The sequence below is a fragment of the Rhodococcus sp. BE178 genome, from assembly GCF_050433545.1.
Classification (GTDB): Bacteria; Actinomycetota; Actinomycetes; order Mycobacteriales; family Mycobacteriaceae; genus Prescottella.
Genome location: NZ_JBNPXA010000020.1, coordinates 1 through 57,671, shown reverse-complemented (window position 1 = coordinate 57,671; position 57,671 = coordinate 1). Strand labels below are relative to the sequence as shown.

At 68.3% G+C, this 57,671-nt stretch carries 52 protein-coding genes and 1 pseudogene (1 of these 53 running past the window's edge); 19 read left to right on the top strand and 34 right to left on the bottom strand.

Annotated features, from left to right (window positions below):
* Both J2X34_RS25825 and J2X34_RS25820 read right to left on the bottom strand, forming a co-directional pair.
* Positions 1 to 660, bottom strand: partial view of a TerD family protein gene (locus tag J2X34_RS25825; protein WP_114724013.1) — the 5' portion only. 558 nt of this gene lie to the left of the window's left edge; 660 of the gene's 1,218 nt are visible here — the first part of the coding sequence; the start codon lies at positions 658 to 660; the stop codon falls past the left edge of the window.
* A gap of 173 nt (positions 661 to 833) precedes the next feature.
* Entirely contained in the window at positions 834 to 4,289 is a 3,456-nt protein-coding gene (locus J2X34_RS25820; RefSeq protein WP_429520117.1) for a DEAD/DEAH box helicase family protein, read from the bottom strand.
* A 366-nt stretch (positions 4,290 to 4,655) separates the two neighbouring features.
* Here J2X34_RS25820 and J2X34_RS25815 point away from each other — a divergent pair, with 366 nt between their 5' ends.
* Positions 4,656 to 5,225 carry a hypothetical protein gene (locus tag J2X34_RS25815; RefSeq protein WP_429520116.1) on the top strand — a complete coding sequence of 190 codons (570 nt, stop codon included), beginning with the start codon at positions 4,656 to 4,658 and terminating at the stop codon, positions 5,223 to 5,225.
* A 72-nt stretch (positions 5,226 to 5,297) separates the two neighbouring features.
* Here J2X34_RS25815 and J2X34_RS25810 read toward each other — a convergent pair whose 3' ends face one another.
* The 7 genes from J2X34_RS25810 to J2X34_RS25780 all read right to left on the bottom strand — a co-directional run bounded on the left by J2X34_RS25810 (position 5,298) and on the right by J2X34_RS25780 (position 14,109).
* Entirely contained in the window at positions 5,298 to 7,076 is a 1,779-nt protein-coding gene (locus J2X34_RS25810; RefSeq protein ID WP_429520115.1) for an ATP-binding protein, read from the bottom strand.
* Positions 7,077 to 7,252: 176 nt separating this feature from the next.
* Positions 7,253 to 7,888: a DUF6308 family protein gene (locus tag J2X34_RS25805; RefSeq protein ID WP_429520114.1), complete on the bottom strand. Its 636-nt coding sequence runs from the start codon at positions 7,886 to 7,888 to the stop codon at positions 7,253 to 7,255.
* 1 nt (position 7,889) lies between these two features.
* Entirely contained in the window at positions 7,890 to 8,474 is a 585-nt protein-coding gene (locus J2X34_RS25800) for a hypothetical protein (protein WP_429520113.1), read from the bottom strand.
* Positions 8,467 to 9,576 (bottom strand): 5-methylcytosine-specific restriction endonuclease system specificity protein McrC, encoded by a 1,110-nt coding sequence (gene mcrC / locus J2X34_RS25795; protein ID WP_429520112.1) that lies wholly within the window; start codon positions 9,574 to 9,576, stop codon positions 8,467 to 8,469. Before mcrC ends, J2X34_RS25800 begins: the two co-directional genes overlap by 8 nt.
* The gene (locus J2X34_RS25790; protein ID WP_429520134.1) at positions 9,573 to 11,354 is read right to left on the bottom strand and encodes an AAA family ATPase; all 1,782 of its coding nucleotides are present in this window, start codon (positions 11,352 to 11,354) and stop codon (positions 9,573 to 9,575) included. Before J2X34_RS25790 ends, mcrC begins: the two co-directional genes overlap by 4 nt.
* Before the next feature lie 38 nt (positions 11,355 to 11,392).
* A complete protein-coding gene (locus J2X34_RS25785; protein WP_429520111.1) occupies positions 11,393 to 12,568 on the bottom strand; it encodes a restriction endonuclease subunit S in 1,176 nt (391 codons plus the stop codon).
* Positions 12,565 to 14,109 carry a type I restriction-modification system subunit M gene (locus J2X34_RS25780; protein ID WP_429520110.1) on the bottom strand — a complete coding sequence of 515 codons (1,545 nt, stop codon included), beginning with the start codon at positions 14,107 to 14,109 and terminating at the stop codon, positions 12,565 to 12,567. The genes J2X34_RS25785 and J2X34_RS25780 overlap by 4 nt, the downstream gene beginning before the upstream one ends.
* Positions 14,110 to 14,311: 202 nt before the next feature.
* Between J2X34_RS25780 and J2X34_RS25775 the strand changes: the two genes are divergently transcribed.
* Positions 14,312 to 15,478 (top strand): hypothetical protein, encoded by a 1,167-nt coding sequence (locus J2X34_RS25775; RefSeq protein WP_429520109.1) that lies wholly within the window; start codon positions 14,312 to 14,314, stop codon positions 15,476 to 15,478.
* 30 nt (positions 15,479 to 15,508) lie between these two features.
* On the opposite strand, the gene J2X34_RS25770 is transcribed toward J2X34_RS25775, so the two are convergent.
* The 6 genes and pseudogenes from J2X34_RS25770 to J2X34_RS25745 form a co-directional block, all read right to left on the bottom strand.
* The gene (locus J2X34_RS25770) at positions 15,509 to 16,954 is read right to left on the bottom strand and encodes a flavin-containing monooxygenase (RefSeq protein WP_429520133.1); all 1,446 of its coding nucleotides are present in this window, start codon (positions 16,952 to 16,954) and stop codon (positions 15,509 to 15,511) included.
* A 170-nt stretch (positions 16,955 to 17,124) separates the two neighbouring features.
* A pseudogene (locus J2X34_RS25765) lies at positions 17,125 to 17,463 on the bottom strand (RidA family protein); the annotation flags it as partial.
* Between the two features lie 66 nt (positions 17,464 to 17,529).
* Complete coding sequence (locus J2X34_RS25760; protein ID WP_429520108.1) at positions 17,530 to 17,934, bottom strand: hypothetical protein; 405 nt, start codon at positions 17,932 to 17,934, stop codon at positions 17,530 to 17,532.
* 224 nt (positions 17,935 to 18,158) lie between these two features.
* Entirely contained in the window at positions 18,159 to 19,280 is a 1,122-nt protein-coding gene (locus J2X34_RS25755) for a putative T7SS-secreted protein (protein ID WP_429520107.1), read from the bottom strand.
* Positions 19,280 to 19,582: a hypothetical protein gene (locus J2X34_RS25750; RefSeq protein WP_174907352.1), complete on the bottom strand. Its 303-nt coding sequence runs from the start codon at positions 19,580 to 19,582 to the stop codon at positions 19,280 to 19,282. The genes J2X34_RS25755 and J2X34_RS25750 overlap by 1 nt, the downstream gene beginning before the upstream one ends.
* 10 nt (positions 19,583 to 19,592) lie before the next feature.
* Complete coding sequence (locus tag J2X34_RS25745) at positions 19,593 to 19,931, bottom strand: SAV_915 family protein (RefSeq protein WP_174907350.1); 339 nt, start codon at positions 19,929 to 19,931, stop codon at positions 19,593 to 19,595.
* 112 nt (positions 19,932 to 20,043) lie between these two features.
* Between J2X34_RS25745 and J2X34_RS25740 the strand changes: the two genes are divergently transcribed.
* The 7 genes from J2X34_RS25740 to thrS all read left to right on the top strand — a co-directional run bounded on the left by J2X34_RS25740 (position 20,044) and on the right by thrS (position 29,527).
* Positions 20,044 to 21,333 (top strand): SWIM zinc finger family protein, encoded by a 1,290-nt coding sequence (locus J2X34_RS25740; protein WP_429520106.1) that lies wholly within the window; start codon positions 20,044 to 20,046, stop codon positions 21,331 to 21,333.
* Positions 21,330 to 22,745 (top strand): DUF5691 domain-containing protein, encoded by a 1,416-nt coding sequence (locus tag J2X34_RS25735; RefSeq protein WP_429520105.1) that lies wholly within the window; start codon positions 21,330 to 21,332, stop codon positions 22,743 to 22,745. The genes J2X34_RS25740 and J2X34_RS25735 overlap by 4 nt, the downstream gene beginning before the upstream one ends.
* Positions 22,742 to 23,845 carry an ATP-binding protein gene (locus tag J2X34_RS25730; RefSeq protein ID WP_429520104.1) on the top strand — a complete coding sequence of 368 codons (1,104 nt, stop codon included), beginning with the start codon at positions 22,742 to 22,744 and terminating at the stop codon, positions 23,843 to 23,845. Before J2X34_RS25735 ends, J2X34_RS25730 begins: the two co-directional genes overlap by 4 nt.
* Positions 23,803 to 26,076: a DUF5682 family protein gene (locus tag J2X34_RS25725; RefSeq protein ID WP_429520103.1), complete on the top strand. Its 2,274-nt coding sequence runs from the start codon at positions 23,803 to 23,805 to the stop codon at positions 26,074 to 26,076. Before J2X34_RS25730 ends, J2X34_RS25725 begins: the two co-directional genes overlap by 43 nt.
* The gene (locus tag J2X34_RS25720) at positions 26,073 to 27,260 is read left to right on the top strand and encodes a VWA domain-containing protein (RefSeq protein ID WP_174907342.1); all 1,188 of its coding nucleotides are present in this window, start codon (positions 26,073 to 26,075) and stop codon (positions 27,258 to 27,260) included. Before J2X34_RS25725 ends, J2X34_RS25720 begins: the two co-directional genes overlap by 4 nt.
* A 92-nt stretch (positions 27,261 to 27,352) precedes the next feature.
* Positions 27,353 to 28,120 (top strand): SDR family NAD(P)-dependent oxidoreductase, encoded by a 768-nt coding sequence (locus J2X34_RS25715; protein WP_114724000.1) that lies wholly within the window; start codon positions 27,353 to 27,355, stop codon positions 28,118 to 28,120.
* A gap of 153 nt (positions 28,121 to 28,273) precedes the next feature.
* On the top strand, positions 28,274 to 29,527 hold the full coding sequence (gene thrS / locus J2X34_RS25710; RefSeq protein WP_429520132.1) for a threonine--tRNA ligase: 1,254 nt from the start codon (positions 28,274 to 28,276) through the stop codon (positions 29,525 to 29,527).
* Positions 29,528 to 29,531: 4 nt separating this feature from the next.
* On the opposite strand, the gene J2X34_RS25705 is transcribed toward thrS, so the two are convergent.
* Positions 29,532 to 30,041 carry a pyridoxamine 5'-phosphate oxidase family protein gene (locus tag J2X34_RS25705; RefSeq protein ID WP_429520102.1) on the bottom strand — a complete coding sequence of 170 codons (510 nt, stop codon included), beginning with the start codon at positions 30,039 to 30,041 and terminating at the stop codon, positions 29,532 to 29,534.
* 158 nt (positions 30,042 to 30,199) lie between these two features.
* A complete protein-coding gene (locus tag J2X34_RS25700; protein WP_429520131.1) occupies positions 30,200 to 31,759 on the bottom strand; it encodes a TM0106 family RecB-like putative nuclease in 1,560 nt (519 codons plus the stop codon).
* 214 nt (positions 31,760 to 31,973) lie between these two features.
* On the opposite strand from J2X34_RS25700, the gene J2X34_RS25695 reads away from it, so the two are divergent.
* Genes J2X34_RS25695 through J2X34_RS25675 form a run of 5 tightly spaced genes read left to right on the top strand, consistent with a single transcriptional unit; the run spans position 31,974 to position 35,361 of the window.
* Complete coding sequence (locus J2X34_RS25695) at positions 31,974 to 32,603, top strand: DUF6474 family protein (protein WP_114723997.1); 630 nt, start codon at positions 31,974 to 31,976, stop codon at positions 32,601 to 32,603.
* 19 nt (positions 32,604 to 32,622) lie between these two features.
* On the top strand, positions 32,623 to 33,150 hold the full coding sequence (locus J2X34_RS25690) for a hypothetical protein (RefSeq protein ID WP_429520101.1): 528 nt from the start codon (positions 32,623 to 32,625) through the stop codon (positions 33,148 to 33,150).
* A gap of 43 nt (positions 33,151 to 33,193) precedes the next feature.
* The gene (locus J2X34_RS25685) at positions 33,194 to 33,856 is read left to right on the top strand and encodes a YcnI family protein (RefSeq protein ID WP_114723995.1); all 663 of its coding nucleotides are present in this window, start codon (positions 33,194 to 33,196) and stop codon (positions 33,854 to 33,856) included.
* Positions 33,853 to 34,398: a copper resistance CopC family protein gene (locus J2X34_RS25680; protein WP_114723994.1), complete on the top strand. Its 546-nt coding sequence runs from the start codon at positions 33,853 to 33,855 to the stop codon at positions 34,396 to 34,398. The genes J2X34_RS25685 and J2X34_RS25680 overlap by 4 nt, the downstream gene beginning before the upstream one ends.
* Before the next feature lie 18 nt (positions 34,399 to 34,416).
* Positions 34,417 to 35,361 (top strand): CopD family protein, encoded by a 945-nt coding sequence (locus tag J2X34_RS25675; protein WP_429520100.1) that lies wholly within the window; start codon positions 34,417 to 34,419, stop codon positions 35,359 to 35,361.
* A gap of 10 nt (positions 35,362 to 35,371) precedes the next feature.
* Here J2X34_RS25675 and J2X34_RS25670 read toward each other — a convergent pair whose 3' ends face one another.
* The 3 genes from J2X34_RS25670 to J2X34_RS25660 form a co-directional block, all read right to left on the bottom strand.
* Positions 35,372 to 36,118: a hypothetical protein gene (locus tag J2X34_RS25670; protein WP_429520099.1), complete on the bottom strand. Its 747-nt coding sequence runs from the start codon at positions 36,116 to 36,118 to the stop codon at positions 35,372 to 35,374.
* 2 nt (positions 36,119 to 36,120) lie between these two features.
* Positions 36,121 to 37,143, bottom strand: coding sequence for a DUF916 domain-containing protein (locus J2X34_RS25665; RefSeq protein ID WP_254622713.1), 1,023 nt, complete (start codon positions 37,141 to 37,143; stop codon positions 36,121 to 36,123).
* Between the two features lie 66 nt (positions 37,144 to 37,209).
* Positions 37,210 to 37,725 (bottom strand): hypothetical protein, encoded by a 516-nt coding sequence (locus J2X34_RS25660; protein WP_114723991.1) that lies wholly within the window; start codon positions 37,723 to 37,725, stop codon positions 37,210 to 37,212.
* 263 nt (positions 37,726 to 37,988) lie between these two features.
* Between J2X34_RS25660 and J2X34_RS25655 the strand changes: the two genes are divergently transcribed.
* Entirely contained in the window at positions 37,989 to 38,852 is an 864-nt protein-coding gene (locus J2X34_RS25655) for an SDR family NAD(P)-dependent oxidoreductase (protein ID WP_429520098.1), read from the top strand.
* Between the two features lie 112 nt (positions 38,853 to 38,964).
* Positions 38,965 to 39,378: an SPW repeat protein gene (locus J2X34_RS25650; protein ID WP_397484754.1), complete on the top strand. Its 414-nt coding sequence runs from the start codon at positions 38,965 to 38,967 to the stop codon at positions 39,376 to 39,378.
* A gap of 20 nt (positions 39,379 to 39,398) precedes the next feature.
* Here the strand turns inward: J2X34_RS25650 and J2X34_RS25645 are convergent, their stop codons facing one another.
* The 8 genes from J2X34_RS25645 to J2X34_RS25610 form a co-directional block, all read right to left on the bottom strand.
* A complete protein-coding gene (locus tag J2X34_RS25645) occupies positions 39,399 to 41,036 on the bottom strand; it encodes a DHA2 family efflux MFS transporter permease subunit (protein WP_114723988.1) in 1,638 nt (545 codons plus the stop codon).
* Between the two features lie 137 nt (positions 41,037 to 41,173).
* Positions 41,174 to 42,736 (bottom strand): carboxylesterase/lipase family protein, encoded by a 1,563-nt coding sequence (locus J2X34_RS25640; protein WP_429520097.1) that lies wholly within the window; start codon positions 42,734 to 42,736, stop codon positions 41,174 to 41,176.
* A 29-nt stretch (positions 42,737 to 42,765) separates the two neighbouring features.
* Complete coding sequence (locus J2X34_RS25635) at positions 42,766 to 43,443, bottom strand: GAP family protein (protein WP_429520096.1); 678 nt, start codon at positions 43,441 to 43,443, stop codon at positions 42,766 to 42,768.
* A gap of 171 nt (positions 43,444 to 43,614) precedes the next feature.
* Positions 43,615 to 45,354 carry a hypothetical protein gene (locus tag J2X34_RS25630; RefSeq protein ID WP_429520095.1) on the bottom strand — a complete coding sequence of 580 codons (1,740 nt, stop codon included), beginning with the start codon at positions 45,352 to 45,354 and terminating at the stop codon, positions 43,615 to 43,617.
* Positions 45,351 to 46,010 carry a response regulator gene (locus J2X34_RS25625; RefSeq protein WP_258558137.1) on the bottom strand — a complete coding sequence of 220 codons (660 nt, stop codon included), beginning with the start codon at positions 46,008 to 46,010 and terminating at the stop codon, positions 45,351 to 45,353. Before J2X34_RS25625 ends, J2X34_RS25630 begins: the two co-directional genes overlap by 4 nt.
* A gap of 152 nt (positions 46,011 to 46,162) precedes the next feature.
* A complete protein-coding gene (locus J2X34_RS25620) occupies positions 46,163 to 47,716 on the bottom strand; it encodes a succinic semialdehyde dehydrogenase (RefSeq protein ID WP_429520094.1) in 1,554 nt (517 codons plus the stop codon).
* Positions 47,717 to 47,859: 143 nt separating this feature from the next.
* Positions 47,860 to 48,870, bottom strand: coding sequence for a hypothetical protein (locus J2X34_RS25615; protein WP_429520093.1), 1,011 nt, complete (start codon positions 48,868 to 48,870; stop codon positions 47,860 to 47,862).
* A 41-nt stretch (positions 48,871 to 48,911) separates the two neighbouring features.
* Positions 48,912 to 49,439 (bottom strand): hypothetical protein, encoded by a 528-nt coding sequence (locus J2X34_RS25610; protein ID WP_114723981.1) that lies wholly within the window; start codon positions 49,437 to 49,439, stop codon positions 48,912 to 48,914.
* A 301-nt stretch (positions 49,440 to 49,740) separates the two neighbouring features.
* Here J2X34_RS25610 and J2X34_RS25605 point away from each other — a divergent pair, with 301 nt between their 5' ends.
* Positions 49,741 to 50,502, top strand: a complete 762-nt coding sequence (locus J2X34_RS25605) for an SDR family NAD(P)-dependent oxidoreductase (protein ID WP_114723980.1) — start codon at positions 49,741 to 49,743, stop codon at positions 50,500 to 50,502.
* A gap of 47 nt (positions 50,503 to 50,549) precedes the next feature.
* Here the strand turns inward: J2X34_RS25605 and J2X34_RS25600 are convergent, their stop codons facing one another.
* The gene (locus tag J2X34_RS25600; RefSeq protein ID WP_114724048.1) at positions 50,550 to 51,764 is read right to left on the bottom strand and encodes a CaiB/BaiF CoA transferase family protein; all 1,215 of its coding nucleotides are present in this window, start codon (positions 51,762 to 51,764) and stop codon (positions 50,550 to 50,552) included.
* A 145-nt stretch (positions 51,765 to 51,909) separates the two neighbouring features.
* Here J2X34_RS25600 and J2X34_RS25595 point away from each other — a divergent pair, with 145 nt between their 5' ends.
* The gene (locus J2X34_RS25595) at positions 51,910 to 52,641 is read left to right on the top strand and encodes a GntR family transcriptional regulator (RefSeq protein ID WP_174907312.1); all 732 of its coding nucleotides are present in this window, start codon (positions 51,910 to 51,912) and stop codon (positions 52,639 to 52,641) included.
* Here the strand turns inward: J2X34_RS25595 and J2X34_RS25590 are convergent.
* Positions 52,609 to 53,544: a hydroxymethylglutaryl-CoA lyase gene (locus J2X34_RS25590; RefSeq protein WP_429520092.1), complete on the bottom strand. Its 936-nt coding sequence runs from the start codon at positions 53,542 to 53,544 to the stop codon at positions 52,609 to 52,611. The genes J2X34_RS25595 and J2X34_RS25590 overlap by 33 nt on opposite strands.
* Before the next feature lie 59 nt (positions 53,545 to 53,603).
* Here J2X34_RS25590 and J2X34_RS25585 point away from each other — a divergent pair, with 59 nt between their 5' ends.
* The gene (locus J2X34_RS25585) at positions 53,604 to 54,605 is read left to right on the top strand and encodes a phosphotransferase family protein (RefSeq protein WP_429520091.1); all 1,002 of its coding nucleotides are present in this window, start codon (positions 53,604 to 53,606) and stop codon (positions 54,603 to 54,605) included.
* 140 nt (positions 54,606 to 54,745) lie between these two features.
* Here J2X34_RS25585 and J2X34_RS25580 read toward each other — a convergent pair whose 3' ends face one another.
* From J2X34_RS25580 to J2X34_RS25565, 4 genes are read right to left on the bottom strand one after another with little or no spacing between them, the layout of a single operon-like run.
* Positions 54,746 to 55,936 carry an acyl-CoA dehydrogenase family protein gene (locus J2X34_RS25580; RefSeq protein WP_114723977.1) on the bottom strand — a complete coding sequence of 397 codons (1,191 nt, stop codon included), beginning with the start codon at positions 55,934 to 55,936 and terminating at the stop codon, positions 54,746 to 54,748.
* On the bottom strand, positions 55,933 to 56,292 hold the full coding sequence (locus J2X34_RS25575; protein WP_114723976.1) for a DUF6285 domain-containing protein: 360 nt from the start codon (positions 56,290 to 56,292) through the stop codon (positions 55,933 to 55,935). The genes J2X34_RS25580 and J2X34_RS25575 overlap by 4 nt, the downstream gene beginning before the upstream one ends.
* Complete coding sequence (locus tag J2X34_RS25570; protein ID WP_114723975.1) at positions 56,289 to 56,945, bottom strand: carboxymuconolactone decarboxylase family protein; 657 nt, start codon at positions 56,943 to 56,945, stop codon at positions 56,289 to 56,291. Before J2X34_RS25570 ends, J2X34_RS25575 begins: the two co-directional genes overlap by 4 nt.
* A gap of 33 nt (positions 56,946 to 56,978) precedes the next feature.
* Positions 56,979 to 57,374 (bottom strand): VOC family protein, encoded by a 396-nt coding sequence (locus J2X34_RS25565; protein ID WP_397484753.1) that lies wholly within the window; start codon positions 57,372 to 57,374, stop codon positions 56,979 to 56,981.
* Positions 57,375 to 57,671: the final 297 nt, after the last annotated feature.

The window sequence follows — 57,671 nt, the reverse complement described above, 5'->3', positions numbered from 1 at the left end:
CTTGGTCAGGCTGACCGGGCGGCCCTTCACGAGGCTGACTTCGGCACCCGCGGCCGGGGGCGCAGGGTGAACCGGCGGCGCGGCAGGGGCCGGCGCAGCCGCAGGCGGCGCGGGGGGCGCCGGCGGCGCGACAGGAGCCGCAGGAGCGGCCGGTTCGTCGTCCACCGAGACGCCGTGGTCGGTGACCAGCGCGGCGAAACCGCCCGCGTATCCCTGCCCGACGGCGCGTACCTTCCACCCGCCCTGTCGCCGGTACAGCTCGAGTGCGATCACGATCGACTCGGTATCGAGGCCGTCGATCCGATACTCGTACAGTGTGTTTCCGTTGGCATCGGCCAGACGCGCGGTCGGAGCGCCATAGCGACCGAACGTCGACGTGGCGTCCTCGAGGGTGATGACGGTACGAATCTGGTCGATGTCGGCGGGCACCGACGCGAGTGAAACGCGCAGCGTTGCAGCCTGACCGGGCGGGCCCGGCTGCAGCTGCACGCCAGGACCGCTCGGCTGGTTGAAGAAGACGAAGTCGGCGTCGGAGCGAACCTTCCCGTTCGCGGTGACCAGAAGAGCCGACAAATCAGCGGCCGCGGTCAGATCGAGCAGGACGACGACGTCGCCGGCAGTGATCGGGGCGTTCTGCCCCTTGGTCAGCGGTGCGGTCACGGCGTTACGGCTCCTTCGATGTGAAAGTGGTCGATGCGGACATATCGGGTCAAAGATCGGGTATACACGAAGGTCGAGTCCGCCGGGTGAACCACCCGCGAACCACGCCACAGTCTCCCGCCGGCGGCGATCCTGGGTGCCACCGTGACTGCTGGGGACAGCCGCGGGTCGGATCAGGCGCTGGCGGCGTCGGTGGTGTCGACGGACTCGTTGATCGACCGGATCACCTGGACCAGGCGCATCACCTGGTCGTCGCCGAATACCTGCCCGGGTCCGTGCGGCGCCTTGTCGGTGAACGGCGACTCGAACAGCAGCGACGGATCCATCTCGCCGTGCCGTGTCAGGTGGGAGATGATCAGATTCACGAAATCGATCTGGTCCGCCGTCGCGGTCTTGCCGTGCAGGAACTCCGCGAACGCCTCGGCGGCGGACTGCTGATCAAGGCCCACGAGTGAGCGGATGAATCGGGCCAGTCCCTTGGCATTCTCGACCGCGCGTTCCAGATCCTCCGGCTCACCGGCACCACTGCGGGCGAGCATCTCCTCGAGCGAGGCGAGGTCCGCGGTCGTGAGCGGTTTGCCGTGGCGGACCTTCGACAGCGCCAGGTTGTCGGGCTGCCGCCGCAGGTAGTCGCGCACCTTCGCGGTGAACCGCTCCACATCGGTGCCCGACCGAAGCACAGGCATATCGACCTCGACGACATCACCGAGGGTGTCCTTGAAGTCGGTGTAGACGATCGTCCGCTTCTTCTTCTCGAGCAGTCCGACGATGGAGCGCAGTTCGCGGCGCGCGTGTTCGAGCATCGGCAGCGTGACGTCCTGCCACCACTCGTCACCCGCCACCTCACGCAGCAGCGCCTCCTTCGCCTTGACCTTCGGGATGTTCAGCCCCTCGTCGAGCAGGCCGTCGGCGATCTGCCGGATCGGCGCCTCGAACTTGGGCAGGGTGCCGTCGGCGTACACGACCGCCAACTGGCCGTGCAGGACGATCAGGTCGAACCTCTTGGCCAGCTCGTCGGTATCGCGCACCGTGGTCGGCAGCGGTGCGAGGTTCTCGATGATCTCGGCGACCCTCTGCTCGGAGAGCGAGTCCCACTCCGCCCGGTCGGCGTACTTCTCCACCTGACGTCGTTTCGCGCGGACGATGAAGTTGTCCAACCGCATACCCTGCACCTGCCGGTGCAGCATGTCGGCGGTGTCCGAACGCAGATCGACGTCCGCACCGCTCTTGCCCAGTGCCGCAATCAGTTCGGTCCGGGTGGCGAACAGGCGGTGCGACAGCGACGCCGCCGGCGTGCCCTCCGCGGCATCCGGGTGGGCGCTGAAGAACTCGAAGTTCCCGCACACGTCGAAGATGAAGAAGTCGGTCTTGTCCCGACCCGGCCCGTACAGGTCCTCGCAGAGCCGGGTACCGCGGCCCACCATCTGCCAGAACTTCGACCGGGCGCGGACGGGCTTGAAGAAGACGAGGTTCACCACCTCGGGGACGTCGATGCCGGTGTCGAGCATGTCGACGGAGATCGCGATCTGCGGTTCCTTGTCGCGCTGCGAGAACTGGTCGATCAGGTCCTGGTTCTGGACCACCGAATGGGTGATCACCTGCGCGAACGCACCCTTGAACTCCGGATAGTTCGCGTCGAAGCGCTCGGCGATGAAGTCGGCGTGCCGCTGATTCTTCGCGAAGACGATCGTCTTGCCGAGCCGGTCACCGCCTTCGACCTTGTGCCCCTGCGTCATCAGGATCTCGAGCACCTTGTCGACGGTGTCGGTGTTGAACAGCCACTTGTTGACGACCTCGGCGTCCACGCCGTCGGGAATCGCGGCCTCGACGACGTCGTCACCCCAGTCGAGATCCTCCCACCGCTGTTTCTCCTCGTCGCTGAGGTTCTCGTACTTGATGCCCTGCTGCGGGAAGGCCAGCGGCACCGTCACCGCACGCGGGGGCACCAGGAACTTGTCGGCGATGGCCTGTTCCAGACTGTAATCGTCTGTGGGGACACCTGTTTCAAGATTGAACAACGAGTAGGTGTTGTAGTCGACCTGATCCTTCGGGGTCGCCGTGAGCCCCAGCAGCAGCGAGTCGAAATACGAGAAGATGTGGCGGTACTTCTGGTACACCGAACGGTGCGCCTCGTCGATCACCACGAGGTCGAAGTGGCCGGGACCGAACCGCCGCTCTCCTCCGTCGACCTCGTTGATCAGGCCCATCATCGTCGGGTAGGTCGAGACATAGACGCGGCCCTCGGTGTTCTTGTCGGTCAACAGGTTCACCGGCGCCGAGTCCGGCAGGTGCGTTTTGAAGGCGTTGACCGCCTGCTTCACGAGCGCCTTGCGGTCGGCGAGGAAGAGCACCCGCTTGGCCCAGTTGGCCCGCATCAGCATGTCGGTGAGCGCGACGACGGTACGGGTCTTGCCGGACCCAGTGGCCATCACCAGCAGGGCCGCACGCTGGTTGTCGCTCTCGAAATGCTCAGCGACGCGGCGGATGGCGCGCTCCTGATAGGGCCGTCCCGCGATGTGCTTGGGCACCTCGATCGTGGCCAACTGCTTACGGGACGTTCGACGCTGGACCATCAGCGCCAGTTCGTCGCGGGTCTGGAACCCTTCGATCGGCCGCGGTGGGTACCGGGTGTCGTCCCAGATGTGGTGATCGAATCCATTGGTGTAGTAGATGATCGGGCGTCGCCCCGTCTGCAGTTCGAGGCAGTCGGCGTACAGCTTGGCCTGGTGCTGCCCCACCCGCGGATCCTTGGAGGTGCGCTTGGCCTCGACCACCGCGAGCGGCAGACCGTCGTCGCCCCACAGCACGTAGTCGACGAAGCCGTTCTTGCCGTCGGGCATGCCCTGGACGGGAAACTCGCGATCGCGCGCCCGGTCGAGCGGCCACCCCGATTCATGGAGCAACAGGTCGATGAGGTCTCGCCGGGTCTGCGCCTCGTCGTAGTCGTGGGTGTCCAGCACGGCCGCGCTGGCCGCCTGCGCCTCGGCGACCTGCGCCTTGAGTTCGGCGACGAGCTGTTCGAGCGTCGCCTTCTCCAGATCGGAGGCCTGCTTCTCGGCGTCACGGGCCGCCAACTGCGCTGCCAGATCGAGCTTCTCGGCCTCGGATTTCTCGAGCAGGGCATCCTTGGCGGCCATGTCGCCTTCGAGCTTCTTCAGCTGCGCGACGGTCTTCGCGACGACGGCCCCGCCGCCCGGCTTCGGGAGCAGGCCGGGATCGAACTGCTGCTGCGGCGACGGCTTGCTGGCCGGCTGCGTCGCATACCTGCGGGCCAGCCACGACAGCACGTGGAACAGTTCGACCAGCGCCTTGCGTCCGGCATCCGGCGGCACCGGGCGGGCCTCGTGCACCGCGGCATTGCCCAGCTTGCGGATGAGGTTCATCTTCGTCTGGAGGGCGTAACCGATGACCGCGACGAAGGCCGGGTCGTGGAGCTTCGCCGACAGATCGCTCTTGTACGGCTCCTGCAGCGACTCCACCTGGTACAGCCACTTGACCGTCAGCTCGACGGTACGGCGGGCGTAGAAACACGTGGTGCGGGCGTCGAACAGCGCGTCCCGCTCGGCCTTACGCGCCTCCGCGTGCAGTGTCGGCCACTCTGCCTGCAGAAAGTCGAAATTCCCCGCCATCGACACTCGTCCTCCCCATGTAACACCTGTCCGGTGATCTTGACACAGGGCTCCGACCGAACCGGACACGGCCGAGAAACCTCTCATCAATGCCCATTGATCAAGGTTTGAGACACCAAACTTTGATCGACTGGTTCCTGATCCAAGGATGATCACTGCAGAGATTGCGGGAGGAACCCCGCGCCGGTCCAGCAACGACCCCGCCCGCCATACCGGAGCAGCACCGTTGACGATGCGGCGCCTGCACGACGCCGATCCTGTCGGTGGTGTCTGTCAGTCTGTCCGGCTCTCGGGAACGTCGAGGGCGCGCCGCGGTACATCGGACCTCCGAACCCGCGGTGCCACTTCCCGTTACAGGAGCTCGACATGACCGGTCACACCTTCACACCCGATCTCACCGTCCCGAACGCTGCACCCTCGAAGCCCGCCAAACGCCGCCGCTGGCCGTGGATCGTCGCGCTGATCGCGGCGCTGCTCGCCGGCGTGGGTATCGGTGCCGCCGGGGCATCCGACCCGACCGGTGAGCGAACGAAAGCCGTCGAGGCCCGCGAGCAGACCGTCGCGAAGCAGGAGCAGGATCTGCAGGCGCGCAAGGACTCCGAGACCACCGCACTCGACTCCCGCAAGTCGCAACTCGACAAGCAGAGCGCCGACATCGCTCGCCGCGAGCGGGAACTGCTGCCGAAGGAACAGGCTGCCGCGAAGAACACGATCAAGGGCGACGGCATCTTCCTCGTCGGCAAGGACATCAACCCCGGCACGTACCGCAACAGCGGGACGTCCAGCTGCTACTGGCAGCGGTCCAGCGGCACGAGCGGCGACTTCGACGAGATCCTCGCCAACGGTAACGAGAACGGTCCGGCCGTCGTCACCATCCAGCCGGGCGACATCGCGTTCACCAGCAAGCGTTGTGGCACTTGGACGTTGGTGAGCTGACCCCAGCCCAGAACCGGCCCCGCTGCCATGCGTGGCGGGGTCGGGCGAGCCAGGTTTGTACGTTCCGAGTTGTCAAGAGCTACGGCGATATCGGGTACCTCGGCGCCCCGGGCCGCCGTCGACGTGAACGATTCCATTGTCGACCATCTTGGCAAGCGCATACCTGACCTGATGCGCCCCGAGTCCTGTCACCTCTGTCAACTCTCGGACGGACCTGGGCTGATCGAGCGCGTCCCAGATGGTGGACGCATTGGACGAGATCGCAATCAAGTTGGCCGGCGCCCCTGGCGCAGACACCTCGGACGCGGCAACCGGGTTGTCGAGGATCTCGACAGTGGGCACGGTCCGCTCGTTTCCTTCGACAAGGTTCGGCGCAAGATGATAAGTGGTGCCGCCCCGATCTCCGCTCGCCGCAGCGAATCCCGCGGCGACCAGGCCCTGCAACACTGCGCGGGCGGCAACCGAGTAGATCGGTGCGAACTCCTCTCGCACAAACGAATTCGTCCACTCCTGCCCATGCCGCATGGATGCGAGGATCTGCCGCTGCACGTCCGACAGCGGCGCATCCTTGACAACGGCCGCCAACCAGGACAGGTCATCGGGTGACAGCAGGGCATGGCGCGGCACGATGGCGGTGAACCTGACGCCGGTGTCATGGAACTCCGGAGGACGCATCCCTGCCTGGCGCAGTGCGGATCGCACTTCTCGAATCCCACCCCCTTCGCCCTCGACAACACGGTTCCCCATCGTCGTTCTCGTCAGTTTGCAGATCTCGTATAGGAACTCGTTGACCGCCGACTTACCTGTCGGCATTCCGAGTTGGTCTCGGCTGATCCCCCAGAGGCCACCCGGGTTCGCGATGATCAGCTTGTCGTCCCGCAAACGGATCTCCACCCGCTTGCTCTGCGTGTGTGGACCGAGATCACGGTGTACGAGCGCGTTTGCGATCAGCTCACGGACGGCGATCATCGGAATCTCACTCTGGTTGACCCCGTGACCGTCGGCGCCGTATCGAATGACGCTGCGAGTGTTACGACGCACCCACTCCATCGCATGATCGAGCATTTCGGGAATCGGCCCGTCCAGATGGACGAGATCACGTGTGCGGCCTTCCGTGCGATCAGGTAGTTCGACCGCGGCGGTGATGGCCAGCGACGGGGCGAACTGCTGAGGAAACTGCCCCAGTGCGTACAGCCCAGCAATCGTCAGAGTCGTGCCGTCCGATGCAGTCACGCCTTTCCATCGGAGGATCTGGCCGTCCGTGGCGTCCGCAAGCCGTCGTGACGACGATCTCGCTTCCGACAGAAACAACGTCACCAACCGCTTGTCGAGATCCGTCGTCGACGATCCCTGCACCGCATCCGCGTCGTATCGTGGCCGGTTTCGGAGCGCAATCAGTTGCGCTACTTCCTGATCCGACATCCGATAGTCCCCGTCGCCCTGCCGTAGGTAAGCAGCACCGCCTCTGACGAGTCGACACGGCCGGTCGGAGTCGGGAAGCCCGGCCACACCGGCAATCACAACATCGCGGCCGTCGACGATCGCATGCTCGAACGTGACGTTGACGGGTGGCGCGACGGCGTTTCTCGCTTGTGACGCAACCCCCTTCTCGATGTCAGCCACGGACGTCACACCGACGACCTCGAAGTCCCGTGCCTCGTCGATTCCGAGCAGGATGGTGCCGCCTTCGGGCATGTTGCCGAAGGCGCAGAGAGTCTCGGCCAAACCGGGACACCCACCAGAGGCGCGCTTCACTTCGATCTCCGTACGATCACCGCCGCGCGTCCGCAGATCCGCCAGGACGTCCTGTAGCCGCTCCGCTGTCCACGACATGTCCACAGGATAGTCCACCTACACACTCCATTCTATATTTGTGACTATTTGTGTATATTTCCTGTTCAAGACGTACTTTTCGCCTGAAATTCGTCGCCGATTCAGGCTCGTCTCGCTCATGAGGAGGTCAGCTGTGCATTCAAATAGGCACTCCTGTGCACAGCGGTGCGCAGAGCTGCGATCGAGTCGAGCGCTCAGCCCGGCGCCTTCAGTTGCATCCACGCAAGCACGTCGAGAATCCGGATGGCCGGGACCGCGGCCGGCAACTCCGCCCGTTCCCGCAACGCGACGAGCCGGTTGTGCAGTTCGCGGTCGTTGTCCCGCAGGGCCTGCCGGACAGGGTTGAGGTGCGCCTTCTTGGTGTCGAGAACCTCGCCGACGACGCGGTCGTAGATGGGGTACAGCCGCGGCCGCTTGCGCGCGATCAGCTTCGACGCCACGGTCCGCCCGACGCTGGGGACCGTCCACAGCGCCGTCTCCAGCCGCCACGCCGGCGACTCTGGGGTCATCTCGTCGGCCTCGTCGACGAGGTCGCGGTCGGGGCCGACCTCCCGCAGCAGCTCGGCGAACTCGTCGCGGCGCTCGCGCAGGATGATGTCGGCGCCGTCCGGGGATACCGCAACCGAGAGCAGGGTGACGGCGACCAGGTCGTCGGCGGTGAAGACGTCGACGTCGCGCTCGCGGGTTCCGCTGGAATCCCATTCGTCCCACAGCGCGCCGCTGCGCAGCCGGCCGGTCTTCACCCACGGCGCGCGGAAGTACTGCTGCAACACCTCGACTGCGGCGCCGTCGTCACCGGACGCGAGGACCTTCGGAAGACGAATCGTCATGTCAGGCCTCTTCTGTCATCACGTCGAGCACATGCTGCGCGAACCGTCGATTGTGATATTGCGCGTACGGGCCTCGACCCTTGCCGACAAGTCGCTCGGCGAGCGGGCGGATGGTCGTCTCGTCGAGGGGAAGCTCGAAGAACTGGTCGTCCGCGCCCTCGTCGGAGAGGAACCAGTCGATCACCACACCGTCGCCGTCCGCGGAGGCCAAGTCAGTCTTCCGGAAGCGCAGCAACGGGTTTGCCATCGTGAGGCCGTCGAGGCTGTACCCGGTGCCGCGCATCAGCTCGGACAACGACGTGTACAGCACGGTGCGGTAGTCGACGGTCTCGCCGTTCTCCGTGTACCGCTCCACGTAGAGCACCTCCATCGGTCCGATGTTGAGGGTGAAGAGACGTTCGCTCTCGCCGGTCTTGTTCGTCGTCGGAAGGCACGTCAGCGTCCATTTGTCCACCTCGCCCGACGCCGCGTCGTCGAATGCGGACGAAAGATAACCGGCGATCAGGTCGACCACCACCTCGAAGAACGGTTCCTGGCGCAGCCGTTCGAAGTTCTCGTCGCTTGCCGCCGGATGGATTTCACTCATGACTGTCCTCGAGTTCGATGGTGGGTTCGTCCGTGACCGCGGCAAGTGCGGCACGGATGTCGACGGCGCTGCCGGCGAGGTCGACGGTGAGGAAACGGTAGCGGTGGCCCTGAATGCGGACCGACTCGTCGAGGTGCTCCCCCACCGTCGTATACAGCAGCACCCCCTCAGCGGTGGCGGCGAGCGCGTCCTGCTCGTGCTGCGACTGGATGTAGGCGTACAGCTGAAAGACGTGTCCACGAGCGAGTTTGAGGGCGCCGTACCGGTTGGACTTGAGCGCGTCGGTGAACTTGGTCTCGACGACGATCCGCCGGTCGACGGTCTCGAGGATGGTGTCGGCCCGCATCACCGGCAGGATCTGACGCACCCGGCTCGTCGCCTCCTCGGTAGGCCAGCGGAGCGTCTTCTCGCCCGCATGCACCTGCCACGGCGCGGTGAGGGTGGCGCGATAGAACCCGCGCACCGCGGCCTCATAGAGGCGACGCATCTCGGCGACGTCCCGCGATGCCGCCCAGCGGTGACCGGATCCGTCCTCCTCGGTCGGAATATCCATCGCCAGAATCAGTTTCGCGGCGTCGACGGCAGACACGTCGGTCGCCTCGTTGCGGCCGAGGACGACGCCGACGACATCGCCCCGTCTGATGGGCCGGGGCGAGACGCCGGCCTGGACGAGGGTGGCGGCGAGCCGGCGGCACCGCGCCGAGAGTCGTTCGCTGCGCACCCGTCCCGCAGCGACGGCGAGGGCGGTGCGCATCAGCCGGTTCCGCGGATTGTCCACGGACAGTTCGGTGAACCGGCACGCGACGCGACCGCGGGAGAGGAGTTGTCGGGTCGTCGTCTCGAGCACGTCGATCTGGCCCCGCACCCGGGTGAGCGCGGCGCGGCGCGGCCTGTAGGCCTGGCCGAGGGTGCGCTGCAGCCGGGTCTCGACGGCGTCGGCGAGGATCTCGGCGACCACGTCGCACAGGTCTTCCGGATTCTCTTCGACGCCGCCGCGGCGCAGCGACTCGTCGGCCCGGTACAGGCTCGACGCGTACAGCATCAGCAGCCACAGGTTCCGGACCGGGATCCGGGTGCGGCCGCTGACGATCACGCCGGTCACAGCGGATACCCGAGCAGTGCCTCCGCTTCCTTCCGCACGCGCTCCGGGTCGTCGAACCAGTACTCGTCGAGCAGCGGACGGATCTCGGAGTCCACCACCTGCCGCAGCCAGCTGTCCGGGTCGCCGATGCGGGTCTTGCCGGACGGCGTGAAGAAGCTGTGCCCGATCCGGTACTGGTCGCCGAGCGAGCGGTCCGCCGCGATGCTGTCGTTGAGCGCGTCGATGCGGTGCGCCAGCGCGGCGAGGAAGGCGTCGGGGATGCCGTTGTGCTCGGACACCCAGCGGCGCCACGCCTCATTGAGGTTGGGTTCGAGGTTGCGGAAGGCGAAGCGGCGGCGGAGCGCGAAGTCGACGATCGCGAGGGAGCGGTCGGCGAGGTTCATGGTGCCAATGATGTAGAGGTTCTCGGGCAGGTACGTGGGCGGTTCGCCGGGGCGGCGGTAGGACAGTTCGAGGGCCTCGTCGGGTGTCCGTTTGCTGTTCTCGAGGAGCGTGAGCAGTTCACCGAAGATCTGGGCGAGGTTGCCGCGGTTGATCTCCTCGATGACGACGACGTGATTGTGCCCGGGGTCGGCCTGGGCGGCATTGACGATGTCGAGGAAGATGCCGTCCTCGAGCTGCAGCTTGCCGTCGCCGCTGGGCCGCCATCCTCGGATGAAGTCCTCGTACGCCAGGGTGGGATGGAACTGGATGGCGCGCAGCAGGTTCCGATCCTTGCCACCGATGAGGGCGTAGCCGAGGCGCTTGGCGAGCCAGGTCTTGCCGGTGCCGGGCGGGCCCTGCAGGATGAGGTTCTTCTTGATACGCAGGGCATCCAGGTAGTCGCCGAGCACCGGGGCGGGGACGAAGCAGCCGTCGGCGACGATGTCGGCGAGCGTGTAGCCCTGCTGGGCGCCCTGCAGTTCCTCGTCGTCCGCACCGATCTCGTCGTCCACGTCGGGCGCCTCGGCGAGGCCGGCGTCGTCGCCGAAGCGATCGACCCAGTACGGAGCGTTGCGGAAACGATCGATGTCCTGTTCGATGCCCTCGAATGCGAAGTCGATGAGCGCATCCGTCCGCCAGTCGCCCGGCTGGATCTTCCACACCGTCCGCTGGTTCGTGTAGAAGTACCACTCCCGAATCGGCTCTCGCGAATCCCATTCCACGTCGAGGGTGCGACCGTCGCCGTGGTTCCGGGTGACCGTTCCAGTCGCTTTGACTGCCATCACCGAGACCTTGTTTCCATTGGCCTCGAATGGCAGGTCGTAGAGGCGGGTATAGGCGGCCTTGATGGCGATGCGTTCGCCAACTTCGATCGACTGGACCTCGTCGAGATACTTGTCCTCGTAGCCGTTGCGCCAGATACCCTCCTCCACGAAGGTATCGGTCAGGTCCTCGACCGCCTCCCCGTAGTAGTACGCACCGACGAACCAGTACGACGGCCCGTCCTCGATTGCGTCCTTCGGAGAAGCCTTGCGCGGCTTGGGAACGTATTCCTGAAAGGCCGGGACGGCGACGAGATCCGCCTCGGTGATCATCTCCGGATGCTCGGCGAGAAGTTGATGCCCGAAGTCGGTGATCTCGGAGTAGCCGTTGCGAACCTGGGTAACCGCACCCGCGCGTTTCAGCATCGACAGCGCCCACCCGACACGGTTCTCGGCGCGACTCTGGCCGGAGTTCAGACGCTCCTCACGCTGACCGTCGGTCAGCTGCATCGCATCGGCGACGGCCTCGCGTAGGTCGGCGGTTCGCCATGTCTGGCCGTCCGATAGCACCACAAGCGTTGGACGGACGAACACCGGCCAGGCGGGGAGAATCGCACTCTCGTAGCCAGGGATCACAATTCACCTCGGAACGCTCGGGACTGAAGAGAGGCGAAGAGGGCGTCGAGTTCGGCGAGCGCAGCGCGGTGAGCACTCTGCACCATTTCGATTTGTCCGACGCGCTCCACAAAGGCCCGCTGTGTCGCGATGGGCGGCACAAGCATTGGAAGTTCGCGAATCGGGCCTTGGAAGAGATTCGCCTGACTTGACGCGTTCGCGCGCTGCTGCATCATCGCCTGCATTCGCGGGGTTCGCAGATAGTGCATCGCGAACTCTGGCAGCACCCACTCACTCGAGAAACGAACAAGTGCAACGCTGCGCACCAATGAGAAAGGCGCCATATCAGGAACGACTGCTACTCGACCAATCGAGCCAGAGCACGAAATAAGGATGTCCCCCGCCGTCGGATTGCAGCGTCGACTTATTCTCTCGTACTCAGCTTCTCCAACGTAGTCAACATCTGTGAGATCAAGTGTCCCGTGCTGAACATTCCGGGCAGATAGGAGGAGGATGCCCGCTGATGCCCGCTTCGGCGTCTGGTGTTCTCCATCAGTAACTTGCAGAGCAACGTCACCGAGTTTGCGGACTGGCGACCCGTCGTCCCCGCGGCCATCGTCGAACATGTCGGTGAAAATCGACTGGGTCAACTCGTCGAAGCGAGTGAGGGCATCGCGGCGCTTGGCGCGGAGGGCGTCGGCGTGGTCGAGGATCGCGGCGATTCGGCGCTGCTCTGCAATCGACGGCATCGGAATCGCCAGCGACTTGAGGAAGTCGGCCGGAACGCGACGCTGGCCGCCGCTACCGGTCATCCTGCGTTCCCCATCGATGCGAATCCACTCCTGCCGAAGGAAATGCAGGCCGTATCGGTGGTCGAGCTGATCGTTCTTTGACCGCAAGACATGGAACTCCGTCGACCCGAAACCGTATGGCCGGGCCGTTGAGGCCTGGACGATCTTGCCGTTCTGGAAACACGGCGTGATCTTCGCAACGAGGATGTCGCCCGATTCAAAAGGAGTGAATCCCCGTCGCACATCATCGAACGGACGCTCCACACCCTCGGTGGTTGTCCCATCCTCCGAAGCGTCAGCCATGCCGAGGAATGAGACGGGTTGATCCGGCGCAAGCGATTCGCGAAGTCGTGGATTCATATCGGCGATATCTCCCAGCATCACCGTTGGCCATTTCGTCACTGGGCGCCCCCCGCCAGCATCTCCCGTAGCTGCGCCATGCCGTCACCGATCTCCTTCTCGATCCGCTCCAGTTCGTCGAGAATCACCTCCGGCGCCCGGTGCTCGATCTCCTCGTGGACGATCTCCTTGTACCGATTCAGCGACAGGTCGTACCCCTGCGCCGCGATGTCGTCCTTCGGCACGCAGAAGCTCTGCTCCGTCCGCGCGCGATCGATCTCGGAACCTTCGCGATCGGCCCAGCGCCGCAACACATCCGGCAGATTGTTCTTCTCGTGCTCCGACTCGTCGAGCACCGCCGACACCCCGAGCTTGTCCTCGTCGAGCAGAGCGTTTCGTCGATCGTCCAGCGAGTACCCATCGGCCTGGACGTCGTAGAACCAGACGTTGTCGGTGCCGCCCGACTCGGTCTTGGTGAAGAACAGGATCGCCGTCGACACACCCGCATACGGCTTGAACACGCCCGACGGCAGCTTCACCACCGCATCGAGCTTCTGGTCCTCGACCAGGATCCGACGAAGTTCCTTGTGCGCCTTCGACGAACCGAACAAGACGCCGTCCGGCACGATCACCGCAGCACGACCGCCCGGCTTGAGCAGCCGCAGGAACAGCGCCAGGAACAGCAGCTCGGTCTTCTTCGTCTTGACGATCTGCTGCAGATCCTTCGCGGTGTTCTCGTAGTCCAGCGAACCCGCGAACGGAGGATTGGCCAGGATCAGCGAGTACGCGCCCGCATCACCGGTGTTGGCCTCCGCCAACGAGTCCCGATACCGGACGTCGGGCTGCTCCACCCCGTGTAGCAGCATGTTCATCGAGCCGATTCGCAGCATCGTGTTGTCGAAGTCGAAGCCGTGGAACATGTCGTGGTGATACTGCTCCCGGCCCGCGCCCGACGCGATCGCGTCGGCGTGATTGGCGCGCATGTACTCGCTCGCCACCACGAGGAAGCCGCAGGTACCGGATGCCGGGTCCACGATCCGGTCGCCGGGCTTGGGCGCCATCATCTCGACCATCAGCTGGATGATGTGCCTCGGCGTGCGGAACTGCCCGTTCTGGCCGGCGCTGGCGATCTTCGCGAGCAGATACTCGTAGATGTCACCCTTAGTATCCAGATCGCCCATTGGCACCTGGTCGAGGCGGTCGATCACCCGCTGCAACATGCCCGCGTTGGGGATCGTCAGCCGCGCGTCCTTCATGAAGTGCGCATAGGTGGAGTCGTCGCCGCGCATGGTCTTGATGAAGGGGAACACCCGCTGATCGACGACGGCGAACGCCTCGTCGGCGGACATGTTCTTCATCCGCGACCAGCGCAGCTCGTCGTAGTCGCGGCCCTGCTCGTCGGTGCCGACCGGGAAGGGATTGCCGGTGACCGGTGTGCCGAGCATGTTGGCGCGGCTGAGCGCGAGGGTCTGCTCATCGTCGAGCCGCCGAATGAACAGCAGATACGTGATCTGCTCCATCACCTCGAGCGGGTTGGAGATGCCGCCGGTCCAGAACGCGTCCCAGACGGCGTCGACTTTACTTTTGATCTCACCAGTGATCACGGGTACCGCTACCTGCCTGTTCTGCTCGACGACGACCAACAGAACTGTATAGACCCAGCCACCGACAGCCCTCGTGGATGCCTATCCGCTCGTCCGGCCGACCAAACATGTCAGTGATCCGTGCCATTCTGTTCGGCTTCTCACCGGAGGGGCATCCGCTGCCGGAAATCACGGCGCGCGATCCACCGTGTTCAGGAGAACGATGAACGACAACACCGACGACGAACTCGCAATCGCCCACGCGGTGACACGAGAACACCGCCAATTCTGGTATCGCATTGCCAGACAGATCACGATCTCGCTGACCATCTACGCACTTTTCGCCGCCGTGATGTGGGTGAGCCGCTGGCTCTCGACCACGGGCGCGGACGCCTCACCTGAGCCGCAGCTGGAGCTCACTCTCGCCCCTGAGTCCGGTGCGGCGGTCATGGCCGTCCTCGCCACGATCGTCATCGCACTCAACGTGGCCGTCTGGGCAGGACGCTCCACGGAGATAAGCGATGTCGTCGCGCACACACGCCGGCGCTACCTCTCGATCTGCGGCATGGCCACCGGAAATATCGCCGTACTTGTGGGCCTCGCTGTTCTGTTCCACGACGCACCCAGCAAAGTAACCCTCTTCTCTCCGGTGTTGCTCGCAGGCGCATTCATACTGTCAGTGGTGAGCAGCGACGTCGCTCCCCTGATCGGTAAGGACATCCCGGTCCAGCGACGCATTCCGGAAGCAGAAGAGCGAGTCAAGATTCGGGCACTGACCGCAGTGGCCGACCGGTGGTCCGAGCCGAATCGCACGGTCCGAACGCGCCTGGCTCTGTGGACGGCGCTGGACATCGCTTCGATCGTCCTCGCCGCCGCACTTCCACTCATCGCGCTCTGGTCGTTCCGAGCAGTTGCAGACGATCACCCGGTCCACTGGTGGCGCGCTCTGGCAGTGACGGCGGGTACGGCTCTGTTCACGACCCTCCTTGCGATCTACACGATCTACGGAACCGTGCGGCACTTCGTCACTCGCCGCTTCACGAATGCTCTGATGACCTCGCTGATCGGGAGTCTCACCTATGTACTCCTCGCACTAAGCCTCGCACTCGCAGACACCACATCGCTCGCCGGCGGGATAGCCCTGACCCTGATCGTCCCGCCAATCCTGATCGGCTTCGCGCTGGCCAAGGGAGTGCGGTGCGGCTTTCCCGGCTGGACCGCGAAGCCGAACGTATACCGCAGCATCGTTCGCGACCTCGCAAACCAACAGGCCCGACGAACGAACCCTCAGGACCATAATCGCTGGACGCAGCGGACCAATCGGATCCGCGACTGGTTCGACACGGTCACCGGTATGAGCGGTCTACGTGCCCCCGCGGGTCAGGATTGACACAGCCGCACCGACTCGACGGCCCTTCCGTCAGGCGCTCGGCGACCCCATCCGATAGTCGTCGAGCGGGAAGCTCCGCGCCTCCGTGAACGCGTTGGCCGTCGACGTCGGACGCAGCAGGGCGGCCTCACCGTGTTGGTTGAAGTAGTACGACCGCGCCGAGCCGCATCTGCCACCGTAGAAGACGGAGTCGTCGAGGTTCGCCGTCATCCGGTCGAGGAACCGGGCGTTGGCGTCCTCGGTCACCTCGAAGACGTCGGTGCTCCGGCGGCGCATCTCGGTCAGGAGTCGCGTCATGTGCGCCATCTGCGACTCGATCGTGGTGAAGTACGACAGGCCGCTGTACGAGTACGGGCTCGCGAGGGTGAGGAAGTTCGGGAACTTCGGCACCGCGACGCCCTCGTACGCCTGGAAGCGGTTGTCGCGCCACCATTTCCCGAGGTTGAGGCCGTCGCGTCCGATGACCTCGATGGCAGGGAAGTTCACGTCCCACAGGTTGAACCCGGTTGCCAGGATCAGGGTGTCGATCTCGGTGCGACGGCCATCGGTGGTGACGATCGCGTCGGGTTCGATCCGTGCGATCGACGTCGTCTCGAGGTTCACGTTCTTCTTCGTGAAGGTCCGGTAGTAGCTGTTGGAGAACGTGGGTCGCTTGCACCCGAAGTCGTAGTCGGGGGTCAGTTTGCGGCGCAGATCGGCGTCGGGCACCTGTGCGCGCAGGAACAGCCGTGACGCCGCCGCGGCCCCCTTGTTGAGGATCTTCGCCTGCCGGTAGTGCAGCACCGCGCTGACCATGATGCCCTCGAGGATCGTGTCGCTGACGAAGCGGGCCACACGTTGCGTCGCCGGAACACGCGAGAAGAGTCGTTGCACGACACCGGGAATCGGAACGTCGGCCTTCGGCACCACCCAGATCGGGGTGCGCTGGTAGACGGTGAGTTCGCTCGCCTTCCGGGCGACCTCGGGGATCAACTGGACGGCGGTCGCACCGGTACCGATGATCGCGGCCCGCGACCCGGCCAGGTCGATACCGTCCTCCCACGCGGTGGTGTGCAGGACGCGACCGGAGAACGTGTCGATTCCGTCGATGTCCGGCAGCTGCGGCTGCGACAGGAATCCGGTCGCGGTGAGCAGGTAGCGCCCGGTCACCTGTTCGCCGCTCTCGAGAGACACCTCCCAGTGCCGGGCGGTCTCGTCCCAGCAGGTGCCGGTGACGACCGTCCGGAACCGCATGTACCGGCGCAGGTCGTACTTGTCGGCGACGTGCTCGGCGTACCGCTTGAGTTCGGCGCCCGGCGCGAACAGCCGTGACCAGTACGGATTCGGCTCGAAGGAGTACGAGTAGGTGACCGAGGCGATGTCCACGGCCAGGCCCGGGTAGCGGTTGACGTGCCACGTGCCGCCGAGGTCGTCCTCGCGTTCGAGGATCGCCAGGTTCGTCAGGCCGAGCCGATTGAGCGCGATCGCCGCACCCATCCCGCCGAAGCCGGCACCGACGATCACGGCGTCGTACTGCGTGTTCCGCTCCACAGCTTCACCCTCCCCAGATATGTGTCACTTTCAGTGTCACTCATCTGTCCGGGTGTGGCCAGGGTTTCGGCTCGATCGGTCGCCGACGCCGCGTCGCCCGCGCCGGCCGTCCGGTCTCAGGCGCGCGCGTCGACCGCCGCGACGGCGTCGATCTCGACCGTCGCGCCGTATGGAAGCCCGCTCACCTCGACGAAGGTGCGGGCAGGACGCGGAGCGTCGAAGAGACGCTCGAACTATCGGTTCGTCTCCTCGCGCAACGACAGGTCGGTCACGAAGTAGGTGAGCTTCACGACGTCCTTCAGTTCGCCGCCGACCGTCGCCAGTCGCTCGACCATCCGGTCGACCGCAGCGTCGAGCGCTGCCATGCGGCCGGGCACCGGAACCCCCGTCGCATCGACGGACAGTGCGCCGGAGACGAATACGAGCCCCGCGGCCACGAACGCCGGGCTGTACGGCGCGGCTCCCCGGTCTCCCGATCCGGTACCGGCGGCAGCAACGTCCGACTCACGTCCCCGACGTAGTCACTGACCGAGACCCGCGGGCAGCATCAACGCCTTCCGCGCCTTCGGAGTGATCTCGCAATTACCCGACGCAAGCGAGTGCAGGATCCCGTTGTACACCAGATCCCACATCCGCGAATTCGCCTGGAAATCACGCAGACGAAATGAGTAGATCTGTTGTCCAGATGAATCCTTCAACCGCAGAACACGATTCAGGCCATCAACCGAGAACTTGACCTCCACCAACTCGTACGTATTCACCCACGACTTGCCAGCCTGTGCCCACACCGCTCCGGCCGCGAACCATTCGCCACCAATGCGCCAATACATGAAGAGCCCAGACGCAACGACGAACGCCCATGGCAGCCACAAGCCCATCCACTGAAATCCGTTCACGACGGTAGCAAAGACGATCTCAATAGCCATGAGCGCAAGGCTGGCTTGGATACGCGGTTTGCGCTTGGGGAGGGACCACTCCAGGACCGGACCGAGGTGCTTGGGGCTTGGGGGATGCGAACCCGGAACTCGCCCTATCGGCGTCACTTCGGTCGCGCGCGACTCACCCCGTGGTGCCGCAGGTGGCCGCGGTTCTCCCGTTACACGGTCGGGCATCAGTGGCACAGACCAACTCTCGTTTGGACTCGACACCGTCAGTCCCCCCAGATCTTCCCAATTGCGTACCCTGTTCCCCACGTCACGAGAGCGCCAACACCTACGGCAGCAATCGTCGCGGGACCTCCAGCAACACTCGCGAGAATCAATGCTGTAGCACCGGTTCCTGCTAGAAAGCCACTCGTGTTCTTAACGACCACAAGCGCCGCATCTCCATTGTCCTCGGCGTTCATTACGTCGACCGTCGTTTGAACACCCGTTAGTCCCACACCCACGATCGGAATCTTCGACCCCACCTTCGAGATCGCGGATGTTCCCTCGTTCATGATCGATGCCGACAGGGCTCTCACGACAACGTTATCCGTCGCCCCTGCCACCAGCCTGCTGTTCTGAGTAATCACCTTCGCCGCGTCGTCGGAGGCAGATTCGAATGTGGCGACAGCGTTGGCGGCTCTGGTTTCCCAGTACGGATCGCCGCTGCGGACAGCGTCGGCTGCGATGGACCGAAACTTGTCGAGTTGTCCCCTATGTATGTCGGCGAGCTCCGCCCATTTCCCCACCTCAGCGGCGGCGGTTCCGATGTACCCGGTGACGGCCGCGGTGGCCATCCAGTACCACTGACCGCGCATGTCCTGCACCGCCGCACTCAGTTGCTCGACAACACCTTGAAGTACGGCGTGGGCGTTGGATTCGGCAGCCCGACTGCTTCGCGCCATCTCCGCGGCTTCGTCGAACGCCGCGCACTGCTGTGCGTATCGAACCTCGGCGTCGATGTTCCCGGCACCGACGGCAATCGGGTCCGGATCCTCGATAACGCCGGGCGCACCGGGACCCGGCTGCACACGCAGGCCGGAGGCAGCGGCGATCTCGGCGGCCTGCCGCATCCTGTTCGCCGCGGTTTCGAGATCGTCGGCGAACGCCCGGATTGCCGCCGCGGCGGCCTCCGCCGATTCGGCCACCTGATTCGTTCCGCGGTTCATCTCGGCGACACGGTCGCGGAATTCGTCACCAGCCGTGCCGACCCACTCGGACTCGGACTTCCCCCGCGCGTCATCGAAGGCGCCGGCGTGCTCGGTGACACCGTTCGCGAGAGCCTGTAGACGATCAGCGCACTCGCGGCAGGCCGCCGGATCACCGGGAACGAATAGTGGGATCGGCATCAGGGCTCCCCACGCTGGACCGGGAACAGACCCGACACGTCGAGGAACCGATCACCGGTGCCCAGATCAGCGTCCCGGAAGGCGGTGCGGTTCGCCTCGACGGTGTCCGCAGCGACCGCGGCCGATGTGGCCACAGTCGACATCATCTCCGCCACCGCGGTCAACAGATCCGCGACAACTCCGGTCGACGCGCCGGCATCCGGCATGTTCGGGGCATCGGCGCTCATCGCCTCGAAGCCCTCCGCCCCGGAAACCAGGATCCGGGCAACCGCTCCGAGGTCGCCGACCTCGACTCCACTCATGCTCTTCCCCCTACGCCCGGCTCAGCCACGACGGCGGCAAGTGGTCCCCCGGCTCGTCGTCGACGTCAACCGAGGCGTCCTTCTTCCAGTGTTCGGGTGGCAGTTTCGCGTCGAGCAGGACGACGTCGTATCCCGTTGCGCGCCCGACCTCCCGCAGACCGTCGTTGTCGACCGCTCCCCACGGTTGGTGTGGTCCGCAGCAGCTCACCAACTGTTCCAGCGACGTGTAGGCCGGCAGTGCGAGGCGACCGTCGGGCAGACGGCGCAACTCCAGGTGCGCCGCGGCGCCCGGCCGACCCGCGACAGGCACGTACAGGACGTCGCGCCGCTGATTTTCCCCCGACTGCATATGTCTCCTCCCCAGGACACTCGCCGACCACGGTAACGCCCTCCGTGACGAAGCCCACGGACGGCCTGCGCGCTTGGCAATATGTCGGGGACCTGCCGTACGTTTTGCTGACGTGACAGAACCCTGGTCTTCCGCGCAGGTCGCGGCCGCCGCACCCGATGCGGCGTCACTGTCGGCTGCCCGCGGGCTGGCGACGAAATGGGCCGACACCGGCCGCACCGACACCGCTCTGTGGGGGTCGTGCGGCGGCAGCGGCAAGAATCCGTACCTCGCGGCGGTCGACCTCACCGGCCCCGCGTACCGCTGCTCGTGCCCCAGCCGCAAGTTCCCGTGCAAGCACGCCGTGAGCCTGCTGCTGCGCTGGTCAGACGGTGCCGTGCCGACCGCCGACGCCCCCGAGTTCGTCACCGACTGGCTCGCGACCCGGGCCGCCCGCGCGGCGGCCACCCCCGAGGCATCCCCAAAGGCGGCACCCGATCCGGCCACCACCGAGCGCCGCACCGAGCGGATCGCCGCCGGTCTCGACGAGCTGGACCGGTGGCTGACCGATCGGATCGTCGCCGGCCTGGGCTCCGTCGCCCACGACGCCGCCGCCTACGACGCGATCGCCGCCCGCATGGTCGACGCGCAGGTCCCCGGCGCCGCCGCCACCCTGCGCGCGCTGCCGACGCTCGTCGCCACCGACCCGGACTGGCCGGCGCCGCTGCTGACCGAGTACGCGCGCCTGCACCTGCTGATCCGCGCGTTTCGGGACCGCGGCCGGCTGCCGGAACCGCTGAATCGCTCGGTGCAGACACACCTCGGGGTGCCCGTGCGCGCCGACGAGGTGCGCGCCGAGCCCGCCGTCCGCGACCGCTGGCAGGTGCTGGCGGTCCGCACCGCCGAGGAGGGGCGTCTGGTTACCCGCCGGGCGTGGCTGCGCGGACGCGACTCCGGCCGCTGGGCACTGCTCCTCGACTTCGCCCACGGCAGCGCCCAATTCACTACGGCTGCAACGATTCCGGGAACTCTCATCGACGCCGACCTGCATTACTACCCCGGCGCCGCACCGCTACGTGCGCAACTGGGCACCCAGCACGCCGCCCCGGAACCGTTCACGACCCTGCCCGGCGCCACCGACCCGGTCACCGCCCTCGACGGCTACACCACCGCACTCGCCGCCGACCCGTGGATCCGCGCGTGGCCGATGCTCCTCGCCGACGTCACCCCCACCGTCACCGCAGGAACCTGGCACGTCGTCGACCGTACCGGGCGGGCCCTCCCGGTCGGCGGCGACGACACGGGACGATGGCAGCTGCTCGCCGTCTCCGGCGGCCACCCGGTCACCGTGTGCGGCGACTGGGACGGCACCGCACTGCTGCCCGCATCCGTGTTCGACGCCGGCACGGTGATCGCCGCATGATCCGTCCCTATCCGGAGTCCCTCACGGCGACAGCACTTCTCGGGACCGCGAGATCGACGACGCCGCTGTCCGGCCTGCACACCGCAACCGCGGCGACGGCCCTCGACGGCGAGCCTGCTCCGACGCTTCTCGCGGCGGCGGCGCTGGAGTCGGTGTTCCTCGCCGGGGCAAGCGCACCGACGACAGTAGCGATACCGGCACCCGCCCCCGACGATCCGCGTCCGCTGCTGCCGGCGGCGGCCGCGGCGCGACTGCGTTCCCTGCTCGTCGTCGACTCCCCGCTGCTGCCCGAATGGTTCGATGCCGCTGCAGGTTTCCGATCCCCGCCGGAGATGCTCGTCGAGGTGCTCGGCGCCGCGGTCCGCCCCACCCCGCACCGGGAGCGACTGGTCGCGCTCGCGGGACCGCGCGGACAATGGCTCGCCGCCCGCAACCCCGACTGGGCAGCGCTACGTGACCCGGACCCGTCCGACGACGAGGACTGGCGGCACGGCACCCCCGCCGTGCGGCGGCGATGGTTCGCGGCCCTGCGCCGCAGCGACCCGGCCGCGGCGACCTCGCGACTGTCGGCGGCGTGGCGGTCCGAGAACGCCGACTCACGCGCCGCCCTGGTCTCCGAACTCGCCGTCGACATCGGCCCTGACGACGAACCCCTGCTCGAGCAGGCCCTCGACGACCGCAGCCGACGCGTGCGGCAGGCCGCGGCGGGGCTGCTGCGTCAGCTGCCGCACTCCGCGTACGGACAGCGGATGGCGCGGCGCCTGCGGGAGTGGATCGAGGTCGCCGACGGGGTGGTCACCGTGGCCCTGCCCGACCGCCTCGACGACGCCGCAGGGCGGGACGGCCTCGACGACCGCACCGCGCGGCGCCCGGACGTCGTGCTGACCCTGGCCGTACAGGCCGCACCGCTGTCGGTGTGGCCCGAGATCGGTTTCACCCCAGAGGATCTGCCGCATCTGACGGTGGCCGAACTGTTCAGGTCGGAGCTCGAGCACGCGTGGTCGGCTGCCGTCGCCGCGCAGCGCGACCCTGCCTGGGCGGTGGCGTTGCTGCGCCGCGAGGGCACCGTCGCCGCGCCGGTGGCCGCGCACCTGCCGCGCGATGTCGTCGTCGCGCACCTGCTCGCCACCCCCGACGGGGTGCTGCCGGACGCGAGCCTGCTCGAGGCGCTGCCTGCCCCGTGGCCGCACGACGTGACCGCCGCGGTGCTCCGGGCGGTGTACGCGTCCCGGGACCAGACGGCCCGGGTGCGGCACCCGGTGGACCTGCTCGGGCACCGCGCGCCGTTCGAGTTCGAGTCGGTGCTGTCCGACGCCGCGACCCGCACCGGGGACCTCGATCGACTGGCCCTGTTCGCGGCCGCGGCCGACATCCTCACCCACCGCCGACACCTTCACGAGGAGCTGACGTGACCGACACCCTGACCACCGAGCCCGCACTGCTGCGCCCCCACGCCGAGCAGCAGTACGCACACGAACTCGCGGCGCTCGCCGCGGCCGACGACCGCCCCCGGCCGCCGTCGTGGCGCCTGTCGCCGCACGCCGTGGTGACGTACCTCCTCGGCGGCACTCTGGCCGACGGCACCGTGATCACCCCGAAGTACATCGGTCCGCGACGGCTGATGGAGGTGGCGGTCGCGACCCTCGCCACCGACCGTGCCCTGCTCCTGCTCGGCGTGCCCGGCACCGCGAAGACATGGGTGTCCGAACATCTGGCCGCGGCGATCTCCGGCGAGTCGACGCGACTGGTGCAGGGCACCGCCGGCACCGCGGAGGAGGCGGTGCGTTACGGCTGGAACTATGCGCGACTGCTCGCCGAGGGCCCCACGCCCGCCGCGGTGGTGCCGTCGCCGGTGATGACCGCGATGCGCGACGGCGCCATCGCCCGGGTCGAGGAACTGACCCGTATCCCCGCCGACGTGCAGGACGCGCTCATCACCATCCTGTCCGAGAAGACCCTGCCCGTTCCGGAACTCGGGACCGAGGTGCAGGCGGCGAAGGGGTTCAACGTCATCGCCACCGCCAACGACCGCGACCGCGGCGTCAACGACCTGTCGTCGGCGCTGCGTCGCCGCTTCAACACCGTCGTGCTGCCGCTGCCGGCGAGCGCCGACGACGAGGTCGCGATCGTGGTCCGTCGCGTCGAACAGCTCGGCGCCGCACTGGAACTACCGCCGGTACCGGCCGCCGCGGAGGAGATCCGCCGCGTCGTCACCGTGTTCCGGGAACTGCGCGACGGTGTCACCGCCGACGGGCGCACCAAGCTCAAGTCCCCGTCGGGCACGCTGTCCACCGCCGAGGCGATCTCCGTGATGACCAACGGTCTCGCCCTGGCCGCGCACTTCGGTGACGGCACCCTGCGACCGGCGGACGTCGCCGCCGGCATCCTCGGCTCCGTCCTCAAGGACCCGGTGGCCGACCGGGTGGTGTGGACCGAATACCTCGAAGCCGTGGTGCGCCACCGCACCGAATGGGACGACTTCTACCGGGCGTGCCGCGAGGTGACGGGGTGACCACCGTGACCGCCGGCGCGCAGGTGCGGGTGTTCGGCATCCGCCACCACGGTCCCGGATCCGCGCGGGCCGTGCTGCGCGCCCTCGATGCGTTCGAGCCGGACACGGTGCTCATCGAGGGGCCGGCCGACGCCGATGCCCTCGTCCCGCTCGCCGCGGACGACGGGCTGCGGCCGCCGGTGGCCCTGCTCGGCTACGCCGCGAACGATCCTGCGCGCGCGGCATTCTGGCCGCTGGCGGTGTTCTCGCCGGAGTGGCAGGCGTTGCACTGGGCGGTGACCCACGACGCCGATGTCCGGTTCTGCGACCTGCCGGCGACGCTCGCGCTCGCCGCGGACCGCGGCGCCGACGAGGCCACCCGGCCGGATCCGCTGACCGCACTCGCGGCGGCGGCCGGTTACGGCGACTTCGAGCAGTGGTGGGACACCGTCATCGAATCCCGTTGCCCTGCAGTCGAAGATGAAGATCATACCGGCGACGGAGACGACCCGTCCTCGGCCTTCGATGCGATCACCGAGGCGATGGCGGCGCTGCGCGACGGCGTCGAGCTCGACGACCACACCGCGCGCCGCGAAGCGCACATGCGGCAGGTGCTCCGCACGACGATCAAGGCGGGTGCGCTGCGGATCGCGGTGGTGTGCGGGGCGATGCACGCGCCCGCCCTGGCCGGAAGACTCGGCCCGGCCGCGCCGGACGCCCGCCTGCTGCGCGGGCTCCCCAAGGTCAAGGCGTCGCTCACCTGGGTGCCGTGGACACACTCCCGGCTGTCCATCGCGTCCGGCTACGGCGCGGGCATCGTCTCCCCCGGCTGGTACGAGCACCTGTTCACCGCCCCCGACGACACGGTCGCGCGGTGGCTGACCCGGGTCGCGCGGGTTCTGCGCGCCGAGGACCTACCGGTGTCGAGCGCACACGTCATCGAGGCGACCCGGCTCGCGGACACCCTGGCGGCCCTGCGGGACCGGCCGCTGCCGGGACTGGCGGAGGTCACCGAGGCCACGCGCGCGGTGCTGTGCGACGGCGACGAAGTGCTGCTCGACCTGGTGACGCGGCGCCTGGTCGTCGGGGAGTCCCTCGGCGAGGTCCCCGACTCCACCCCGACCGTCCCGCTCGAGGCCGATCTGCAGGCCCGATCGAAGTCGCTGCGGCTCAAGCGTTCCCCGACGGACAAGGATCTGGACCTGGATCTGCGCACCGACATCGACCGGCAGCGGTCGCAGTTGCTGCACCGGCTGCGGTTGATCGAGGTGGAGTGGGCGGCGCCCACCCAGTCCACGGTGCGGTCGACCGGCACGTTCCGGGAATCGTGGAAACTGCGGTGGCGTCCCGAACTCGCGGTGGCGGTGGTGGAGGCGGCGCGCTGGGGCACCACCGTCGCCACCGCCGCCGACGCGGTGGTGCGCGACCGCGCCGCCCGGCCCGACGTCACGCTGGCCGAGGTGACCGGGCTGCTCGAGCAGGCCCTGCTCGCCGACCTGCGCGACACCGTCGCGGACCTGCTCGACGCCGTCGACACCGCGGCGGCCCTCGACCACGACGTCGCACACCTGATGGCGGCGCTGCCGCCGCTGGTGCGCACCCTCCGGTACGGGGACGTACGCGGCACCGACCTCTCCGCGCTCGACCGCGTCGTCGACGCGCTGCTGGTGCGCATCTGCGCGGGCCTGCCCGCGGCGGTGACCGGTCTCGACACCGACGCGGCGGACGGGCTGCGCGACGCGCTCGACGCCGTCCACGCCGCGCTCACCCTGCGCGACGATCCCGCGTCGACCGACCGGTGGTTCGACACCCTCACGACGCTGGCCGGACGCGACGACGCCGACGGGCTGCTCACCGGCCGCACCGTGCGTCTGCTGCGCGACGTGGGCCGGCTCGACACCCCCGAGACCACCGCCCGGGTCGGTCGGGCGCTGTCGGCCGGTGTCGCGGCCGCCGCGAAGGCCCGGTGGATCGACGGCTTCGCCGGTGGCAGCGGACTGCTGTTCGTCCACGACCGAGACCTGCTCGCGCTCGTCGACGCCTGGGTGTCCGGGCTGCACGCCGACGAGTTCGTCGACGCGCTGCCGGCGTTGCGCCGCACCTTCGGCGGGTTCGGACCCGCGGAACGCCGCACGCTCGGCGCGGTGCTGCGCGACGGGAAACGGGCCGCCGTCACCGACGGTGCCCTCGACACCGACCGCGGCGGTCGCGCCCTGACGGCCACCGCCCTGATCCTGGGAATCCCGGCATGACCACACCGATCGACGACGAGCGGATGCGCCGCTGGCGGCTGCTGCTCGGCGACGTCGCCGAGGAGTCCACCGGCGGACTGGCATCGGCGTCGGACACCGCGATGGACTCGGCCCTGTCCGCGCTGTACGACGACCGCGGCTCCGCGGACGGAAACCCCCGGCGCAGTGCCGGTCTCGGCGGCTCCGCACCGCGCGTGGCGCGCTGGCTCGGCGACATCCGTACCTACTTCCCCACCTCGGTGGTGCAGGTGATGCAGCGGGACGCGATGGAACGGCTCGGGCTGACCCAGCTGCTCCTCGAACCGGAGCTGCTCGAGGCCGTCGAACCGGACGTCCACCTGGTGGGGACACTGCTGAGCCTGAACCGGGTGATGCCGGAAGCCACCAAGGCCACCGCCCGGATCGTGGTGGAACGGGTGGTGCGCGGCATCGAGGAACGCCTGGCCCGGGCCACCCGCTCCGCCGTGACCGGGGCCCTGAACCGGGCGGCGCGCACCACCAATCCGAAGCTGCGCGACCTGGATTTCCACCGCACGATCCGCGCGAACCTGCAGCACTATCTGCCGGAGTACCGGACGGTGGTGCCGGAACGGCTGATCGGCTACGGCCGCCGATCCCAGGCGGTGCAGCGCGACGTCGTGCTGGCGATCGACCAGTCGGGGTCGATGGCGTCGAGCGTGGTGTACGCGTCGGTGTTCGGTGCGGTCCTCGCATCCATGCGGGCGCTGCGCACGTCGCTGGTGGTCTTCGACACGGCGGTGGTGGACCTCACCGACAGGCTGTCCGATCCGGTGGACGTGCTGTTCGGTACCCAGTTGGGCGGCGGCACCGACATCAACCGCGCGATCGCGTACAGCCAGTCGCTGATCACCCGCCCGACCGAGTCGTTGTTCGTGCTGATCTCCGACCTGTACGAGGGCGGGATCCGCGCCGAGATGCTCTCGCGGGTGGCCGCGATGCGTGACGCCGGGGTCCAGGTGGTGGTCCTGCTGGCCCTGTCCGACGACGGCGCACCGGCGTTCGACCGGGACAACGCGGCAGCACTTGCCGCACTGGGCGTTCCGGCGTTCGCGTGCACACCGGACCGGTTCCCGGACCTGCTGGCGGTGGCGCTCGAGCGCGGCGACGTCGCCGCGTGGGCGCACCGGCACGACCTCGCGGCGACATCGGGTGGACCGATGTGAGCACAGGTCCAGCGCCGCCCACCACCCCGCGTTAGGGTGCAGATCACCACGGCCGGCCGATGAGGGCCGACCCGGACCGAAGGGGAACAGCAGTGGAAATCCAGGGAACCGCGGCACTGATCACCGGAGCGGCATCCGGTCTCGGGGCCGCCACCGCCAAGCGCTTCGCCGATGCGGGTGCCACCGTCTTCGGCCTGGACCTGGCCCAGTCCATCGAGCGCGCCGGCGACAGCGTGCCGGCCGGCGTCACCCTCATCCCCACCGACGTCACCAGTGAGGCCGAGGTGCAGGCGGCGATCGACCAGATCACCGAGTCGGGCGTGCCGCTGCGCATCGTCGTCAACTGCGCCGGTGTCGGCTGGGCGGGCCGCATCCTGTCGAAGAACGGCCCGCACGACCTGGAACTGTTCCGCACGGTCATCACCGTCAACCTGCTCGGCACGTTCAACGTGATGCGCCTGGCGGCGAACGCGATGCAGCACCTACCGACGGTCGACGACTCGGGCCAGCGCGGCCTGATCGTCAACACCGCGTCGGTGGCGGCGTTCGAGGGCCAGATCGGCCAGATCGCGTACACCGCGTCGAAGGGTGGCGTGCACGCGATGACGATCACCGCCGCACGCGACCTCGCGCAGGTCGGCATCCGCGTCAACACCATCGCCCCCGGCACCATCGACACCCCGATGCTCGCCGGCGTCACCGACGAGTACCGCAAGAACCTCGAGGCGGGCATCCCGTTCCCGTCGCGCCTCGGCAAGCCCGACGAGTATGCGCAGCTCGCGCAGTTCCTCGCCGAGCACGACTACCTCAACGGCGAGACCATCCGCATGGACGGCGCGCTGCGCATGGCGCCGCGGTAACAATGCGAAAAAGTTGATGCGCGTGCCTGATTCGGCTGCTACCGTGGCCGACATGCAGCGCGCCATTGCGACGACGACGCCGGAGAGTGTCCCGGCGCGCTGACTGCTGACTGAGTCCGAAGCCCCGGGGCGAGTGCCCCGGGGCTTCGTCGTCTGGTCACTCGCTCCCCATCCGCGAGGAGACCGAAGATGATCGACCACCGCAAACTCGGCCGCGAACTGGACCTGTTCGACACCGACCCACTGATGGGCGCGGGCCTGCCCTACTGGCTGCCCGACGGCGCGGCCGTGCGCCACACCCTCGAGGAGTACGTCCGCGACATCGAGCGGCGGGCCGGCTACCGGCACGTCTACTCGCCGGTCCTGGGCAAACGTGAGTTGTACGAGATCTCCGGCCACTGGTCGCACTACCGCGACGACATGTTCCCGCCGATGCAACTCGGCGCCGAGCAGGTACTGCTACGCCCGAGCCTGTGCCCGCACCACGCCCTGATCTACCGCTCCCGATCGCACAGCCACCGCGAATTACCCTTACGCATAGCCGAATTAGGTGGAATGTACCGCTCCGAGCTGTCCGGCGTGCTGGGCGGCCTCACCCGCGTCCGATCAATCCAGCTCAACGACGCCCACATCTTCTGCACCCCGGACCAGGTCGCCGACGAGGCGCGCGCCGCCCTCGACCTGATCCGCCGTGCCTACGACGCGCTCGGCATCCGGCCATCCCGGTACCGGCTGTCGCTGCCCGGACCGGGCGGCAAGTACGTCGCGGCACCCGAACTGTGGCGGCGGTCGGTGGCGATACTCACCGAGGTCCTCGACGCCTCCGGCGTCCCGTACGACGCCGTCGTTGGCGAGGCCGCGTTCTACGGCCCGAAGATCGACGTGCAGATCTCCGACGCCGCGGGCCGCGAATCGACCCTGTCCACCGTCCAGGTCGACTTCCACCAACCGGAGCAGTTCGGCCTGCACTACATCGGCTCCGACGGCGCCAGGCATCGGCCGGTGATGATCCACCGCAGCATCATCGGCAGCCTCGAACGAGTCGTCGCGCACCTGATCGAGGCGCACGACGGCGCCTTCCCGGCCTGGCTCGCGCCGACCCAGGTGGTGGTCCTGCCGGTCACCGACGACGAGACGGACGACGCCGAGCGTCTGGTGCAGCGCTGCCTCGATTCGGGCCTGCGTGCGCACGCGGTGAGCCGGGCCGACGGCACCCTCGGCGCCCGGATCCGGAACTCTCGGCGAGTGCCGTACCAGGCGGTGATCGGCCCCAAGGAGGCCGCCAACGGCCATGTCGCCCTGCGCCTTCGGGACGGCCGCCGGATCGACCCGCAACCGGTCGACGACGCCCTACGGCGCATCGTCGGGTCGATCGACACCCGCAGCGCCGAGCTGTGGGAGAACTGAGCCGTCAGAACCGCCAACGCGTCTGCGTGTACTCACCTTTCGCGAAGGCGAACACTGCGGCCGGTTCGACGCGGAACACCGTCGCCGGCCCGCCTACGGTGTTGACGAAGTTGCCGTCCGCGACGTCGAAGCTCCAGTCCGGCCCGTACTTCGCGCGGTAGGCGTCGGCGATCCGGGTCAACGACTCCGGATCCGAGACCTGCACCGCCCGTCCCTCGACCACGGCGTCCAACCCGGATCCGAGGGCGTTCGTCCCGGTCGTCAGCACGCAGGCGTCGGCCGCCGAGAGGTTGCGTGCCTTCTGCTCGTCCGGGCCGGTGCAGAAGTGCATGCGGTCGTCGATGCGGACCGCGATCAGCGGTGTCACGTGCGGTCGCCCGTCGGGCCGGACGGTGGACAGCCAGAACACCTCGGCGGCGTCGAGCGCCGCCGTCACCTGCTCCCACGTGGAGGGCGGCGCGCTCTCGGCGCTGTACCGTCGGTCGAGTTCGGCGGCGGGCAACTGCGCGGTCATGGGGTGTCTCCCGTCTCGTGGGGTGCTGTCACAGGTACAGACCCGCAACGTCCCCAGAACTCATCGCCCCCGCGCTAAGTGCGCAAAACGCGGAATGGAGGGCCGCGAAAGAGCGATAAGTGCGCAAAACGCGGGAACCGGGGCTCGAGATACCCGCGCTACAGCTCCGACTCGTGTGGGATCTCGTCCATCGCCCGGTCGGACATCCATTCCCGCAGCACCTTGGTGGCGATGACGTCGTCCTCGTTGTACTCGAGGAGTCGCTGCCGCTGGGTGAGGTCGGGGTCGCCGTCGTAGCCGACGGCCTCGCGGTACCAGCTCATCGACGCCTCGCCGCTGGCCTCGGCGTCGCGCCAGTGGAATCCGGCGACGGGGGCGATCTTCTTGAGCCCCTTGCCGTTCGGGCACACGAAGTTCTCGCCGACGGCCTGGTAGATGTCCACCCACTGCGGGCTGTCGATGAACTCGCGGATCTCGGCGACGGTGGGGATGCCCGGGGCGCCGGCGAAGCGGCGCGCCGAGTCGAGCAGCCACTTGTCCTCGGCGGAGCGGGAATAGCAGTAGGCGGCAAAGGTTTTCCCGACGGCGGCGGCGCCGGCGCGTTCGGCCATGAGCCAGGTCCAGAATTCGGCGAAGGACCGGGCCTCGTCGGCGGTCGGCACCGGGTCCCAGCTCACGAACGGCCGGTACACCGACGTGCCGGCGACGTTGAGCAGCGTGCCCCACAGGTAGGCGCCGTGCTCCTGGTAACTCTCCATGTCGACGTCCACCTCGACGTCGGCGCGGGTCACGGTCACCGTCTCGTGCCGGCGCACCAGCGCGGCACCGGACAGCCACGCCTTCGCGGTGACGACGGTGTCATGGAACGAATTGTGCGGCCACTCCTCCGGGGGATCGCCCTCCCACGCGGCGAGCTGCTCGATGGTGGTCACGCCGTGCTCGCGGAGCACGTCGGCGCGGGAGCCTGTCGCGACCAGCGACACGTCGCGGGTCTCCTCGAGCTTCGCGCGGCATCCGGACCACCACGGGCACGACCGGCACTCGCCGATCTGCGACGGCACCGTCACGATCTCGCCGCGCGCGACGGCGATCCGGTCCGCGAAGCGCTCGTCGTAGTCGCTCAGCACGGTGGACAGATCGTGCACCAGCACGCAGTCGGCGCCGTAGCCGATGGCGCCGCCCAGCAGGGCGGGGCTGGCGAGGTCGTGCCGCTCGAGCATCCGGTACACCTGCGCCAGTCGCATCTGGTCGCGCAGCTGCGCGCGCACCTTGCGCTTCTCGTCGACGGCGGGGGCCCACTCGAACAGCCCCGACGTGGTGGCGCCCCGACCCGGATCGGTGACCTTGTGGTTGACGACGATCACCGGGATGTAGCCGCCGCGGTCGACGTCGCGCAGCAGGATCTCGATGCGGCCGCGTCGTCCGGTATCGCGCTCGGCGGGCAGCATCGCGCCCCAGATCTTGTCGGCTCCGGCTCGGCAGGCCTCGAGGGTGTCGCGGGCCCGCTGCCCGGCCGGGCCGTCGGGTGCGATCCGCACCCACGCGTCGGGGTCGGCGTCCATCAGCCGGACCCGGACCGCCTCGCGCTGCGCGGCCGCCGCCTCCTGCCGCTGCTTGACCCCGGTGTTCTCGGGCGCGGCCACCAGCAGATCCGGGTTGGCGGCATCCAGGTGCACCCGATGGCGGCACCGCGTCAGTGCGCCCGGCTCCAGAAGCACGGGGGGCACAGGGACCAGGGAGGCGCCGAGTCTCGCCGACGCCGCCGTATCAGCGGTGTCGGCGCCGTCCTGCGGGCCGATCGGGGAACACACGATGTGGAAGATTATGTGCTCACCTAGGGTAAAGCCGAAAGCGGCAGAGCATAAACAAGCACGGATAAGCTGTGACGCAGTCCGCCGCCGCGCCGAAACACCAGATGGAGGGGCCTTTCCAGTGGGGTTGTTCAAGAAACGTAAGCGGCGCGCCACGCGCAAGGCCGAGGCGAAGGCGCTCAAGCACAAGGCGAAGCTCGAGGCAAAGCTCGGTGCGAAGAACGACCGCAAGAAGCACCGGTCGGATTCGAAGGCCCAGAAGAAGGTCGACAAGGCCCAGATCTCGGCGCTCAAGGCCCAGGAGAAGGCCGCCGTCAAGGCCGCCGAGAAGGGTCTGACGGTCGCTCAGCTGCGCCGATACCTGGGTGTGGCCCGCCTGCTCGCGCCGGTCGTAGTGCCTCTCGCGTACCGCGGCGCGACCGCCCTGCGCGGCCAGCTCGACACCCAGCGCGCGCAGCGCATGGGCATCGCCGTCGACCAGCTCGGCGAGTACACCGGCCACGGCGCCAAGCTCAGTGCCCGCATCGCCGGCGCCGAGAAGTCCGTCGACGAGATCGTCACCCGCCACCCCGGTGACGCGGAGACGCAGCAGTTCGCGACTGCGATCCGCGCCCGCCTCACCGACCTCGGCACCGCGGTCCACGCCGCCGAGCAGATGCCGCCGGCCCGCCGCAAGCAGGCCCACCACGCCATCTCCGCCGAACTCGACGGCGTCGAGGCCGACATCCTGGCCCGCCTCGGCGTCCGCTAGCCGTCACCGCCCGATCGCCGTGTCCGTCACGCGTCCCGCCCCGACCGCCGCGCTCCGCGGCGGCGCGGTGGGCGCGGCGGCGGCCGCCCTGGCCATCGCCGCGCACGGCATCGCCGGCGGCGGTTTCCCCGACTCGGCGGCCCTGACCCTGTTGTTCGCGTCGTGTGCCGGCGTCGGCGTGATCGTCGGCGGTCTGCCCGTCCTGGGCCGGAGCCGCACGGCGCTGTTCGCGGCGCTCGCGGCCGGGCAGGGTGCCGGGCACCTCACGCTCACGCTCGCGTCGGACGCCCACGCGCACGCCGGCGTGCCCGCCGCCGCGATGCTGGCCGCGCACGCCGCAGCCACCGTCGTGTGCGCGAGCCTGGTCCACGGTGCCGAACGCCTGTACGGGCCGATCACCCGTGTCCTGCGCACGGTCCTGGCGCCGCTGTTTCGCGGCGTCGATCCGACGTCGGCACCCGCGCCGCGGCCGCTCGACCGCCGCGCACCCCGTCTGACTGTGCTTGCCGCCGGGCTGACCCGGCGCGGACCGCCGGTGCACGCGTAAGCCGCGTCCATCGCACCCTCCGCACAGAAACGACACCCGAGCAATGAAGAGAATCCTCTCCCGCGCCCTCCTCACGGTGGGCGCCGCCGGCGGCGCGCTGCTGCTGGCCACCGGCGTGGCCTCCGCCCACGTCTCGGTCGCCGCACCCGGCGCCGAGCAGGGCGGCTACTCCGTCCTCACCTTCCGCGTCCCCACCGAGTCCGAGACCGCGGGCACCACCGCGGTCACGGTGCAGCTGCCGAACCTCAAGTCGGCCCGCACCGAACCGATGCCCGGCTGGACCTCGACGGTCCAGAAGGATCCGGCGTCGGCCACCGCGACGTCGGTGACCTGGACGGCCGATCCCGGCGTGAGCGTCGGGCCCGGACAGTTCCAGCAGTTCGTGCTCTCGGCCGGACCGCTGCCCGAGCAGGGCTCCGTGGAGTTCCCCACCACCCAGACCTACAGCGACGGCACCGTCGTGCAGTGGGATCAGAAGCCCGGCGCCGACGGCAGCGAGCCGGACAAGCCGGCCCCGACGCTGACGCTCGCCGCGGGCAGCGGCGGCGGCAAGGCACACGCCGCGGCCGACACGGCCGTCACGGTCGACGCGACCACGAACAACGCCGACACCACCGCCCGCTGGCTGGGCGGCATCGGCCTGGTGCTGGGCGCGCTGGGCACTGCCCTGGGCATCGGCGCGACCATCCGGAACCGCCGCTCATGAGCGCGCACAAGGTCCACCGCGTCCGCATCATCGCCGTCGGATTCGTCGCGATGCTCGCGACCATGCTGGGCGCCGGCACCGCGTCCGCGCACTCGGCCGTCCTCTCCAGCAATCCCGAGAACGCGGCGCAGATCGCGACGGCCCCGGAGCGGGTCACCGTCACGTTCAACGAGGCGCTGCAGCAGAAGTTCGCGTCGCTCACCGTCGTCGGCCCGGACGGCAACCTGTGGTCCAAGGGCGACCCGACGGTCCAGGGCGACAGCGTCAGCGTCCCGCTCGACGGCCTCGGACCGGTCGGCGAGTACACGATGGCGTTCCGGGTGACCTCCGCCGACGGCCACCCCGTCAGCGGTACCCGGGTGTTCACCCTCACGCAGGAGGGCACCGGCACGCCTGGCCCGAAGGTCAACGGACAGAACGAGACCGGCAGCACCGACGACTCCGGACCGAACCTGCTGGTCTGGGGACTCGTCGGCGTCGGCGTCGTCGTCTTCGGCGGCGGCCTGTGGTTCGCGCTGCGCAAGCCGCGCGGCGAGAACTGACCGGCCGGACAGCGCGCGGTGAGGACGGTGAACATCGGCCGCCCCTGGCTGCTGTTCGCCGTCCTCACCGCGCTGGCCGGGGTGGCGATCGGGTGGCTGCTCGCCACTCCCGACGGGCCCTCCCCCACCAGCGTGGTGCGGGTGCTCGCCGTCGGCCTGGGCGCGACGGCGTTCGGTCTCGCCGCGTGGCAGTGGCTGCAGCGCGACGAGCGTCGGCCCGCACTGGACCCCGGCCTGCTGTGGCAGACCACCGCCGCGGTGGCCGGTGCGTGGACCGCGGCCGAGACCGTGCTGCTGGTGCTCGAGGCGGCCGAGGCAGAGGGGCGGTCCCGGTTCGCGGTCGCCCCGGAGACCGTCATCGACTTCGTGCGGGTCGTGAACACCGGTCGTCTCGGCGCCGCGACGGTGGTGTGCGCGGCGCTGGTGGCCCTGATCTCGGCGATCGCGTACCGCCGCAGCCTGCCGTGGCCGGCCGCCCCCGTCCTGGCACTGGCGGGCCTGGCCCTCATCGCGCGCCCGATCAGCGGGCACATGTCGCAGCAGACGCTCGGATCCCTGCTCGACGCCGGACACGTCCTCGCGGCCGCCACGTGGTTCGGCATGCTGGCGGCGCTCGCGCTGACCGCCGGCTCCCGCGGTGCGTGGTCGACGCTGCTGCCGCGCTATTCGACCGTCGCGTGGCGGTGCGTGTGGGTGCTCGCGGCCACCGGCGTCGTCAACGCCGCGGTCCGCCTCGGTGGCGTGGCACCCCTGGTGACCACCGGATACGGCCGGGTGGTGCTCGCCAAGGTGGCCGCGCTCGCGGCACTGGTCGCGGCCGGTTGGTGGCTGCGCCGCACGTGGGTGGTCCCGGCCGCCGCGCACCGGATGGGGGCCGACGCGTCCCTGCGCCGCGCGGTCGGTGAATCCGCCGCGATGGCAATCGCATTCGGACTCGCGGCCGCGCTGGCGACCACCGCCTGATCCGAAACGGTCAGGCGACCGAGACTGTGATCGTTCCGGTGTAGGTCCCGACCGCCGCACCGTCGGGGTAGTCGACCCGCAGCGCCGGAGTCCAGGTGACCGTCTCCGACGGCCAGATGCTGCCCGTACGCGCGACGACGGTCTTCGGGGCTTCGAGCGTCTGCGTCGGCGCCGATGTCGAGCCGCCGACATTGCCGGCGAGGGCGGTCGCAGAATAGGTGACCGCGCTCTTGGGGATCGTGCCGTTGGGTCCGACGAAGTCGGTCGACGACGCGGTGGCGGTCCAATCGACCGGCGAGCCGACCACACCACCGGTCGCGGTCACGGAGATGAGTGTCAGGGTTCCGCTCGCCCTCTCCGCCCCGGGGACGATGGTGCCCCACTTCCCGGCGACGGTGATCGACAGCCCAGCTCGGCCCGCAGTGGCAGCAAGTGCGCCGCTCCGGGTCTGCCCGGTGGTAGTCGTCGGAGCCGCACTCGACGTGGTCGGCGCCGCGGTCGTCGAAGCCGTCGTGGTCGGGGCGCTCGTGGTCGTAGACGGCGTGGTCGTGGCTTCCTCGGAATCTTCCCGGGAGACGTACCGACGAGGGGTCGTCGTCGGCGCCGCGGTCGTCGTCGATTCTGCCGTCGATTCCGTCGTCGCCTCGTCCGACACGTCCGAAGGTGCGGCCGTCGCGGTCGGCGCACAGGCGAGAACCAACACGCCGGCGGCAGCGAGGGACAGCCGAAGCGCGCGGGGCATCCTGCTGTGCCACATGTCTACTGATCCGTTCCCGAGGGACGACGCTTCCGCACCACCAGGTAGGCACCGACTCCGGCGACAGCGAGCACCGCCACCACGATCCCGCCGATCAGCGGCCACGACGTCGAATCGGACGCGCCGACGGAGTCGCCGTCACCCTTGTCGGGGAACGTCAGGGTCGCCGACATGTCGTGCTCGAGGATTCCGCTCTCGAGCTTGACGTCGGCGTTCCACGGACCGGCGGGCAGGGCGGTGCTGTCGGGCACGGAGATGACGACCTCGCCGTCCTCGCCGGGTGCGATGGTCGCGACCGCACTGTCGATGGGGCCGGCGGACAGCCCACCGGGTCCACCCGAAAGGTTGAGTGCGCCGGACAGATCGACCGCGCGGCCGCCGGTGTTGGTGACGGTCGCGACGACGGACGCGAGGCCGTCCGGCCCGCGCCGCGGGGTGAGGCTGGAGATGGTGAAGTCGGCGGGCGGCCCGTTGCCCGGCCCCACCGACAGGTAGACGCGAACCCCTACCCGCGATTCGTTGGTGATGCCGTTGGAGGCAGGGGCCTTGTGCGACGCCCAGATCACCGCGTACTGCTCGATCTCCGGCGCATCCTTCGGCACCGCGATCGTCACCGCCACCTCGGCCTGCTCACCGTCGGCGAGTTCCACGGTCGGGCGATCGACGGTGATCCACGACGTGAGGGCGTTCTTCTCGCCGGGCTCCGCCAGCGCGAACGCGCCGTCGGCGACGCGGGCGGCGCCGGGGTAGACGTCGATCTTCGCGGGCGCGCCGGTGTCGTTGGACACCAACACATGTCGGGTGATGGTGGTCCCGGGCGGAAGGTTGTCGACGATGTATCGCAGCGCCCGAGGATCGTCCTTGAGTGCGACCGGCGCGTCGAGCAGACGGATGCCGATGGACCCGGCGGGGGTTTCGCCCGCGGGCTGATCCGGGGCGGCGAGCGCGGATGCGGGGACGCCGACCGCGACGAGGACGACGGCGAGGAACGCGAGGAGGTTACGCAGCGCGGGGAGAGAACGCATGGATCACTTTCTGGCCGAACGGCCGGGGACGCATGCAGCGTCCCCGGCCGATGGGTGCCGGTCGTTCTAGGCGACCGAGACGGTGATGGTGCCGGAGTATTCTCCGATGGCGGCACCGTCGGGGTAGTTGACGGTGAGCGCCGGGGTCCAGGTGATGACCTCGAGCGGCCAGGTGAGGCCGGTGCGATTGACGACCGTCTTCGCCGCGTCCAGCGCCTGGTCACCGGTCGACTCGAGGGTGCCCGGGCCGACCTTGCCGGCGAGGGCCGTGGCCTTGTAGACGACCGCGCTCTTGGGAATGGTCCCGAAGTCCGTCGACGTGGCACTGGCGACCCACCCGCGCGGCGCGCCGTTGCGGTTGTCGCTCACCGTGACGGTGGGCAGGGTGCCGGTCGCCTTGCCGGCGCCGGGGACGATGGTGCCGACCGGCCCGCCCGTGATGAGCGACAGGTTCCCGCCTGCGCCGGCGATGGCGAATGTGACGGTGGTGTCGGCCGAGTCAGCGGCATTGGCGGCGGTGGCCGGGACCAGAAGTCCGGCGGCAGCGGCTAAACCAGCGGCGAGAAGCGTTACTTTGCGCATGAATCCTCTTCGGGGGGCGTTCGGGTCGAACAGACAGCTGCCCGTACCGAATAGAACCAAACGGCCCGATTCGGGGGTCGATTATTGATACTCGACAGTTGGTCAAGTGTCCAGTAGGGAGCGTGAAATATATTTGCAGAGCGTTTGTTAGTCGGGCCGGGCCCGGCGGGCGTGCCCGCAGGGCCGAGGTGATGCCGTTGTCGGGCACCGACTCTGATTACTTTCCCACTTGCAGCCCTCCGGCGGCACTAGGATCCGTCACCATGACTTCGACGGGGTGGTGGTTCCAGGCCAAGCATGGGCTCGACACGCGGGGACCGTTCCCGCGGCGGCGGCGGCGCCGCACGCTCGGTGACGCGGTGGCCGGGCGTCGCGTCCTCATCACCGGGGCGTCGTCCGGCATCGGTCGCTCCGCCGCGATCGACCTCGCCGACGCCGGTGCAGTCGTGCTGCTGGTGGCCCGCCGCGAACCTGAGCTGCAGGAGCTCGTCGACGCCGTGACCGGTCGCGGCGGCAAGGCGTTCGCCTATCCGTGCGACCTGAACGACGCGGAGGCGTCCGACGCCACGATCGGCCGGATCCTCGACGAGCACGGTGGCGTGGACATCCTCGTCAACAACGCCGGACGCTCCATCCGGCGGGACCTCGCCCAGTCGTACGACCGGGCCCACGACTTCGAACGCACCATGCAGCTCAACTACTTCGCGGCGGTGCGGCTGATGCTGGCGGTGCTACCGGGAATGCGGGAACGACACTTCGGCCAGGTGATCAACGTGCTGTCGGCGGCGAACCTGTTCGGTGGCCCCGGGTACTCCGCGTACGTCGCGTCCAAGGCGGCACTCGACGAGGTCTCCACGTCGTTCCAGGCCGAAACCCTGGACGAGAACATCACTTTCACGTCGGTATACATGCCACTGGTGCGGACGGCGATGATCGCGCCCAACGCGCAGTACCTCGAGGCCGCTGCGCTCACGCCCGAGCAGGCCGGCCGGGTCCTCTGCGACGCGATCGTCGACCGTCCGCGCCGCATCGGCCCCACGTTCGGACGGCTGCAGCAGCTGGTGGACGTGATCAATCCGGAACGGGCCGACACCGCACGGCACCGCCGGTTCAAGTCGGGTATCTGAGCCCTCTTCGGCCCCGCTCGACACCCCGGAAGCGGACTAGTCTCGACATTGGGACACAAGGTCGAGGAGATGATTCGTCATGTCGACAACACCGACATCACCGTCCACGTCAATGGAAACCCACCCTGACATCGCCGAGCTACGCGCCCGCTACGACGAATTCGGTGAGAGCCCGGTTCCGCAGGTCGCCGAGGGGCTGATGGTTCTCGCCGGTCTGTACGCGGCCGCGTCACCGTGGATCGTCGGTTTCAGCGGGCAGACGTCGCTGATGATGTGCAACCTGTTCGCCGGTCTCGCGGTCGCGCTGCTGGCCGTCGGTCACGCCACGACGTTCGGCCGCACCCACGGCCTCGCGTTCGTCGCCCCGCTGCTCGGGATCTGGCTGATCGTCTCGCCGTGGCTGGTCTCCGGCTTGAGCAGGAGCACGGGGATGATCTGGTCGAACGTCGTGGTCGGCGCCGTGGTCCTCGCTCTCGGAGCCGGGATCATGGGCATGGGCATGACCCGAGGACGGATGCGCCGATAGCGGTACCCGATCGAGCAGCCCTACGCCGCGGCCTCCTCGCGCCGGCGCGGCTGTAGCTGCGTGGCCGAGACCAGGCCCGCGGCCAGGAATCCGGCTGCGACGAACAGCGACCACCGGGTGGCGTCGGCGAACCCGTCGGACAGCGCGTCGGCGGTCTCCGGTCCGGCCGGGCCGAGCTTGCCGTGGTCGCCCTGCTCGCGAATCGGCGGGATGGTGCCGCCGGCCGAGTCGCGGGTGCTGTCGACCAGCTGTGACGACACCTGCGGCGGCAACGCGACCGGCTCGAGCCGGTTGGTGAGGCTGTGCGCCAGCCCCAGCGACAGGACGGTGCCGAGAATCGCGGTACCCAGAGCGGCACCCAGCTGGCGGACGGTGCTCTGCGTCGCCGACCCCTGACCGGATTCCTCGGTGGGAATGTCGACCAGGACGGTGCCGGTGAGCTGCGCCGACGCCAGGCCCAGGCCGAGCCCGTAGATTGCCAACAGCAGCGCCAGCAGCCACGCCGACGACGACGGCCGCAGGTACAGCGCGAAGGCCAGCACGCCGATCACCTCGAGCGCCAGACCGATCATCACGGTCCGCGGGGCACCGAACCTCGCGGTGACGTGCCGGGCCGCGGCGCCGGACATGAAGGCACCGGCCGCCATCACCGCGAGGACGTAGCCGGCCCCCAGTGTGCTGAGCCCGTACGCGTTGACCAGGAACAGCGGCAGCACCAGCAGCAGACCGAACTCGCCGATCGCGACGGCCATCGCGGTGAAGTTGCCCCAGCTGAACGTCCGGAAGCGGAACAGCGCGAGATCCAGGATCGCCGAATGCGCGATCCGGGCGCGGTGCCGCTCCCACACCACGAACCCCACGAGTGCCACGGCGCCGACCGCCGCCATCACCGGCGTCGCGGAGATCGGCGCGGTCACGGGCCACGTCGCCCCGAACACGTTGAGCTCGGCGATCGGCTTCCACCAGCCGAGGGTCTGGCCCTCGATGAGCGCGAAGATCAACGCGCCGAACCCGATTGCGCTCAGCAGCAGTCCCACCACGTCCAGTCCCGGGACGGTGATCTTCGCCCGCGTCTCGGGGACCGCTAGGAACGCGCCGATGATGACGAGAATGCCGATCGGGACGTTGACCAGGAAGATCCACGGCCACGTGAACGACGTCGTGAGCCAGCCGCCGAGCAGCGGGCCGACGGCCGCCATGCCCGAGATCACCGCGCCCCACACACCGAATGCGATGGCCCGGTCCCGGCCCCGGAACGTCGCGTTGACCGTCGACAGCGTGCACGGCAGCACCAGGGCTCCGCCGACGCCCTGCACGACACGGGCCACGATCAGCGCGGTGGAACTGTCCGACGCCGCGGCCATCAGGCTGCCGACGATGAACACGACCACGCCGACGATGAACAGCAGCCGCCGGCCCAGCCGGTCGCCGAGCCGTCCGGCGGTGAGCAGCAGCGCCGCGAACACCACCGAGTAGATGCTGTTGATCCACTGCGCGTCGGTGAGGTCCAGGTCCAGTTCATCGATGATCACCGGCAGCGAGACGTTGACGATGGTGCCGTCGACGACGATCAGCGACAGTCCGGCAGCGAGAACTCCCAGACCTATCCAGTCCCGTCGTCCCACACGGGGTTCGACTTCAGCCGGGTCCATGGTCATTGCTGCGCCCCTCCTCCGACGATGTGGCTCGCCATCCGTCGACGCTACCGCGATCCCGGCAGAGGACACGGGGGCGCACCGGCGAATGACGGCCACAATTCGGGCATTTCAATCTTTCGATTGAACCGGGCCTGCCCTCATGTGAAGGCGATGACCTGTTCGCCCCACGCCTCGCGGAGCGGGCCGTCGAGGTCGCGGACCACCCGGTCGTGCTTGTCGATCACCAGCGAGTCGCGGCCGAACCGGTCATAGGCGTCCCATCGCGGCTCACCGTCGAGACCGACCGGCGCACCGGTTTTCGCGAACTCGATCCACCGGTGCTGCATACGTGCCGACACCTTGCGTCCGGTCGACAGGCCGCCGAGCAGGTAGGTGATCTCCTTGGGGCCGTGCGCGATGTTGCCGAACACGTACGGAAGCTCGGTCGCGTGGGTGGCGCCGATCTCGAGCGCCCTGAGCATCGGGGTGGCGTAGTCGAAGCGGTACAGCCAGGTGGGGGCATACCTACTGTGCGCCTCCACGATCCACAGTGTCGGCAGCCGGAACCCGAAGTCCCGGGTCAGGCCCAACGCGTCGTCCTCGGTGGCCAGCCCCGAGTACGCCGCCTCGATCCGCGCCTGGTCGGGCAGTTCGAGGTCGGGGTGCTCGGCCGAGATCTCCGCGAACATCGCGCGGATCACGTCCGGCTCGATCGGCATGAGCGGCGACTTCATCAACTTGAACAACGACGATTCGTCCTTGTTGGTGCCTATCAGCAACGGGATCCGCTCGGCGGTGCCGTTCCAGAAGGCGTTGACCGGATAGTCGGGCACGAGTTCACCGTCGACGATCGGCACGTAGGCCAGTGTCCCCGGGGTCTCGCGCGGAATCCGCGCGAACAGTTCCTCGGAGGCGGCGAGCAGCTCATCGGTGGTCGCCGACATCAGCCGATCCGCAGCATCACCTGCGCCACCGAGTATTTCGAGGAAGGTGTTCGCGATACCCGCCGCCCGATCCTGGTTGTAGACGGACGTGGCCGGTGAGCTCTCGGCGATCGCACGGTGGAACAACCCGTGCGCGGACGGCATCGTCATCAGCGTCGTGACTGCACCGCCACCGGCCGATTCACCGAACAGCGTCACGGCGTTCGGGTCACCGCCGAACGCGGCGATGTTCGCCTGCACCCAGCGCAGCGCAGCGATCATGTCCTGCAACGCGACATTGGTGTCGAAGCGATGCTCGTCGGTGGTCAGCGACGAGAAGTCGACGAACCCGAACACCCCCAGACGGTAGTTCAGGGTCACCACCACGACGTCGCCGTTCTCCGCGAGCGCGCGCCCGTCGTAGACCGGCTGGCTCGACGCGCCGCGGAAGTAGGCGCCCCCGTGGATCCACACCATCACCGGCCTGCCGGACGCCCCCGCCGCTCCGGCGCCCGGGGCCCAGACGTTGAGCGAGAGGCAGTCCTCGTCCATCCGGATGTCGTCGCTGAGCGGGATCGCGGCGAGCCGACTCTGCGGTTCGACTGCGCCGAAACGGTCCGCCTCGAACACCTCCGTCCACGGCTCGGGGGGCATCGGCGCCCGGAACCGGAGGTCCCCGGTGGGTGCGGCCGCGTAGCGAATTCCCTTCCACACGTGGACGGGCCCGTCGGTGGTGCCGCGCACGGGTCCGTTGGTGGTGCGGACGACGGTGGTGCTGTCGGGAGCGATGAGTGTCATGTCGTTGACTCCTTCGGATCGGCGGGAACTCACGCGGTGAGCGCGGTGACGACGTGCGAGGCCTGCAGCCCGGCCAACAGCAGGAACAGGACGGTCATGATGGCGGCGTTGTGCAGGATCAGTTCTTCCTTGACCACTCCGAGCGCGGCGGTGACCCGCTTCGACGGCACCGCCGCCAGAACGGTGAGGGCGATCAGCCCGAGCCCCGCCAGCGCCGCGAACGCGACGGTCAGCAGCGCCGCCTGGGTGGTCGGCAGGTGCGCCTCGGCGATGAGGGCGCCCGCCTTCAATTCGAGCGGCAGGTTCTTGGCGTTGGGGACGGTCAGGAGCAGACTCAGGACCGCGGTCTTGCCGGCGTTCATCGTGTCGATCTGCGCCATCCACGACGGCATCGCAGCGACGGCGCCGTTCTTCGGCCGGCTCCTCCAGCTGAGTGCGGCCAGCATCAGGAACGCCAGACCGAACACGGAGGCGAACACGATCTGACTGGGATGGGCGGCACTGCCCGCCCTGTCCGCGCCGCCCTTGCTCGTGAACACGGTCACGCCCACGATGAGGGTCGAGGCAGCGAGCGCCGTCGCAGTGAACGCCAGGGCATTGGTCCTGGCGCGAGCGGAGAGCAGGATCGCGATCAACGCGGCCAGCGGAATGGGGCTCACGATCATGCCGACCCCGAGCGGAACCAATTGCGCCACTGTGTGTCCCATAGCGGCTCACATCCCTTCGTCTCGTGCGGGATGCCGGGGTCGATCGTCAGCTCGACGGTGTCGTCGCCGACATCCGACACGAACGATAGGAACCGCGGGACACGACCATCGACCGATGTTCGGGTATTGCGACACCGGCCTGTGGCGGCCGTCACGACGGGGTGCGCGCGGTCAGTCGAGGCGAACGGAGAGCAGCACGGATCCGGACTCCTCGACCAACTGGGCGGCGTCGACCTTGCTCGACAGCGACGCCAGCCCCAGTCCCTCGCCGCGGTCGCGGGCGATCCGGCCGGGAGAGCGGATCCCGATGCAGATCAACGATGTTCGGGGATCCACCGACATCGTCAGCTGCAGCGACCCGCCGGTTCCGTGCCGGATCGCGTTGGTGAATCCCTCGGACAGCACGTCGATCGCGTGCTCGAGGCGAACAGGGCTGTCCGACAGCAGCGGCCACACCTCCGGAGCGATGTCTGCCTGCATCGGAACGGCGGCCGACCACATCCCGATCAGTTCGGTGATCTGCCGCTCGGCGTCTGCCCGCGGAACAGTCGGCAGCGCCTCCTCCCGTGCCACCTCGCCCACGAGGCGGTCGATGATCTCGTCCACCCTCGCGTCCACGGCGGTCGACGCCGCGGCCGTCGGCGCACCCGTCGCGGCACCGTGCATGACCAGCGCCGCGGCCACCAGCTCACCCTGCACCGACGAGTGCAGCACGTGCGCGAGGCGCCGGCGCGCGGACAGCACCTGTCGGTGCACCTCGGCGGCGAGACGACTCTGCTCACCGAGGGCCGTCGCGAGCTGTTGTTCCTCCACTGCGCGTTGCACGTTCGCGGCCCGGATCACGCACACCGCGACGGCCGCGAACGGGTAGAAGGCAATTCCGGGGACCAGGAACGCCGGCGGGAATCCGGTGCCGCCGAGGATGACGTAGAACCCGAGCGCGGTAGCCACGGCGACCACCGTGTAAGCGGTCACCATGAGGCTCAGCCGGACGGTCGTGCTGCGCGCCCGGGGCGCGAAGCGCCGCACCACCCAGTTCCCCGCCACGCACAGCGCGATCCCGAGCACGACCTGGAGCACCGTTGTCCGGAGCCCGTAGCTCGTCAGCAGAAACGTCAGGATCACCGATGTGTACAGGGCCGCAGGCAGCACCAGGGGTGCTGGTTCCACGGCGCGGAGCACGTTCGCGAGCCACTCCCGGCGGGTCAGCGGAGGTGGTGTGACTGGCGGCTTCGGCAGCGGCGTGACGTCCCGGAACAGCGCATGGCTCATGGGCCGCACGACATCCTCCGAGATCGCCCTCAGCAGTCGCGCCGCACGCGCCGGATCGATGTTCACCCGATCGGTCTGCGACAGCGCCGAGCCGATCCGGCCCGCCAGGTCCTCGGCGCACCGACGACCGATCCCGGCCAGGTACTCCTCGTCGATCCGGCGCTGCTCGTCGAGCGCCGCGCGGGCGCCGCGCAGGCGCTGCATCACCGCGTTGTGCTCGCGCACCGAGTCGACGAGTATCGCGATGAGCGACAGCGCGACCACCGCCGTCGTCACGTTGATGGCCATCCGTACCCCGACGGTGCGCGGATCGGTCGGTAGGCCCTGGAACCCGACGAGGACGTCGAGCAGGATCGGCCGGCACGCCCCGAGCGCGGCGAAGACCGACAGCGACACCAGTGGTCGTGGACGGATCCGGTTGCCGCGCAGGACCGTGAGCCAGGCAATCAGCATGGCCGCACCCATCACCAGGTGCACGATCACCGCGATACCGAAGTACGCCGGCCAGTCCCGTGGGCTGCGGGCGGCGATGTAGCTGCCCATCACCGTGACGGCGAACGGCGCGGTCAGGCTCCACGACCAGGCGGTGACGGCCGAACTGCCGCCGATCCGTGTCAGCCAGGAAAACCGACTGCTCAACCGATCTCCACCGGCATGCCGAAGCGGCGCACGTACAGCTGGGCGGCCGCGACCCGCGGGTTCAGCTCGGGGCTGTGACCGACCCCGAGGGCGTCGAAGGTGCGGGTCACCATCTTCTCGACGCTGCGCACACTCGATTCGCGTCGGCGCGCGATCTCGGCGTTGGACCAGCCGAGTGCGATGCAGCGCAGCACGTCGAGCTGCGTCCGGGTGAGACGGTCGAGCACCGAGTCCGGATTGCCCTCGCGCACAGGGCCGGTCGGAACAGGTTTCTCCGCGAGTGCCGACTCGACAGCCGCCACCAGATCCTCGACTGATTCCAGGGCGACCTTGTCGAGGAACACCGAACCCGCCGGGCCGCCCTCGCCCGGAGCGATCCCCGCCCGCGGGTAATTCGTCAGGAACACGATGGCGCAGTGCGGCGCCCGAGCATGGACGATCGTCGCCATCTCCAGGCCGTTGGGGCGTGCCCCGAGATCGATGTCGGTCACGAGGACGTCGGGATCGATCTCGTCGAAGTCGGCGAGCGCGGCCGCCGCGGAGGACCGCTCCTGCACGTCGAAGCCCGCGTGACGGAGCGCGTCGGCGACCAGCGAGCGCATCAGCGGCTGGTCCTCGACGACCAGGGCTGTCCGCACCCACATGGCTTCTTTCACAGGAAAAAGACTAACGGGCCTGATCCGACTCCAGGAGGTGGTGACTGCGCCTAACGAAATGCCGATCGCGGACGGGAGCGGGCCGCCGGAACGACAACGCACACGGGCGCCGTGCGACCGATGCGCACGACGCCCGTCCGTTCAGGCCCGGATCAGCGCCCCGGTACGTACTTCATCGCCTTGATGAACGGCGGCAGCAGCTTGGCCCACACCTTGGCCGGAAGCCACCGCGGGCCACCGAGATTGACGACACGGGTGGTGGCGACCGTCTGCGCCTCCGTGTACTTGAGCAGGCCGTCGGGTCCGTGACGGCGGCCGACACCGGACACGCCCATCCCGCCCATCGGGGCGGCGGTGCTGCCCCACGTCGGGCCGTAGCCCTCGTCCACGTTGACGGTTCCGGCCATGACGCGGGCCGCGATGGCCTCACCCTCGGCGTGACTGCCGGCCCACACGCTCGCGTTGAGGCCGTACTCGGTGTCGTTGGCGCGACGGATCGCCTCCTCGACGTCCGCGACCGGGTAGATCGACACGAGCGGTCCGAACGTCTCGGCGGCGTAGCACTCCATCTCTTCGGTGACGCCGGTGAGCACGGTCGGCTCGTAGAACAGCGGACCGAGATCGGGTCGGGCCTTGCCGCCCGCGACGACGGTCGCACCCTTCGCGACGGCGTCGTCGACGTGGCCGGACACGGTCTTGACCTGTGCCTCGGACACGAGGCTGCCCATCTCGATGCCGAACTCGTAGCCGGGCGCGAGGCTCATGTTCCGGACCCGCTCCCCGAAGAGGCGGATGAACTCGGGCGCGATGGTCTCCTCGACGTAGATGCGCTCGATCGAGATGCACAGCTGACCCGAGTTGGAGAAGCACGCGCGCACGGCCGCGTCACACACCTGGCGCAGGTTCGCACCGGCCGTGACGACCATCGGGTTCTTGCCGCCGAGCTCGGCGGAGAAGCCGATCAGTCGGCGTCCGGCCTGCTCCGCCAGCAGCTGGCCGGTCGCGGTGGAGCCGGTGAACATGAGGTAGTCGGTGTTCTCCACCAGCGCGGTACCCACCACCGATCCCGGGCCCGGGACCACGGCGAACAGCTCACGCGGCAGGCCGGCCCGGTACAGGAGCTCGGCGCACGCGAGCGCGCAGTACGGCGTCTGACTGTCGGGCTTGATCACCACGGCATTGCCGGCGAGCAGCGCGGCGATCGCGTCGGACACCGCGAGGGTCATCGGGTAGTTCCACGGCGAGATGACACCGACGACGCCCTTCGCGTGGTGCCGCACCACCGTCTTCGTCAGGCCCGGCAGCATGCCCTGGACGCGCTTGGGGCGCAGCAGCTTCGGCGCCAGACGCGCATAGAATCGCGACGTCATGGCGATGTCGAGGACCTCTTCCTGCGCCGACGCCCGCGACTTGCCGGTCTCGGCCTGCGCCATGTCCATCAGCGCATCCTTGTGCTCGAGCACGAGATCGCGGTAGCGGAGGAAGATCTGCGCACGCTCGACGGGAGATCGCTTCTCCCACGCCTTCTGCGCGACGCGCGCCTTCTCGATCGCGGCGAGCGCGTCCGCCGCCGTACCGACCAGGACGGTCGCGAGCTCGCGCCCGGTGAAGGCCTCGACGATCGGCTTCGTCGGACGGCTCGCCGCGTCCGGGATCGCGATGAGATCGGCAAGACGAGCAAACGTTGCCGCTGACGGAGCAGGCATTTCGCACCCCTACTGGTGAGTAGATTTCGAGTTACACACAACGTACCCCGTCGGTGGCCGTCGTCACAGGATCCGGGTCGAACGCCTCGGATCCCGGGCCCGGCTCAGGACTCCGCGGCACGCAGGCGGCGTAGAACCGTCCCCTAGCGGACTGCCGGGGCGTCCTGCTGCTGCCACACCGTCCACCCGATCGCGCCGACGGCCGCAGCGGCCGCGCCGACGCCGGCAACCCACATCAACGGCGAGTTCGAAGATCCGAGGCCGGCCGATCCGAGGCTGCCGAGCGAACCGGTCCCGCCGGTGTCCGGCGTCGGGAACGTGACCGATGCGGTGTGTGCACGCTCGATCGCACCGCTCCGCAACTTCACCGATGCCTGCCACGGTCCGGCCGGCAAGTCGGCGCTGTCCGCGATCCGGAACCGAACCGTCCCGGCGGCGCCGGCGGCGACGACCGCTTCCTCGGCGTACACCGGGCCGAGGGTCCTACCGCCGGGCCCGTCGGACAGCGTGAGTTCGCCGCCGACCTCGACGGCCCAGCCACCGGTGTTGCGGATGCCGGCGACGACGACGGCCTGACCGTCGGAATCCCGTTCGGCCGTCAACCGGTCGATCGCGAAGTCCGCGGTCGTGCCGGCGCGGGGCTCCACCCGGAGATTCACGCGAACGCCGACGCGGGTCGCCACCCCGCCACCAGCACCGGCGGCGGGCTGCGCCCAGACCACCGCGGACCGGTCGCCCGTCGGCGCGTCCGCCGGGACCCGAACGGTCACCTTGACGTCGGTGTCCTCCCCGGGCGCCAGCGACATCTGCTGCTTGTCCAGGCTCGTCCACGACGTGAGCCGGTTGGCGCCACCGCGGTCCTCGACCGTGAACGCGCCGGTCTTCATCGACGCCGCACCCGTGTAGAAGTCGACCGTCCGGGCCGTGAGCCCGTTGTTCGAGACCCGCACGGTTCGCTCGAGCGTGTCGCCGGGCGCACGGGTGCCGCCGATCTCCGTCTCCCAACTCGGAAAGGTCGGATCGCGCTGCGGATCCACGATCTTGATACCGATCCCACCCACGACGGGGGCGGCGTGGACGACCGTCGTAGCTGCCGCGACGAACGACGCGAGCAGGGCGAGGAGTGCGAGCAGGTTCCGAAGCAGGAGACGCATGTAGACGCTTTCGTGAGATACCGATGGAGGCCGATGTCGACCTACACCGCGGAGTGGGTAAGTGTCGCGCTGTAGTTCCCGATGGTCACACCGTCGGATACGTCGATGGAGAGCATCGGGGTCCAGAGGAACGTCGCGTCCGGCCAGTCGTGGCGCGCGATCCCGGCCACGGCCTTGGTCGAATCCAGCGTCCGAGGGCCGGCGCTCCGGAAACCCATCGTCTCGCCGCCCGCCGTATAGGTCACCTTGGACCTGGGGATGGTCGTGGCGCCGTTGGTGAAGTCGGAGATCGAGGCGGACACGGTGACCGAGCGGCCGGTCCCGCTACGACGGTCCCGAACTGCGGAGGTGGGAACCGTCCCGCTGACGTTGTTCTGCCCGCTCACCCAGACCATGGGAGCTGTTCGCGGAACGGACAACTCGAGAGGACCGCTCTGCCCGGCGACGGTGAACGTCACATCGGTGGTACCGCTGGTGTCGGCCGAGGCCGTGCCGGCGATCGACGCAGGAACGACTGCCAACGCGACCGCCATGACTCCGGCGCCGAGCGCTGCCGTCGTCTTACGCATCTGGTTCCTCCAGTGAGGTCTACGGAAGTCAGGGGCTACCGAGACGACGGTCACGATGCGCTCGAAGCGACTCATTTCAACAAACAATTGGACGCTTGTCTATTTTCGCTGATCGAGATCCGGGCAGGTCCCGGCCAAGCCTGCGGTCGCAACTTCCTTCACATCCGCACCCCCACCGCCTCGGGGTCACGGGGCGCCTCCGCGAGGCATTTTTGTATACAATCACCGGTACTCGCGGCGCACTGTCACCTGCCGCCTCGCTCCTTCACCCCACCGACCTCCGACCGGAAGGAATCCTCCGATGGATCCGTTGTCCAGATTTCGCCTCGACGACCGAGTCGTGCTCATCACCGGGGCAAGCTCCGGGCTGGGTGCAGGTTTCGCCCGGGCGGTTGCCGCGGTGGGCGCGACCGTCGTTCTCGCGGCGCGGCGCGAGGATCGGCTCGTCGCGCTCGCCGAAGAGCTACGCGCGCAAGGCTCGTCCGTCCTCACCCACGCCACCGACGTGAGCTCGGTCGATGACTGCCGGGCACTCGCCGCCGCCGCGGCCGCCGAGTTCGGGCGGATCGACGTGCTGGTCAACAACGCCGGTCTCGGCGGGTCGACCCCGGCACTCCGCGAGGACCCCGATCGATTCCGGGCCGTTGTGGACGTCAATCTCAACGGCACGTTCTGGATGGCGCAGGCCTGCGCCGCGGTGATGAACGAGGGCGCATCCATCGTCAACATCGCCAGCGTTCACGGCCTGGTGGCGTCCCGTTTCCCGCAGGCCGCGTATGCCGCCAGCAAGGCGGGCGTGCTCGGACTGACCCGCGATCTGGCACAGCAGTGGTCACGCCGCAAGGGAATTCGCGTCAATGCGCTGTGCCCGGGGTATTTCGCCAGTGAGATGACCGCCGAGGGCGAATCGGCCCTACGTGAGATGGTGGCCGATCAGTCCGTCCTCGGCCGTTTCGGGACGCAGGAGGAACTCGACTCGGCGCTGCTGTTCCTCGCCAGCGATGCGTCGTCGTACATGACCGGAGCATCACTGGTCGTCGACGGCGGCATGAGCGCCGTCTGAGTGCACGTGGGATCGGATGGCGTTCCCGCCATCCGATCCCACGCTCGTCAGCTGGGCGCCTGGAACGCGACACCGGTGGACTCGAGATCAGCCCAACGGGATTCGTCGATGCCCGCGAGCTCGGCGAGGACCTGGCGGGTGTGGTCACCGAGGATCGGTCCCGGAACCGGAGTCTGCGGCGTCGTGCGGGAGAACTTCGGAACCACGCCGGTGGCAGGGACGGCCGTACCGAACCGGTTGACCAGCTCCACCACCATGTCCCGGGCAGCATAGTGCGGGTCGGCGAGCATGTCCGCGGCCGTGTAGATCCGGCCGGCCGGAACGCCGTTGTCCTCCATGGTCTTCAGCAACTCGTCGGCGGTCATCGCCCGAGTCCAGGCACCGATCACCGCATCGATCTCGGCCATGTTGTCGCCACGAGGGCCGTGTTCGGCGAACTTCGGGTCGTCGGCCAGTTCGGGTCGGCCCATTGCGACGCAGAGCCGTCGAAAGACCGTGTCGGCGTTGGCGGCGATCAGAACCTCCGCACCGTCGGAGGTGGGGTAGACATTCGAAGGCGCGACCTTGGGAAGCACGGACCCGGTCCGTCCTCGGGTCACGCCGCCGATCGCGTGATCCGCCATCGTGGACTCCATCAAGGCGGCCACGGCTTCGTAGATCGCCACGTCAACTTCCTGGCCCCTGCCGCTGACCGAGCGCTCATGGACAGCGGCCAGCGTCCCGATGACGGCGAACAGGGCGGCGAGGGAATCGCCCAGGCTGACTCCGCTGCGGGTCGGCGGAAGATCCGGATTGCCGGTGGTGTGCCGGATGCCGCCCATGGCCTCCCCCACGCTCCCGAATCCCGCATCGCCCGAGCGTGGCCCGGTCTGCCCGAATCCGGAGACGTGCACGAGGATCACTCGCGGGTTGACCTCCGAGAGAGCCGGGTAGTCGAGTCCCCACTTCGCCAGCGTGCCGGGCCGGAAGTTCTCCAGGACGATGTCGGCCTCGGCGGCCAGCTTGCGGACCAGGTCCTGACCCTCGGGGCGACGCAGGTCGATCGCGACGGACTTCTTGTTCCGTGCAATCGAAGGCCACCACAGGCTTTCACCGTCGACGGTGACGCCCCACCGTCGCATCGAATCACCGGCGCCGGTCGACTCGACCTTGAGGACCTCGGCCCCGTAGTCGCCGAGCAATTGCCCGGCGAAGGGTCCGGCGATGAAACTTCCCAGCTCGAGCACCCGAAGTCCGCTGAGCGGACCAGCAGTCTTAGTCATCCCCGAATTGTACACAATCCAAGTCGATGCGACGCTATCTCGGCATAAAACGGGCGTGACTGCATACAAACTGGGTTCGGGCCAGCCCCTCCATGGGAGCTAGTCTGATCAGCGACCATGCACCGACCACTGCAAGAGGGGCGACGTGACGACGACACCATCGACACCGAGTCGAGTCGCTTACGAACAGATCCGGCAAGCGATCATCGAGGGTAGATATCGGCCGGGACAGCGTCTCATCGAGCAACGGATCGCCGAGGAGTTCTCGCTCTCACGGACACCCGTCCGTGAGGCACTGCGCCGACTCGAGGCGGAAGGACTTGTTCACAGCGAGCCGAACCGCGGTGCGATGGTACGAACCCTCTCGCTGTCCGATGTGGCCGACCTGTACGGACTCCGGGCACGGCTGGAGGCGTACGCCGCCGAACTGGCAGCGGAACGCATCGAAGATGCGCAGCGTGAGCAGATCGACGCCGGCATCGAAGCGTTCGCCGTCGCGCTCGGCATGGACGCCGCCGATCCACTCGACCTGGTTCGGGCCGTGGACGCGGCCAACGGCCAGATCCATCGCGGAATCCTGACGGCGGCCAGGCACGAACGGCTCTCCCGCCTACTCGAACGCACTACCGACGTCCCCCTCGTCTTCCAGGCCTTCCGCCAGTACGACCGCGTCCAGATCGAGCGGTCACATCTGTTCCACCAACTCATCCGCGACGCGATCGTCGCCGGCGACGGCCTGCGGGCGTCCGCCCTGATGCACGAGCATGTCCTCCAGGGCCGCGACGTCCTGCTCGGACACCTCGCGGCAAACGACACCAAGGTGGACGAGTTGTTCGCGATCCCGTCAACCCGGAAAGGCTCCGGCACGGACGAGTAGGCCGGGCACCGGCGTGCCGAGTACCCCACCGAGCCAGTTCGACGCGTCGATCAACTGCGGCAACCGCGCACCCGTGACAACGCCGCTGCGCTCGAGGAGATAGACCAGGTCGTCGGTCGCGATGTTGCCGGTCGCGTTCGGGGCGAAGGGGCAACCACCGATGCCGCCGATGGACGAATCGAGCACGGTCACACCGGCATCGAGCGCCGCGACCGCATTGGCGTAGCCGGTGTTGCGGGTGTTGTGGAAATGGCAACGCAGACGAACGCCGGGCGCCACCGCGGCAACACCCGCGACCAGCCGGGTCACCTGGCGCGGCACCCCGACACCGATGGTGTCGGCCAGCGATATCTCGTCCACCCCGAAATCCGCTGTCCGCCGCGCCAGTTCGACGACTGTGGCCTCGGAGACCTCGCCCTCGAAGGGACACCCGAAAGCGGTCGCGATCGTCACCGACACCAGCACACCGGCCGACCTGGCGTCGTCGACGAGATCCTGCACGGTCCGGACCGAGTCCGCGACCGACATGCGCTGGTTTCGCTGACTGAAGGTCTCGGAGGCGACAACGACGCAATTGACCTCGTCCACACCCGCCGCCAGCGCGCGGTCGAATCCTCGACGGTTGAGCACCAGACCGCTGTACGACACATCGCTGCGGCGGGGGACGCCGGCCATCACGGCCTCGGCATCGGCCATCTGCGGCACCGATTTCGGGTGCACGAAGCTGGTTGCCTCGATACGACGGAGTCCCGCGTCGACGGCCCGCTCGATCAGCTCGATCTTGTCGGCCGTCGACACCGGCACCGACTCGTTCTGCAGCCCGTCGCGGGGGCTTACCTCAACAATCTCCACCGTCACTCCAGCCCTTCCCGATCCGTGACTCGACGCCCGAGTCCCGACCATATTGTATACAATGAGCGAATCCGGCCGATGCGCCGCGCCGTCGTTCGAAAGGGATTGCCGTGTCCACCGCAGAATCGACCCCGGTCGCAAACGAGGCCGGCGTGATTGAAGGCCGGCTCACGCTCATCATGAGCCGCGCCACCCAGGACCCATCACTGCGCGTGGAGAACCTGCGTCGCGTCCCCGCAGGGGCATCACGACACACCTGGTCGTTCGATGCATACGGGGAGACGACCGAGCGCGAGGAACTGATTCTGCGAATCGACGCGCCCGGCGCGTTCGAGGCCGAGTCGATGAACCGCGAGTCCGCCCTGATGACGGCCGCGGGTCGCGCCCGGGTGCCGTCCCCGAGGGTTGTAACCTCCGGCAGCGGTGACGACGAACTCGGTGCCTCGTACATCGTGATGAGCCGAGTCGCGGGCGAGTCCATCCCACGAAAAATCCTGCGCGACAGCGAATACTCGTCGGCCCGTCCGCGAATGGCGGGACAGTGTGGCCAGATCCTGGCACGCATCCATAGCATCGATCCCGCATCGGTCGCCGGCCTCGAGGAGCGCGACGAGCTCGACACGTGGCGCAAGACCCTGTCGGACACCGGTCGAGCGCACCCGGCTTTCGAGCTCGCGATTCGATGGCTGGACCAGAACCGTCCGCCTGCCGCGGCACGCCGAGTCGTCCATGGCGACTTCCGTCTGGGGAACTTCATCGTCGGCCCCGAAGGCATTCGTGCCGTGCTCGATTGGGAGTTGGCCCACCTCGGAGATCCACTCGAAGACCTCGGCTGGCTGTGCGTGAAGACGTGGCGCTTCGGCCAGCAGCCTCCGGTGGGTGGATTCGGAACCGTCGACGATCTGGTCGCAGCCTACGAAGCAGAGAGCGGATCGACCGTCGATCGCGACGCCCTCCACTGGTGGTTGGTTCTCGGCACGCTGAAGTGGGGAATCCTGTGCCTCCATCAGGCGGAACGGCACCTTTCCGGGGCCACCCGCTCGGTGGAACTCGCAGCGATCGGGCGCCGCGTCAGTGAGACCGAATGGGACCTCCTCGAGCTTCTTCCCTGACCACACCGGGCGTCTGCGCCACCGTCGGTGGCCGGTATCCGACGACCCCGTCGGATACGAAGGGCCCCGAGGGAATTCGAGTGTGACTTCGAACGTCGACACTCCGGCCCTCGGGACCCTTTCCGGGAACGGTGCCGCGGTCAGCGCAGCCCGAACTCCCAGTTTCCGCCGCGGCGGTACTCACTGAGAATCCTGCGGCCGACGCTCTGGATGTGCACCTCGTCGGCGCCGTCGTAGATCCGCGCGAACCGTGCGGCACGGTACATGTGGCTCAGCGGCGTGTCCTCGGTGACGCCGGCCGCACCGAAGACCTGCACAGCGCGATCGACGACGTTGTGCAGCATTCGCGCGCCGAAGACCTTGACCGCGCCGATCTCCACCCGCGCCTGGTCACCTCTGTCGACCTGTTCGGCGGCCTTCAGGGTGAGCAACCGGCTGGCCTGGATCTCGGTGTAGGAGTCGAACACGTGCTGCTGCATCAGCTGCTTGTTCGCGAGCGGTTCGCCGAACGCGACTCGCTCGTTGAGGCGGTGGCACATGAGATCGAAGGCCCTCTGCGCCTGGCCGAGCCATCGCATCGAGTGGAAGATCCGGCCGGGGCCCAATCGTTCCTGCGCGATCACGAACCCGTTGCCCCGCTCGCCGAGCAGGTTCTCGGCCGGCACCCGTACGTTGTCGTACTCGACCTCGTAGTGTCCGCTGGACAGACCGAGTACGGGTGTGTCCCTGACGATCCGGTAGCCGGGATGATCCGTCGGAACGATGATCATGCTGAACGAAGCATGCGGTGCAGCGTCGGTCTCGGTGCGGCACATGACCGTCGTGTACGCGGCGTCCGCGGCCCCGGTGGTGAACCACTTGCGGCCGTTGATCACCCACTCGTCACCGTCGAGCGTGGCGGTGGTCTGCAGCTGCGTCGGATCCGACCCCGCGACATCCGGCTCCGTCATGCCGAAGCTCGGCGAGATCTCTCCCTGCACGAGCGGCTCGAGGTAGGCCTCTCGCCACCTCGGACTGGCGTGCCGGTTCAGCATGATCGAGTCCTGGAGCGTCCAGGTGCCCAGCGCCAGCTGACCGTACTCACTGCGCCCCTGGACCTCGTTGATGTAGACGTAGTCGAGGAACGGAAGCCCTCCGCCACCGAGCTCGGCCGGATGCCCCAGCGCCCACAGGCCCTCGGATTTGGCTTCCTTCTGCAGGTTCGCGATGAGGCTGCGGGCCTCCGACCCGCCCGCATCCAGAATCGGCTCGCTCGGCTCGACCCGCTCCACCATGAACTGGTAGACCTTGTCGCGCATGGGGCGAATGTGATCGGGGACATCGAATGTCATGCGGGCCCTCCGAGATAGCCGGGATTGTCCACACGGAGCTTGGCCTCCACGCTCGCGGTGACGAGGCGTTTGACCTCAGCCAATCGTGAGTCTTCACGACCTGTGCGGATGGCCTCGGCGAGGCCGGCATCGTCTGCGTATCCGAGCTGGGCCAGTCTGTCTCGGTGTTCGGAGGTATCGACCGCCCCGTGTTCGAGTTCTCGCTCGACGATCGCCAACGCGTTGATCGCCACCCGGGTGTGGAATCGCATCGCTCCGTCCAACTCGTCGATAACCTTGTCGGCGAGGAACTCTCGAACTGCCGTGACGAGTTCGGCGGCGGTCGGAACGTCGTACAACGTCTCCGGTGCCGTCATCGGCGATCCTCGGACAGACTGATTGCCGCGCCGACATCGACGGCGGCGTATCCTTCGGGTGCGGCGACCTCGACGACGGGCTCGTCCCGGTCGTCGAATTCCAGCCGCAACGCCCGGCTCATCACCGCGTGCATGTCGTACAGGCACGTAACGTAGGTCAGCTCGAGAATCTGTTCGTCGGTCAGCCCGTCCTTCAGCACCTGGAAGGTACCGTCGTCGACACGGCCGCCACCGGTCACCAGACTGTCGGCGTAGGACAACACCGCTCGTTCGAGCGGGGTGAACAGATCCGAGACACCCCAGGACGGGATGGCCGCGATCCGCTCCTCGCTGACTCCGAGCGAGCGGAGCGACTTGCAGTGCTGGGAGAAGACGAACTGGCTGCCACGCAGCCATCCCGCACGAGTCTGACCGAGCTCGCGCAGTACCGGGTCGAGAAGCCGATCGGGGCTCCGGTAGAGCGAGAAGCCTCGGACCGCATGCTCGAGTACGTCCGGCACCAACGCGAAGACGGTCCACCAGTCGCCCTGGGTGCCGGCCTCGGTTCCGGGCTCGGCCACCGGATCGCGGTCCGGCCCGAACAACTTGTCGTACATGGTGAGCACGATGTCGGCCTGGGCCTCACTCCGTGAAACCTGCTTCAAACGGGGCATCGAAGGGTCCTTCCGTGGTTGTGGTGGTGTCGGTCAGATCGCAGCCGGTTCGGCGGACTTGGCCGGACGGTGTCGGACATCGGCAGAGGTCAGCTCACGGGTGTAGGCGGCGAACTTGTCCGCCGGGATCGTGAACGCCACGTGGTTCGTCGAGCCGACGGCACTGGCGATCTCGCCCGTACCAGGAATAGTCACAGCCGAGGCGATACCCGGCGCAGCCGGCGGGGCATCGGGGAACCAGGAGAACGCCGGGTGGTTCGCCCCACCGAGGTCGAAGAAGAAGTGCTGCCCCCTACCGTCGGGAAGCTCGAGGGTCTTGACCAGAGGCATCCCCAGCACGTTGGCGCAGAAGTCCACGGTGCGCTCCATGTCTGAACACACGGGCGCCAGATGATTGATTCCGCTGATGTCGAACTCGGCATTCGTCAAGGTCCAGGCTCCTTTCACGGGCATGAGGTCTCGCTGTGACAGCGGCGCGGTCGATGGTGATGCGCAGGATGCCTCCGTCGAGAGGTGAGGACGCCGGGGCCGATCGTGTTCACTGCGAGATCCCGGCGTTGACCATCCAGTGTCATCATGATAGCTATTTAGCGATCGCTAAATAACCCCCCTTTCTTCTTGAAGGAGGCCGCATGGCCGACGAGCCGACCAACACTGAGCCCGCCGCGCTGTACGAGCGTCGCGGCAGCGTCGCGATCATCACCCTCAACCGCCCGCGGGCACTGA

Bases quoted from the DNA above. Each gene is read 5' to 3' on its own strand.
- J2X34_RS25770 (WP_429520133.1), bottom strand. From the start codon at position 16,954: ATGGGTGCGGCGATCGCGCTCAATCGGCTCGGCCTGACGAACCTGGCG.
- J2X34_RS25645 (WP_114723988.1), bottom strand. From the start codon at position 41,036: ATGACCATGGACCCGGCTGAAGTCGAACCCCGTGTGGGACGACGGGAC.
- J2X34_RS25670 (WP_429520099.1), bottom strand. From the start codon at position 36,118: ATGTGGCACAGCAGGATGCCCCGCGCGCTTCGGCTGTCCCTCGCTGCC.
- J2X34_RS25600 (WP_114724048.1), bottom strand. From the start codon at position 51,764: ATGACTAAGACTGCTGGTCCGCTCAGCGGACTTCGGGTGCTCGAGCTG.
- J2X34_RS25615 (WP_429520093.1), bottom strand. From the start codon at position 48,870: ATGCGTCTCCTGCTTCGGAACCTGCTCGCACTCCTCGCCCTGCTCGCG.
- J2X34_RS25815 (WP_429520116.1), top strand. From the start codon at position 4,656: ATGACCGGTCACACCTTCACACCCGATCTCACCGTCCCGAACGCTGCA.
- J2X34_RS25570 (WP_114723975.1), bottom strand. From the start codon at position 56,945: ATGCCCCGTTTGAAGCAGGTTTCACGGAGTGAGGCCCAGGCCGACATC.
- J2X34_RS25775 (WP_429520109.1), top strand. From the start codon at position 14,312: ATGAACGACAACACCGACGACGAACTCGCAATCGCCCACGCGGTGACA.
- J2X34_RS25590 (WP_429520092.1), bottom strand. From the start codon at position 53,544: ATGGTCGGGACTCGGGCGTCGAGTCACGGATCGGGAAGGGCTGGAGTG.
- J2X34_RS25680 (WP_114723994.1), top strand. From the start codon at position 33,853: ATGAGCGCGCACAAGGTCCACCGCGTCCGCATCATCGCCGTCGGATTC.
- J2X34_RS25760 (WP_429520108.1), bottom strand. From the start codon at position 17,934: ATGGCTATTGAGATCGTCTTTGCTACCGTCGTGAACGGATTTCAGTGG.
- J2X34_RS25725 (WP_429520103.1), top strand. From the start codon at position 23,803: ATGGGACGACTTCTACCGGGCGTGCCGCGAGGTGACGGGGTGACCACC.
- J2X34_RS25575 (WP_114723976.1), bottom strand. From the start codon at position 56,292: ATGACGGCACCGGAGACGTTGTACGACGTTCCGACCGCCGCCGAACTC.
- J2X34_RS25720 (WP_174907342.1), top strand. From the start codon at position 26,073: ATGACCACACCGATCGACGACGAGCGGATGCGCCGCTGGCGGCTGCTG.
- J2X34_RS25660 (WP_114723991.1), bottom strand. From the start codon at position 37,725: ATGCGCAAAGTAACGCTTCTCGCCGCTGGTTTAGCCGCTGCCGCCGGA.
- J2X34_RS25685 (WP_114723995.1), top strand. From the start codon at position 33,194: ATGAAGAGAATCCTCTCCCGCGCCCTCCTCACGGTGGGCGCCGCCGGC.
- J2X34_RS25665 (WP_254622713.1), bottom strand. From the start codon at position 37,143: ATGCGTTCTCTCCCCGCGCTGCGTAACCTCCTCGCGTTCCTCGCCGTC.
- J2X34_RS25745 (WP_174907350.1), bottom strand. From the start codon at position 19,931: ATGCAGTCGGGGGAAAATCAGCGGCGCGACGTCCTGTACGTGCCTGTC.
- J2X34_RS25655 (WP_429520098.1), top strand. From the start codon at position 37,989: ATGACTTCGACGGGGTGGTGGTTCCAGGCCAAGCATGGGCTCGACACG.
- J2X34_RS25800 (WP_429520113.1), bottom strand. From the start codon at position 8,474: ATGAGTGAAATCCATCCGGCGGCAAGCGACGAGAACTTCGAACGGCTG.
- J2X34_RS25635 (WP_429520096.1), bottom strand. From the start codon at position 43,443: ATGGGACACACAGTGGCGCAATTGGTTCCGCTCGGGGTCGGCATGATC.
- J2X34_RS25580 (WP_114723977.1), bottom strand. From the start codon at position 55,936: ATGACATTCGATGTCCCCGATCACATTCGCCCCATGCGCGACAAGGTC.
- J2X34_RS25620 (WP_429520094.1), bottom strand. From the start codon at position 47,716: ATGCCTGCTCCGTCAGCGGCAACGTTTGCTCGTCTTGCCGATCTCATC.
- J2X34_RS25820 (WP_429520117.1), bottom strand. From the start codon at position 4,289: ATGGCGGGGAATTTCGACTTTCTGCAGGCAGAGTGGCCGACACTGCAC.
- J2X34_RS25750 (WP_174907352.1), bottom strand. From the start codon at position 19,582: ATGAGTGGAGTCGAGGTCGGCGACCTCGGAGCGGTTGCCCGGATCCTG.
- J2X34_RS25705 (WP_429520102.1), bottom strand. From the start codon at position 30,041: ATGACCGCGCAGTTGCCCGCCGCCGAACTCGACCGACGGTACAGCGCC.
- J2X34_RS25640 (WP_429520097.1), bottom strand. From the start codon at position 42,736: ATGACACTCATCGCTCCCGACAGCACCACCGTCGTCCGCACCACCAAC.
- J2X34_RS25650 (WP_397484754.1), top strand. From the start codon at position 38,965: ATGGAAACCCACCCTGACATCGCCGAGCTACGCGCCCGCTACGACGAA.
- J2X34_RS25605 (WP_114723980.1), top strand. From the start codon at position 49,741: ATGGATCCGTTGTCCAGATTTCGCCTCGACGACCGAGTCGTGCTCATC.
- J2X34_RS25755 (WP_429520107.1), bottom strand. From the start codon at position 19,280: ATGCCGATCCCACTATTCGTTCCCGGTGATCCGGCGGCCTGCCGCGAG.
- J2X34_RS25610 (WP_114723981.1), bottom strand. From the start codon at position 49,439: ATGCGTAAGACGACGGCAGCGCTCGGCGCCGGAGTCATGGCGGTCGCG.
- J2X34_RS25805 (WP_429520114.1), bottom strand. From the start codon at position 7,888: ATGACGATTCGTCTTCCGAAGGTCCTCGCGTCCGGTGACGACGGCGCC.
- J2X34_RS25735 (WP_429520105.1), top strand. From the start codon at position 21,330: ATGATCCGTCCCTATCCGGAGTCCCTCACGGCGACAGCACTTCTCGGG.